Annotated in this window: 53 protein-coding genes and 2 pseudogenes (2 of these 55 only partly in view); 24 read left to right on the top strand and 31 right to left on the bottom strand. The window is 60.0% G+C overall.

What is annotated here, in order from left to right; translation table 11 throughout:
- Both ACYZTL_RS24940 and ACYZTL_RS24935 read left to right on the top strand, forming a co-directional pair.
- On the top strand, positions 1–183 hold the 3' portion of the coding sequence (locus ACYZTL_RS24940; RefSeq protein WP_461953969.1) for a hypothetical protein. It extends 12 nt beyond the left edge of the window; the window shows 183 of its 195 coding nt (coding positions 13–195); its start codon lies beyond the left edge, outside the window; it ends in the stop codon at positions 181–183.
- A gap of 112 nt (positions 184–295) precedes the next feature.
- On the top strand, positions 296–478 hold the full coding sequence (locus tag ACYZTL_RS24935) for a hypothetical protein (protein WP_461953968.1): 183 nt from the start codon (positions 296–298) through the stop codon (positions 476–478).
- On the opposite strand, the gene ACYZTL_RS24930 is transcribed toward ACYZTL_RS24935, so the two are convergent.
- A complete protein-coding gene (locus ACYZTL_RS24930; protein WP_461953967.1) occupies positions 475–1,536 on the bottom strand; it encodes an AI-2E family transporter in 1,062 nt (353 codons plus the stop codon). The two genes, ACYZTL_RS24935 and ACYZTL_RS24930, sit on opposite strands and share 4 nt — an antisense overlap.
- A gap of 163 nt (positions 1,537–1,699) precedes the next feature.
- On the opposite strand from ACYZTL_RS24930, the gene trhP reads away from it, so the two are divergent.
- Positions 1,700–3,025: a prephenate-dependent tRNA uridine(34) hydroxylase TrhP gene (gene trhP / locus ACYZTL_RS24925; RefSeq protein WP_461953966.1), complete on the top strand. Its 1,326-nt coding sequence runs from the start codon at positions 1,700–1,702 to the stop codon at positions 3,023–3,025.
- A 177-nt stretch (positions 3,026–3,202) separates the two neighbouring features.
- On the opposite strand, the gene ACYZTL_RS24920 is transcribed toward trhP, so the two are convergent.
- The gene (locus ACYZTL_RS24920) at positions 3,203–4,066 is read right to left on the bottom strand and encodes a LysR substrate-binding domain-containing protein (protein ID WP_461953965.1); all 864 of its coding nucleotides are present in this window, start codon (positions 4,064–4,066) and stop codon (positions 3,203–3,205) included.
- A gap of 96 nt (positions 4,067–4,162) precedes the next feature.
- Between ACYZTL_RS24920 and ACYZTL_RS24915 the strand changes: the two genes are divergently transcribed.
- Complete coding sequence (locus ACYZTL_RS24915) at positions 4,163–5,074, top strand: DMT family transporter (protein WP_461953964.1); 912 nt, start codon at positions 4,163–4,165, stop codon at positions 5,072–5,074.
- A gap of 68 nt (positions 5,075–5,142) precedes the next feature.
- Here the strand turns inward: ACYZTL_RS24915 and ACYZTL_RS24910 are convergent, their stop codons facing one another.
- Positions 5,143–6,024, bottom strand: a complete 882-nt coding sequence (locus ACYZTL_RS24910; protein WP_461953963.1) for a LysR family transcriptional regulator — start codon at positions 6,022–6,024, stop codon at positions 5,143–5,145.
- Between the two features lie 159 nt (positions 6,025–6,183).
- Here ACYZTL_RS24910 and ampC point away from each other — a divergent pair, with 159 nt between their 5' ends.
- Complete coding sequence (gene ampC / locus ACYZTL_RS24905; protein ID WP_461953962.1) at positions 6,184–7,350, top strand: class C beta-lactamase; 1,167 nt, start codon at positions 6,184–6,186, stop codon at positions 7,348–7,350.
- Positions 7,351–7,515: 165 nt separating this feature from the next.
- Here the strand turns inward: ampC and ACYZTL_RS24900 are convergent, their stop codons facing one another.
- The 3 genes from ACYZTL_RS24900 to ACYZTL_RS24890 form a co-directional block, all read right to left on the bottom strand.
- The gene (locus tag ACYZTL_RS24900) at positions 7,516–8,064 is read right to left on the bottom strand and encodes a DUF4174 domain-containing protein (RefSeq protein ID WP_461953961.1); all 549 of its coding nucleotides are present in this window, start codon (positions 8,062–8,064) and stop codon (positions 7,516–7,518) included.
- 299 nt (positions 8,065–8,363) lie between these two features.
- On the bottom strand, positions 8,364–9,149 hold the full coding sequence (locus ACYZTL_RS24895) for a sulfite exporter TauE/SafE family protein (RefSeq protein WP_461953960.1): 786 nt from the start codon (positions 9,147–9,149) through the stop codon (positions 8,364–8,366).
- A gap of 227 nt (positions 9,150–9,376) precedes the next feature.
- A complete protein-coding gene (locus tag ACYZTL_RS24890; protein WP_461953959.1) occupies positions 9,377–10,126 on the bottom strand; it encodes a hypothetical protein in 750 nt (249 codons plus the stop codon).
- Positions 10,127–10,336: 210 nt separating this feature from the next.
- Here ACYZTL_RS24890 and ACYZTL_RS24885 point away from each other — a divergent pair, with 210 nt between their 5' ends.
- Together ACYZTL_RS24885 and ACYZTL_RS24880 are read left to right on the top strand one after the other, a co-directional pair.
- Positions 10,337–11,158 carry an aldo/keto reductase gene (locus ACYZTL_RS24885; protein WP_461953958.1) on the top strand — a complete coding sequence of 274 codons (822 nt, stop codon included), beginning with the start codon at positions 10,337–10,339 and terminating at the stop codon, positions 11,156–11,158.
- Positions 11,159–11,187: 29 nt separating this feature from the next.
- On the top strand, positions 11,188–11,658 hold the full coding sequence (locus ACYZTL_RS24880; protein ID WP_461953957.1) for a DUF1810 domain-containing protein: 471 nt from the start codon (positions 11,188–11,190) through the stop codon (positions 11,656–11,658).
- Here the strand turns inward: ACYZTL_RS24880 and ACYZTL_RS24875 are convergent.
- Entirely contained in the window at positions 11,623–13,983 is a 2,361-nt protein-coding gene (locus tag ACYZTL_RS24875) for a DNA polymerase II (RefSeq protein WP_461953956.1), read from the bottom strand. The two genes, ACYZTL_RS24880 and ACYZTL_RS24875, sit on opposite strands and share 36 nt — an antisense overlap.
- 209 nt (positions 13,984–14,192) lie before the next feature.
- Entirely contained in the window at positions 14,193–15,026 is an 834-nt protein-coding gene (locus tag ACYZTL_RS24870; protein WP_461953955.1) for an SDR family oxidoreductase, read from the bottom strand.
- A gap of 168 nt (positions 15,027–15,194) precedes the next feature.
- Here ACYZTL_RS24870 and ACYZTL_RS24865 point away from each other — a divergent pair, with 168 nt between their 5' ends.
- Positions 15,195–16,103, top strand: coding sequence for a LysR family transcriptional regulator (locus tag ACYZTL_RS24865; RefSeq protein ID WP_461953954.1), 909 nt, complete (start codon positions 15,195–15,197; stop codon positions 16,101–16,103).
- A gap of 93 nt (positions 16,104–16,196) precedes the next feature.
- Positions 16,197–16,637 carry a CBS domain-containing protein gene (locus ACYZTL_RS24860; RefSeq protein ID WP_046032603.1) on the top strand — a complete coding sequence of 147 codons (441 nt, stop codon included), beginning with the start codon at positions 16,197–16,199 and terminating at the stop codon, positions 16,635–16,637.
- Between the two features lie 86 nt (positions 16,638–16,723).
- Here ACYZTL_RS24860 and ACYZTL_RS24855 read toward each other — a convergent pair whose 3' ends face one another.
- A complete protein-coding gene (locus ACYZTL_RS24855) occupies positions 16,724–17,347 on the bottom strand; it encodes a glutathione S-transferase (RefSeq protein ID WP_461953953.1) in 624 nt (207 codons plus the stop codon).
- Between the two features lie 686 nt (positions 17,348–18,033).
- The gene (locus ACYZTL_RS24850; RefSeq protein ID WP_461953952.1) at positions 18,034–19,128 is read right to left on the bottom strand and encodes a DUF1615 domain-containing protein; all 1,095 of its coding nucleotides are present in this window, start codon (positions 19,126–19,128) and stop codon (positions 18,034–18,036) included.
- Positions 19,129–19,338: 210 nt separating this feature from the next.
- Between ACYZTL_RS24850 and ACYZTL_RS24845 the strand changes: the two genes are divergently transcribed.
- The gene (locus tag ACYZTL_RS24845; protein WP_461953951.1) at positions 19,339–20,874 is read left to right on the top strand and encodes an FAD-dependent oxidoreductase; all 1,536 of its coding nucleotides are present in this window, start codon (positions 19,339–19,341) and stop codon (positions 20,872–20,874) included.
- A 59-nt stretch (positions 20,875–20,933) separates the two neighbouring features.
- Here the strand turns inward: ACYZTL_RS24845 and ACYZTL_RS24840 are convergent, their stop codons facing one another.
- Complete coding sequence (locus ACYZTL_RS24840; protein WP_461953950.1) at positions 20,934–21,776, bottom strand: PhzF family phenazine biosynthesis protein; 843 nt, start codon at positions 21,774–21,776, stop codon at positions 20,934–20,936.
- Positions 21,777–21,809: 33 nt separating this feature from the next.
- Positions 21,810–22,508, bottom strand: a complete 699-nt coding sequence (locus ACYZTL_RS24835) for a glutathione S-transferase family protein (protein WP_461953949.1) — start codon at positions 22,506–22,508, stop codon at positions 21,810–21,812.
- Positions 22,509–22,879: 371 nt separating this feature from the next.
- Between ACYZTL_RS24835 and ACYZTL_RS24830 the strand changes: the two genes are divergently transcribed.
- The gene (locus ACYZTL_RS24830) at positions 22,880–23,554 is read left to right on the top strand and encodes a histidine phosphatase family protein (RefSeq protein ID WP_461953948.1); all 675 of its coding nucleotides are present in this window, start codon (positions 22,880–22,882) and stop codon (positions 23,552–23,554) included.
- Between the two features lie 150 nt (positions 23,555–23,704).
- Here ACYZTL_RS24830 and mnmH read toward each other — a convergent pair whose 3' ends face one another.
- From mnmH to ACYZTL_RS24805, 5 genes are all read right to left on the bottom strand, one after another.
- Positions 23,705–24,808, bottom strand: coding sequence for a tRNA 2-selenouridine(34) synthase MnmH (gene mnmH / locus ACYZTL_RS24825; protein ID WP_461953947.1), 1,104 nt, complete (start codon positions 24,806–24,808; stop codon positions 23,705–23,707).
- On the bottom strand, positions 24,808–25,842 hold the full coding sequence (gene selD / locus ACYZTL_RS24820; RefSeq protein WP_461953946.1) for a selenide, water dikinase SelD: 1,035 nt from the start codon (positions 25,840–25,842) through the stop codon (positions 24,808–24,810). Before selD ends, mnmH begins: the two co-directional genes overlap by 1 nt.
- Positions 25,843–25,989: 147 nt before the next feature.
- A complete protein-coding gene (locus ACYZTL_RS24815; RefSeq protein WP_461953945.1) occupies positions 25,990–26,946 on the bottom strand; it encodes a quinone oxidoreductase family protein in 957 nt (318 codons plus the stop codon).
- Between the two features lie 29 nt (positions 26,947–26,975).
- Positions 26,976–27,149 (bottom strand): DUF1427 family protein, encoded by a 174-nt coding sequence (locus ACYZTL_RS24810; RefSeq protein WP_008035179.1) that lies wholly within the window; start codon positions 27,147–27,149, stop codon positions 26,976–26,978.
- A gap of 196 nt (positions 27,150–27,345) precedes the next feature.
- Positions 27,346–28,122, bottom strand: coding sequence for an AraC family transcriptional regulator (locus ACYZTL_RS24805; protein ID WP_461953944.1), 777 nt, complete (start codon positions 28,120–28,122; stop codon positions 27,346–27,348).
- A 145-nt stretch (positions 28,123–28,267) separates the two neighbouring features.
- Here ACYZTL_RS24805 and ACYZTL_RS24800 point away from each other — a divergent pair, with 145 nt between their 5' ends.
- Positions 28,268–28,495 (top strand): DUF6555 family protein, encoded by a 228-nt coding sequence (locus ACYZTL_RS24800; RefSeq protein ID WP_046032745.1) that lies wholly within the window; start codon positions 28,268–28,270, stop codon positions 28,493–28,495.
- A 145-nt stretch (positions 28,496–28,640) separates the two neighbouring features.
- Here ACYZTL_RS24800 and ACYZTL_RS24795 read toward each other — a convergent pair whose 3' ends face one another.
- The 3 genes from ACYZTL_RS24795 to ACYZTL_RS24785 all read right to left on the bottom strand — a co-directional run bounded on the left by ACYZTL_RS24795 (position 28,641) and on the right by ACYZTL_RS24785 (position 32,202).
- A complete protein-coding gene (locus tag ACYZTL_RS24795) occupies positions 28,641–28,805 on the bottom strand; it encodes a metallothionein (protein WP_461953943.1) in 165 nt (54 codons plus the stop codon).
- 233 nt (positions 28,806–29,038) lie between these two features.
- A complete protein-coding gene (locus tag ACYZTL_RS24790) occupies positions 29,039–30,721 on the bottom strand; it encodes a methyl-accepting chemotaxis protein (protein ID WP_461953942.1) in 1,683 nt (560 codons plus the stop codon).
- 164 nt (positions 30,722–30,885) lie between these two features.
- Entirely contained in the window at positions 30,886–32,202 is a 1,317-nt protein-coding gene (locus tag ACYZTL_RS24785; RefSeq protein WP_461954371.1) for a Na+/H+ antiporter family protein, read from the bottom strand.
- 319 nt (positions 32,203–32,521) lie between these two features.
- On the opposite strand from ACYZTL_RS24785, the pseudogene ACYZTL_RS24780 reads away from it, so the two are divergent.
- Both ACYZTL_RS24780 and ACYZTL_RS24775 read left to right on the top strand, forming a co-directional pair.
- A pseudogene (locus ACYZTL_RS24780) lies at positions 32,522–33,865 on the top strand (methyl-accepting chemotaxis protein); the annotation flags it as partial.
- Between the two features lie 102 nt (positions 33,866–33,967).
- Positions 33,968–34,723, top strand: a complete 756-nt coding sequence (locus tag ACYZTL_RS24775; protein WP_461954370.1) for a methyl-accepting chemotaxis protein — start codon at positions 33,968–33,970, stop codon at positions 34,721–34,723.
- A 177-nt stretch (positions 34,724–34,900) separates the two neighbouring features.
- On the opposite strand, the gene ACYZTL_RS24770 is transcribed toward ACYZTL_RS24775, so the two are convergent.
- Genes ACYZTL_RS24770 through ACYZTL_RS24755 form a run of 4 tightly spaced genes read right to left on the bottom strand, consistent with a single transcriptional unit; the run spans position 34,901 to position 37,526 of the window.
- A complete protein-coding gene (locus tag ACYZTL_RS24770) occupies positions 34,901–36,214 on the bottom strand; it encodes a sensor histidine kinase (protein ID WP_461953941.1) in 1,314 nt (437 codons plus the stop codon).
- Positions 36,211–36,879, bottom strand: a complete 669-nt coding sequence (locus ACYZTL_RS24765; RefSeq protein WP_461953940.1) for a response regulator transcription factor — start codon at positions 36,877–36,879, stop codon at positions 36,211–36,213. Before ACYZTL_RS24765 ends, ACYZTL_RS24770 begins: the two co-directional genes overlap by 4 nt.
- Positions 36,880–36,882: 3 nt before the next feature.
- Positions 36,883–37,215, bottom strand: a complete 333-nt coding sequence (locus ACYZTL_RS24760; protein WP_461953939.1) for a PepSY domain-containing protein — start codon at positions 37,213–37,215, stop codon at positions 36,883–36,885.
- The gene (locus ACYZTL_RS24755; RefSeq protein ID WP_461953938.1) at positions 37,215–37,526 is read right to left on the bottom strand and encodes a PepSY domain-containing protein; all 312 of its coding nucleotides are present in this window, start codon (positions 37,524–37,526) and stop codon (positions 37,215–37,217) included. The genes ACYZTL_RS24760 and ACYZTL_RS24755 overlap by 1 nt, the downstream gene beginning before the upstream one ends.
- Before the next feature lie 267 nt (positions 37,527–37,793).
- On the opposite strand from ACYZTL_RS24755, the gene ACYZTL_RS24750 reads away from it, so the two are divergent.
- The 5 genes and pseudogenes from ACYZTL_RS24750 to codA all read left to right on the top strand — a co-directional run bounded on the left by ACYZTL_RS24750 (position 37,794) and on the right by codA (position 43,135).
- Positions 37,794–38,873, top strand: coding sequence for a patatin-like phospholipase family protein (locus ACYZTL_RS24750; RefSeq protein WP_461953937.1), 1,080 nt, complete (start codon positions 37,794–37,796; stop codon positions 38,871–38,873).
- A 74-nt stretch (positions 38,874–38,947) separates the two neighbouring features.
- Positions 38,948–39,304 (top strand): 6-carboxytetrahydropterin synthase QueD, encoded by a 357-nt coding sequence (queD, locus tag ACYZTL_RS24745; protein ID WP_047527439.1) that lies wholly within the window; start codon positions 38,948–38,950, stop codon positions 39,302–39,304.
- Positions 39,305–39,515: 211 nt separating this feature from the next.
- Positions 39,516–40,339: pseudogene (locus tag ACYZTL_RS24740) on the top strand (alpha/beta fold hydrolase).
- A gap of 266 nt (positions 40,340–40,605) precedes the next feature.
- Positions 40,606–41,877, top strand: a complete 1,272-nt coding sequence (gene codB / locus ACYZTL_RS24735) for a cytosine permease (RefSeq protein WP_461953936.1) — start codon at positions 40,606–40,608, stop codon at positions 41,875–41,877.
- 13 nt (positions 41,878–41,890) lie between these two features.
- On the top strand, positions 41,891–43,135 hold the full coding sequence (gene codA, locus ACYZTL_RS24730; protein ID WP_461953935.1) for a cytosine deaminase: 1,245 nt from the start codon (positions 41,891–41,893) through the stop codon (positions 43,133–43,135).
- A 119-nt stretch (positions 43,136–43,254) separates the two neighbouring features.
- Here codA and ACYZTL_RS24725 read toward each other — a convergent pair whose 3' ends face one another.
- Positions 43,255–44,247, bottom strand: a complete 993-nt coding sequence (locus tag ACYZTL_RS24725; protein ID WP_461953934.1) for a diaminopimelate epimerase — start codon at positions 44,245–44,247, stop codon at positions 43,255–43,257.
- A gap of 163 nt (positions 44,248–44,410) precedes the next feature.
- On the opposite strand from ACYZTL_RS24725, the gene ACYZTL_RS24720 reads away from it, so the two are divergent.
- A complete protein-coding gene (locus ACYZTL_RS24720) occupies positions 44,411–45,562 on the top strand; it encodes an MFS transporter (protein WP_461953933.1) in 1,152 nt (383 codons plus the stop codon).
- Between the two features lie 92 nt (positions 45,563–45,654).
- Here ACYZTL_RS24720 and ACYZTL_RS24715 read toward each other — a convergent pair whose 3' ends face one another.
- The 5 genes from ACYZTL_RS24715 to ACYZTL_RS24695 all read right to left on the bottom strand — a co-directional run bounded on the left by ACYZTL_RS24715 (position 45,655) and on the right by ACYZTL_RS24695 (position 50,582).
- Complete coding sequence (locus tag ACYZTL_RS24715) at positions 45,655–48,093, bottom strand: TonB-dependent siderophore receptor (protein WP_461953932.1); 2,439 nt, start codon at positions 48,091–48,093, stop codon at positions 45,655–45,657.
- A 97-nt stretch (positions 48,094–48,190) separates the two neighbouring features.
- Positions 48,191–49,174 (bottom strand): FecR family protein, encoded by a 984-nt coding sequence (locus tag ACYZTL_RS24710; protein ID WP_461953931.1) that lies wholly within the window; start codon positions 49,172–49,174, stop codon positions 48,191–48,193.
- Positions 49,175–49,322: 148 nt separating this feature from the next.
- The gene (locus ACYZTL_RS24705) at positions 49,323–49,823 is read right to left on the bottom strand and encodes a sigma-70 family RNA polymerase sigma factor (protein ID WP_461953930.1); all 501 of its coding nucleotides are present in this window, start codon (positions 49,821–49,823) and stop codon (positions 49,323–49,325) included.
- Positions 49,824–49,907: 84 nt separating this feature from the next.
- Positions 49,908–50,162: a hypothetical protein gene (locus ACYZTL_RS24700; protein ID WP_461953929.1), complete on the bottom strand. Its 255-nt coding sequence runs from the start codon at positions 50,160–50,162 to the stop codon at positions 49,908–49,910.
- A 60-nt stretch (positions 50,163–50,222) separates the two neighbouring features.
- Entirely contained in the window at positions 50,223–50,582 is a 360-nt protein-coding gene (locus ACYZTL_RS24695; RefSeq protein WP_461953928.1) for a DUF6124 family protein, read from the bottom strand.
- Between the two features lie 382 nt (positions 50,583–50,964).
- Here ACYZTL_RS24695 and ACYZTL_RS24690 point away from each other — a divergent pair, with 382 nt between their 5' ends.
- Both ACYZTL_RS24690 and ACYZTL_RS24685 read left to right on the top strand, forming a co-directional pair.
- Complete coding sequence (locus ACYZTL_RS24690) at positions 50,965–51,564, top strand: helix-turn-helix transcriptional regulator (protein WP_461953927.1); 600 nt, start codon at positions 50,965–50,967, stop codon at positions 51,562–51,564.
- The gene (locus ACYZTL_RS24685; protein ID WP_461953926.1) at positions 51,554–52,432 is read left to right on the top strand and encodes a queuosine precursor transporter; all 879 of its coding nucleotides are present in this window, start codon (positions 51,554–51,556) and stop codon (positions 52,430–52,432) included. The genes ACYZTL_RS24690 and ACYZTL_RS24685 overlap by 11 nt, the downstream gene beginning before the upstream one ends.
- Positions 52,433–52,482: 50 nt before the next feature.
- Here the strand turns inward: ACYZTL_RS24685 and queC are convergent, their stop codons facing one another.
- Positions 52,483–53,172 carry a 7-cyano-7-deazaguanine synthase QueC gene (gene queC, locus ACYZTL_RS24680; protein ID WP_461953925.1) on the bottom strand — a complete coding sequence of 230 codons (690 nt, stop codon included), beginning with the start codon at positions 53,170–53,172 and terminating at the stop codon, positions 52,483–52,485.
- Positions 53,173–53,642: 470 nt separating this feature from the next.
- Here queC and ACYZTL_RS24675 point away from each other — a divergent pair, with 470 nt between their 5' ends.
- Together ACYZTL_RS24675 and ACYZTL_RS24670 are read left to right on the top strand one after the other, a co-directional pair.
- Positions 53,643–54,764 carry an HlyD family secretion protein gene (locus ACYZTL_RS24675; RefSeq protein WP_461953924.1) on the top strand — a complete coding sequence of 374 codons (1,122 nt, stop codon included), beginning with the start codon at positions 53,643–53,645 and terminating at the stop codon, positions 54,762–54,764.
- Positions 54,761–55,529, top strand: the start of a protein-coding gene (locus tag ACYZTL_RS24670; RefSeq protein ID WP_461953923.1) for a DHA2 family efflux MFS transporter permease subunit. It continues 824 nt past the right edge of the window; only the first 769 of its 1,593 coding nucleotides appear in the window; it begins with the start codon at positions 54,761–54,763; its stop codon lies off the right edge, out of view. Before ACYZTL_RS24675 ends, ACYZTL_RS24670 begins: the two co-directional genes overlap by 4 nt.

Genomic DNA, 55,529 nt, shown 5'->3' with positions numbered 1-55,529 from the left:
AACCCGCATCGCGATATCAGCTTGTGCACCTCCGGCAAGGTGTACAACGCCCTGACCGAACTCAAGCACCTGGAAGGCCATCGCAGCGCCAAATTTCTCTCGCTGCTGGCCGAAAACCTGGTGCGCAAAGGCCTGCTCAACGAGCACGAAGTGGTCCATATGCTGGACCTGGTGGTCGACTGACCGACAGATGGTCGTTTGGGCCCGCTGGCGTCAATGACGACTATCGAAAGCGTTGATTTCTCGTTCAAGCACCGGGTCCGTAAGGTAGCTCCATAGATTGATGGAGGTACTTATGTCCCAGGTTCAGATCATGTCCGTTATCGGCAGCGCCGTTCCCGCACCGCTTAGAGAGCTGGGATTGCTCGCCTGTTGGTATCTGATGCAGGACGGCGAACCGATCAGCGGTCCGCTCACATCGCTTAACGCCGCAAAGGCTCTGTCGCAACGCCTCGGCACCGATCGACTCAGCGCTTAAGGCAACTGCACCCGCGGTTGGGTTTCGATGAAAATGGCCCAGCTCGACATGAACAGCGCCGCGATCAAGGGCCCGATGACAAAACCGTTGAGCCCGAAAATCGCCAGGCCGCCGAGGGTCGAGATGAGGATCAGATAGTCCGGCATCTTGGTGTCCTTGCCCACCAGGATCGGTCGCAGCACGTTATCCACCAGGCCAATCACAAACACGCCGAACAGCCCCAGCACCACGCCCTGCCAAATGGCCCCGCTGAACAGGAAAAACGCCGCCACCGGCGCCCAGACAATCCCCGCACCCACCGCTGGCAACAGCGACAGAAACGCCATCAGCACCGCCCAGAGCAATGCGCTCGGGATGTCGAGAAACCAGAAAATCAGACCGCCCAACGCGCCTTGCGTGATGGCCACCAGCAGGTTGCCTTTCACCGTGGCGCGCACCACACGGTTGAACTTCAGTTGCAAGCGGCGTTTCTGGTGTTCCTCCAGCGGCACGGCAGCGCGAACCTTGCGCGCAAGCTCCGCACCGTCGCGCAAAAAGAAGAACAGCAGGTAGAGCATGATGAAAAAGCCCACCACGAAATCAAACGTTCCCTGCCCGAAACTGAATACCTGAGTGGCGACAAACTCGTTGCCCGTCACCGCACTCTTGATGATTTTTTCCCGCAACCCATCCAGCTCGCCGATCCCGGCCCGATCGAGCAAGTGTTGAAAGTACGGCGGCAGGCTGTGCTTGAAATGCGTCACATACCCCGCGATGTCCAGCTCGCCGCTTTCGATGCTCTTGTACAGCGTGGCGCCCTCTTGAACGAGCAGGATACTGAGGATGATCACCGGCAGAATGGCGATCATCAGGCAGATGCTCAGGGTGAGCAGCGACGTCAGGTTGCGTTGCCAGCCAAACTTCAGTTGCAGACGACGCTGCAGCGGCGCGAAGAGAATGCCGAGGATCACGGCCCAGAACACCGCGCCGTAGAACGGCAGCAGAATCCAGATAAACGCCGCGGTCACCAGCCCAAGCAGGATCACCAGCGATTTGTTGTGTACCGTCTGTTCGTTCATGTCCGATCCATGTCAGTCCGCAAGGACGCAATGTCGCGTCCTGATGCTTAGTCCGCCACGGTTCGCGCGAGTGCCATCCGTTTGTTCATCAAGCATAGATCCAGATCAATGAAACTCGCGGGCAAGCCGATTACCCTCGCGAGCTTTTGCGATCGACACGTCCATGACCCTCGCCACGCCAGAACTGCTCGCCCCCGCCGGCACCCTGAAAAACATGCGTTATGCCTTCGCCTACGGCGCCGATGCGGTGTATGCCGGCCAGCCGCGCTACAGCCTGCGGGTGCGCAACAACGAATTCGACCATGCCAACCTCGCGCTCGGTATTCGCGAGGCGCAATCCCAAGGCAAGCGCTTCTACGTGGTGGTGAACATCGCCCCGCACAACGCCAAGCTCAAAACCTTTCTCAAGGATCTGGAGCCGGTAATCGCCATGGCGCCGGACGCCCTGATCATGTCCGACCCCGGCTTGATCATGCTGGTGCGCCGGCACTTCCCGCAGATGCCGATTCACCTGTCGGTGCAGGCCAACACGGTCAACTGGGCGAGCGTCGAGTTCTGGCAGCAACAAGGCTTGAGCCGGATCATCCTGTCGCGGGAACTGTCCCTGGAAGAAATCGCCGAAATCCGCCAGCAAGTGCCCGCCATGGAGCTGGAAGTGTTCGTTCACGGCGCGCTGTGCATGGCCTATTCCGGCCGCTGCCTGTTGTCGGGTTACATGAACAAGCGCGATGCCAATCAGGGCAGTTGCACCAACGCCTGTCGCTGGAAGTACTCCGCGCAAGAAGCCACGGAAAACCAGCTCGGCGAGATCGTGCAGACCTTCCAGCCCGAACCGACCCTGGGGATTGGTGCGCCCACCGATCAGGTGTTCCTGTTGCAGGAAGCCAACCGACCGGACGAACTGATGCCGGCGTTCGAGGACGAACACGGCACTTACATCATGAACGCCAAGGACCTGCGCGCCGTGCAGCATGTCGAGCGTCTGACGCAGATGGGCGTGCACTCACTGAAAATCGAAGGCCGGACCAAATCCCATTTCTATTGTGCGCGAACTACTCAGGTGTATCGCCGGGCGATCGACGATGCCGTGGCCGGTCGCCAGTTTGATCGCAGCCTGATGACCGATCTGGAATCCCTCGCCCAGCGCGGTTACACCGAAGGTTTTCTGCGTCGGCATGTGCATGACGAATACCAGAACTATCAGAACGGCAGTTCGGTGTCGGAGCGGCAGCAGTTTGTCGGTGAGCTGACCGGCGAGCGGCGTGACCGGTTGGCGGAGGTCAAGGTGAAGAACCGTTTCGGCCTGGGCGATCACATGGAACTGATGACACCCAAGGGCAATTTCCACTTCGATCTGCATCAGTTGCAGAACGTTAAAGGCCAGTCGATTGAAGTGGCGCCGGGGGACGGACACACAGTGTATCTGCCGATTCCGGAGGCGGTGGATTTGCGGTTTGGGTTGTTGATGCGGGATGTGGGTATGAAGTAGCCCGGTAGACCAGATAAAAACCTGTGGCGAGGGAGCTTGCTCCCGCTCGAGCGCGAAGCAATCGCAGATGGGTGATCACTGTTCAACCCGAAGAAACGCATGCTCAGGTTTTGGGGCGCTTCGCTCCCCAGCGGGAGCAAGCTCCCTCGCCACAAAGTCCAGTATCCATGAAGTCGTCTACGCAAACTCTTCCCGCAACATCGCCACAAACGCCTCTCGCGCCGGGTGAACCCCGGCGTTTTCGTGCCAGTAAAACAGGTTGTCGATGGCGGTCAGCTCGGGGAATTCGTACCCCGCGCAACCGGCGCCTTTGGCGTACTGATCGAACACACCTTTAGGCACCAGCGCAACGCCCGCCCCCGCGCTGACGCAACCGACAATCGCGCCATAGCTGGCCAGGCTGACAATCGGCAACGCTTGCCCTTGGCGCAACAACCAATGCTCCAGCGCTGCGCGGTAAGGACAGCCCTGTGGCCACATGAACACGGTTTTGTCCTGCAAGTCGGTGATATCACGCACCGGGCCCAGGGACGTCGAGGCGATCAGCAGCAGCTCTTCGCGGTACATCGGCGTGCGCTTGAGGTGCGCGCGCTCGACATCCACCGCGACGATCGCGCCGTCGAGCCGGTGGCTGACGGTGTCATCAAGCAATTGGCCCCAGGTGCCGGTGGTCAGTTCCAGCGCCACCGCCGGGTAACGCTTGTGGAACTTGGCGAGCAAACGCGGCAAACGCCCGGTGGCCGAGGATTCAATCGCGCCGATACGCAGCGGGCCGGAGGGCTCGGCAGCGGGGTCGACCGCGCGTTTGGCCTCCGCCGTGAGCGCGAGAATCTTTGAGGCATAAGCCAGAAACGTCTGCCCCGACGGACTGATGCGCAACCCTCTGCCTTCGCGTAAAAACAGCGCGACACCCAACTCCGCCTCCAGCGCCTTGATCCGTGCCGTGATGTTCGACGGCACGCAATGCAACAACTCGGCTGCGCGGGCGATGCTGCCGACGTCGGCAACAGTCTTGAACATGCGAATCTGCGCCAGTTCCATACATCACCAAAAGTGAACAGTTAACGCATTATAAGTCAGTTGTGGCGAACGGTCCGAGTTCTGATACTCGATGCATACGACCACAGGTGCCCGGCCATGCAACCACTCGCAACCCCCGCCCCCTCTCGCGTCAAAATCATCCTGGCCATGGCGTTTGTCGTGGCCTGCTGGGGTTACTCCCCGACCGGCATTCATATCGGTTTGCAGGCCTATGACCCCGGACATCTGGCGTTGCTGCGGTTCCTGGTGGCGTCTGCGTTCATGGCGCTGGTCGCGCTGGTCAAAGGCATCAGCCTGCCAAACCTTCGCGACGTGCCGCTGCTGTTCGGTCTCGGTTTCTTTGCCGTGAGCCTGCATCACGTAGCGATCAATTTCGGACAGCAAGGTGTCAGCGCCGGTGCGTCCAGTGTGCTGGCGCAAACAACGCCGTTGTTCAGCACGCTGCTGGCGCGCTTCGTGTTCAAGGACCGGGTGAGCGTCTGGCGCTGGGGTTGTGTTTTTCTGGGGCTGCTCGGCGTGGTGATCGTGGTCGCCGGTGATCGCGGGGTAGGCAGCATCGACACCCATGGTTTGTTGATCTTGTTGGCGGCGGTGTCGTGGAGTTTCTACTTCGCGTTGCAGAAACATCACTCCGGGCGTTACGACGGACTGACGCTGGTTTGCTACACGGTGTGGTCGGGGACGGCGTTGTTGCTGGTGTATCTGCCGGGGTTGGCGGCGGAGGCCGTGAGTGCACCGATTCATGTGCAGTTGGCGGTGGTGGCGTTGGGCGTGTTTCCGAGTGCGCTCGCTTATCTGGCCTGGGCGTTTGTGTTGGCTCACGTTGATTTGAGCCGGGCGACGATGACCCTGTATCTGGTGCCGCCGACGGCGATGGCGATGGCGTCGTTTGCGCTGGGGGAACGGCCGACGGTGATGATTGTTGTGGGGGCGATGGTGGTGTTGGTCAGTGTGTTGGCGTTGAATCTGGAGCGGCGGTGGGTGGCGATTCGGGTGGCGAGTATTTGATGGTTGAGTTGTGGTGATGCGTCTGGCGTCTTCGCGAGCAAGCCCGCTCCCACAGGGGGGGGCGGTGTTCAGTCGTTCAGTTGTGCCGTTTGCAGCAGCCAACCCTTGAACGCCGCCATCGCCGATGTCTCGGATCGTGACTGCAAGCGGGTCAGCCAGTAGCTGCCGGTGGTGATGCCGATAGCGAACGGTTGCTCGATGGCACCCGCCGCCAGTTGTCGGGCGAACATCAGCGGTGGCGCCAATGCCACGCCCATTCCTTGCAGCGCCGCCTCCATCATCGCCAGCGACGAATCGAAGACGATGCTCCGGGGCGGGGCGGCATGGGCAGGCAGGCCGGTGGCCTGAAACCATTCGGGCCACTCATCCGTGCGATAGGAACGCAGCAACGTTTGCTGCAACAGATCGTCGGGCGTGTGCAGTTGCCGGGCAATCTCGGGAACGCACAACACCGACAACGGCGCCTCAATCAAGCGCACCGCTTCAATCCCGTGCCACGCCCCCGCGCCAAACCGAATCGCGTAATCCAGCCCTTCCGCCGCCACGTCCACTCGATTGTTGTTGGTCGACAGGCGCAAATCTATAAACGGATGTTTCGCCTGGAAGTCAGCCAATCGCGGCAATAACCAGCCCACCGCGAACGTTCCCACAGCGCCCACCGTCAGCACTTCGCGAAAATGCCCGCCCTCGAAACGTTCGAGGGTTTCGGCGATGCGGTCGAAGGACTCTCGCAGCACCGGCAGCAAGGTCTCCCCTTCACTGGTCAGCATCAAGCCGCGGGGCAAGCGTTTGAACAGCGTGACGTTGAGTTGGGCTTCCAGGCTTTTGACCTGATGACTCACCGCAGCCTGCGTGACGCACAATTCCACCGCCGCCCGTGTGAAACTCAGGTGGCGCGCGGAGGCCTCGAAAGCGCGCAGTGCATTGAGCGGTAATTGCGGGCGGATCATGCCTACTCCCCAATTTTTCTAATGGCTCAGCCGAAATATTGTCGTTTGTCGAGGATCGGCAGAATGAATAGATTTGGCACGCTCAGCGGCGGCCCGATGTATAAACCGCTCGGAGTGTAGCGGGTTTAATCATCAAATCTTATGGACAGCGGCTCAATCATGCACAACTTCACACTCAGCAAGGTCTTATCCTACAGCGCTTTCGGACTGTTCCTTGGTGCGGGTTACTGCGTTGCCGGGAATCAGACTGACGCACAGATCGAAGCGGCGGTGAAAGCCGCTGTCGTACCGGTCATGCAGCAACAGCACATTCCCGGCATGGCCGTCGCGATCACGGTTGATGGCAAACAGCATTACTTTAATTACGGCGTGACCTCGAAGGAAACCGGCACGGCAGTCACCGAAAGCACCTTGTTCGAGATCGGCTCGGTGAGTAAAACCTTCACCGCCACCCTCGCCGCCTACGCTCAGGCCAGCGGCAAACTGTCCCTCTCCGACACAGCCAGCCACCTCCTGCCGGCGTTGCGCGGCAGCGCGTTCGATCACGTCAGCGTGCTGCAACTGGGCACCTACACCGCCGGCGGCCTGCCGCTGCAATTCCCGAGCGATGCCGATGCCGCGGACAAGATGCTCGGCTATTTCAAACAGTGGAAACCGGTCTACGCCGCTGGTAGTCATCGACAGTATTCGAACCCGAGCCTGGGGCTGTTCGGTTATCTCGCGGCCCACAGCATGGGCCAGCCGTTTGATACGCTGATGGAAAAGACCTTGCTGCCGAAACTCGGGTTGCAGCACACCTTCTTCAAGGTGCCGCAGGATCAGATGGCGCTTTACGCTCAGGGGTACAACAAGGAAGACAAACCGGTGCGGGTCGGGCCGGGGGCACTGGATTCGGAGGCGTATGGCGTGAAAACCAGCGCTTCGGACTTGCTTCGCTACGTCGAAGCGAACATGAAGCCGTCAGGTCTTGAAGCGACGATGCAGCGCGCGATCGCCACGACGCATACTGGTTATTACAAGGTCGGCGACATGACCCAAGGCCTGGGTTGGGAGTTCTACAACTACCCGGTCAGTCTCGATACGTTGCTTGCCGGTAACTCGACGCAGATGGCGATGGAGGCACATAAAGTCCAGTGGTTGAACCCGCCGCAGGTTCAACCGGGTAATGTGCTGTTCAACAAGACCGGCTCAACCGGTGGCTTCGGGGCCTACGTGGCGTATGTGCCGTCGAAGGACATTGGCATCGTGATCCTGGCCAACAAAAACTATCCGAATCCGGAGCGGATCAAAATCGCTCATGCGGTGTTGAGTGCATTGAACGAATAATCCTCACCCCGCATTTTGTGGCGAGGGAGCTTGCTCCCGCTGGGCTGCGAAGCGGCCCCAATTCGGTAACCGCGCTCCATCAGATAATCTTCGGGAGCAGGTTTCACGACTGCTGCGCAGCCGAGCGGGAGCAAGCTCCCTCGCCACAAAGGGATCTGCGCGGATTCAATCGTCAGGCATTTCCGGTGGCTTGGCGGGCATCGCCGGTTTGCCCGGTTTTGTCCCTTTGGCACCCTTCGCCGGTTCGGCTTCAGTGACCGGCGGCGGTACAGGCACCGTGGCTTCTTTCTCGGTCGGCGGCAGTTCGTCGACGGTTTTGAAAATCGTCTTCAGATCAACCGCATCCGATTGCTCGAGTTTCTTTTCACCGTCCTTGCCGACCAGAATCACCTTGGTCTTCGCCCCGGCCCCCAACTTGAGCGAGCGGATCAATGCCGCCGTGTCTTGTGGCCCCATGTCCTTGCCTTCACGCTGGCCCATCAAGTTGAGCACGGTGTACAGGACCATATTCCGGTCTGTGAATTCTTTGCGATTGGCAGGCTCATTTAGCGAATTTTTCAGGCTGACCCATGCAGGATCGACCGTGCTCGGCGCGATGACAATCAGCGGTCTGGACCTGCCCTTGTCCATGTCCAGCGGTGAGTCGCCATCGGCGGCGAGCAAGGGGCCGGCGATCGCCAGCAGGGTTGCCAGGGTCAATGACCTGATGAGCATGCGCATCTCCTTTTGATATCCACGCTCTAATGATTGCGCATCGCGGCGATCGTTCCGGGTCACGCACCGCAATTGTGTCTCGCCTTGACCCAAGCTTAGGTCAGGGCGGTCATTGCGCAACAGGCTGGACTAATCTCATAGCTCATACAGAAACCGCCTGATCCGCCGTGAGGACTTCTCCATGAGCGCTCAGCTGAATCACACCATCGTCTGGTGTCGTGAGAAGCAATATTTCGATGACCCGGACGGGCATCTGCTGGAGATTTTCACCCGTGAATGACTGACGCCTGAGGCAAAAATCAGAACGCCAGTTTGTAGCCGATCAGCACCAGCATCGAGGCCAGGCATGGACGCAACACTTCATCGGAGATACGGCCCGTCAGGTGACTGCCCAGGTAAATCCCCGGCAGCGAACCGATCAGCAAGTAACCCAGCACATGCCAGTCCATGTTGCCCATGCTGGCATGGCCAAGACCGGCGACCAAAGTCAGCGGCACGGCATGGGCGATTTCCGTGCCGACCAGACGGCGAGTCGGCAGCAGCGGATAGAGGATGAACAACGCCACGGTGCCCAGGGCGCCTGCGCCGATGGAGGTCAGGGCGACCATGGTGCCGAGGATCAGGCCGGTGATTACGGTCAGCACATTCAAGCGCTGGCCGCTCGGGTTGTAATGGCCGCCGGCGCGTTTGTGGGCGAAATCGAGCAAGCGTTTCTTGAAGAAAATCGCCAGTGCCGTGGCAAACAGCACAAAGCCCAGCGCTTGTTTGATGATGGCGTTCATCGCGTCCGGGGAGGATTGCAAACTGCTGAGGAACCACAGCGTCAGCGCCACCGCCGGCACACTGCCAAGGGTCAGCCAACCGGTAATCGCCCAGTCGATGTTCTTGTTCTTGCGATGAACCAGCACGCCGCTGGATTTGGTAATCGCCGCGTACAGCAGGTCCGTACCCACCGCCGTGGCTGGATTGATCCCGAACCACAGCAGGATCGGCGTCATCAGCGAGCCACCGCCCACGCCGGTCATGCCGACAATGAAACCCACCACTAAACCCGCAACAACCAAACCTAAGTTAACGAAATCCATTAACACGCCCACAAAAACGCATGAAAAAACTGGCCCGCAGCATAGCGATTTTTCTTATAACCACTTATATCGATGCGGTCTATCGTTATGCCCGTACACGCGGGAGAGAGCCTGTGTGGCGAGGGAGCTTGCTCCCGCTGGGCTGCGTAGCGGCCCCTTTTGTGAGTGCTGCGCACTCAAGCGGGAGCAAGCTCCCTCGCCACAAAGGTTTGCTCCCACATTGGGATTCACTGCACGGGCAAGAAATTGAGAAACAGCAGGCTCTGCGCGTAATTCAGGCCGATCCGCCGGTAGCGCTCGTCCAGCATCCGGGTCAGCAGGTCCAGGCGCGCGACGATCTTGCCGAACTCCACGGCAAAACTCAGGTTGCTGCCCTCCTCCGAGATTTCGTTGGAGAACAGCAAGGGTTCGCCGTTTTTGTTCTGCCGCTGGCTGAGGATCCAGGTGGCTTTCTCGATGTTGCGCGCGGCGTTGTTGACGAAGGTCGGGCTGATCGCATCGGTCATGTAGAACTCCAGCCGGTTGCCGTGCGCGGTGACCAGCATGCTGCCGATGGCATAGATGAAGGCTCCGACCCGGTCGCCGAGAAACTCCGGACTCATGGCGTAACTCAACGCCGCCAGATCTTTCTTGCCCCCCAGGGTCGGCAGCGGCTGTTGCTGTTCGATGGCCATGCGCACCTGATTGCCTGCGGTGCGGGCATCAAGGAAACCGGACTTTTTCAGCTCCTGCGGGTTGCGCAGGTAGAGCTTGCTCATGAGCAGGTAGAGGCTGTCGAGGTTGTCGCGCATCGCCAGGGTGGCCATGCGGTCGACGCTGGTCTGAAGGAATTCCTGGGGCCGACCTTCACGAAACTGGCTGACGATGTCCCGGCCTTGCTGCTGGCTGCACCCGGTCGTGAACAGCATCGACAGGACGGCGAGCAGCAGGCAATGGCGGCGGATATGCACAGCGGTGAGGGGTAAAACTCGGGCCATGGGGCTTGAACTTGAGCATGGGCCGGCAGTGGGGATCGCCGCAGGCTGGCCAAGGGTAGAGCCGTGGATTGCGAAAAAGTGCAGTGCCGACAGTCTATTAGTGCTGGCAACGTCGCGTTCGCAGACTCGGCAACTGCTACAGGCGAGGGAACCCATGGGCTATTCTGCTGCCAACCGAAGTATCGACCGAATGACATAAAGGAGATTTTCATGCGGACCCTCGAACTGGCCGGCGTCAACGTACCCGTCATTGGCCAGGGCACCTGGCTCATGGGTGAAGATCACGCTCGACACGCTGAAGAAGTCGCCGCGCTGCGCCTGGGCATCGAGTTGGGCATGACCCTGATCGACACCGCTGAAATGTATGCCGAAGGTGGCGCCGAGGACGTGGTGGGCGAAGCGATCGCCGGCCTGCGCGACAAGGTGTTTCTCGTCAGCAAGGTCTATCCGCACAACGCCGGCCGCAAAGGCATTCCCCAGGCCTGCGAGCGCAGCCTGCGCCGTTTGAACACCGACTACATCGACTTGTACCTGTTGCACTGGCGCGGCCAGTATCCGCTTGAAGAAACCGTCGAAGCCTTCGAACGCCTGCGCGAAGACGGCAAGATCGGCCGTTGGGGCGTGTCCAATTTCGATATCGATGACCTGCAGGAACTGGCCTCCCCGGCCTGCGCCACCAATCAAGTGCTCTACAACCTGGAGGAACGAGGCATAGAATTTGATTTACTGCCGTGGTGCCAACAGCATCGGCAGCCATTGATGGCGTACTGTCCCATCGGCCAGGGCGGGAGTTTGCTGGCCCACCCGACGCTCACTCAGGTGGCCGCCCGTCACGGCGTGACACCGGCGCAGATAGCGCTGGCATGGATTCTGCGACAGGATGGTGTGATTGCCATCCCCAAAGCGGTCCGGCCTGAACACGTGCATCTGAATGCGCAAGCCGCGCAAATGCGGCTTGAGGTCGGAGATCTGGAGGCGCTGGACCACGCGTTTCGCGCGCCAAAACGCAAACAGCGACTGGCCATGGTCTGAGCCATCGCGGTTTTGTCAGAGGGCTTCTCATGAGAAGCACCGATCAGCTCGACACCTTTAATCTGCAGCGCTTTCTCCAGGCGCAGGACCCGGTGTTTGAGCGAGTGAAAAACGAACTTGGAGCAGGACAAAAGCGCAGTCACTGGATGTGGTTCATCTTTCCGCAATTCGCGGGGCTGGGCGGCAGCGAGATGTCTCAGCATTTCGCAATCCGTTCAGGCGCGGAGGCAACGGCCTACCTGAACCATCCACGGCTGGGTGCCCGCCTCCTTGACTGCACACAAAGGGTGCTGAATATCCAGGAACGCTCCATCAGCGAAATTTTCGGTCATCCGGACGACATTAAATTTCGTTCGTCGATGACCCTTTTCGCGCAGTTCACCCCGGATGACAGCCTGTTCCATCAAGCGCTGGATCGCTATTTCCACGGTATAGCGGACGAGTGGACGTTAACGCTGCTGGACTCAAAACAGGCCCAACTGCCCCCCAATCAGGGTTGAGAAATCGTCGTCCACAAACGGCAGAATCGCATCGGCCACCGGTTGCAGCTGCCGGGTGACGTAATGGTCGTAATCGATGGGCGCACTGCGGATTTCCAGCGGCTCGGGCCCGGCGACGGTGATCACGTAGCTGATCCAGCCGCCGTTCTGGTATTGCCGCGGCCGACCCTGCTGATCGTTGTAGTCGTCGGCGATCCGCGCCGCGCGAACATGCGGCGGCACGTTGCGTTCATAGTCATCCAGGGTGCGGCGCAGGCGCTTGCGGTAAATCAGGCGATCATCGAACTCGCCGGCCAGGGTTTTGCGCACGTACTCGCGCACATAATCCTGATACGGCTGGCGATGGAAGATTCGCGTGTACAGCTCTTGCTGAAATTGCCGGGCCAGCAGCGACCAGTCGGTGCGCACGGTCTCCAGCCCTTTGTAGACCATCTCGTCCGTGCCGTCGTCACGGGTGACCAGTCCGGCATAACGCTTCTTGCTGCCCTCCTCGGCCCCCCGAATGGTCGGCATCAGAAAGCGTTTGTAGTGGGTTTCGAACTGCAACTCCAGCGCGCTTTCCAGCCCGTATTCCTCTTGAACATGCGCGCGCCACCACTGGTTGACGTGGTCCACCAGCGCACGGCCGATCTGCGCCGCTTCCTGCTGACCGTGGGCGCGGCGCAGCCAGACAAACGTCGAGTCGGTGTCGCCGTAGATCACCGTGTGCCCCTGGGCTTCGATCAGTTGCCGGGTGCGCAGCATGATTTCGTGGCCGCGCAACGTGATCGATGAGGCCAGACGCGTATCGAAGAAGCGGCAGCCGCTGGAACCGAGCACACCGTAGAAGGCGTTCATGATGATCTTCAACGCCTGAGACAGCGGCGCATTGTGTTCGCGCTTGGCGGTTTCACGACCCTCGGCGACCCGGGCGACGATGGCCGGCAGGCAATGCCGGGTTCTGGAAAAACGCGCACCGCGAAAACCCGGCACGGACTCGCTGTCGTCGGGATGCCGCAAGCCTTCGATCAACCCGACCGGGTCGATGAGGAAGGTGCGGATGATCGACGGATAGAGGCTTTTGTAGTCGAGCACCAGCACCGATTCGTACAGGCCCGGCTGCGAGTCCATGACAAATCCGCCGGGACTGGCCTGCGCCGGCTTGGTCCCGAGGTTCGGCGCGACGAAGCCCTGACGGTGCATCAACGGCATGTACAAGTGCGTGAACGCCGCCACCGAACCACCGCTGCGATCCGCCGGCAACCCGGTGACGCTGGCCCGCTCCAGCAGGAAGGTCAGCAATTCGGTTTTGGCGAATATCCGCGTGACCAGTTCGCAGTCCTTGAGGTTGTATTTGGCCAGGGCCGGTTTGTCCTCGGCGAACATGCGGTTGATTTCGTCCATGCGCTGGTACGGCGTACTGATCGCCTTGCCTTCGCCGAGCAGGGTTTGCGCGACGTTTTCCAGGCTGAACGAGGGAAAACTCCAGGTCGCCGAGCGCAGTGATTCGATGCCGTCGATGATCAAACGCCCGGCGGCCGAGGCGAAATAATGGTTGCGGCTACCGTGTTCGCGCCACTGCATTTCTTCACCGCCACGCCCCAGTTTCAGCGGCACCGCCAGCCGTCGTGCGTGTTCGTGAAGCACCCGTAAATCGAACTGCACGACGTTCCAGCCGATAATCGCGTCCGGGTCGTGGCGGGCGAACCATTCGTTGAGTTTTTTCAGCAGCAGGGTTCGGGAGTCGCAGTATTCGAGCTGGAAATCCACCTCGCTGTCGTCGCCATTCGGTGGGCCGAGCATATAGACCTGGCGCTCACCGCAGCCTTCAAGGGCAATGGAATACAGATCGCCTTGAGCGGTGGTTTCGATGTCCAGGGACACCAGTTTGAGCGTTGGCCGATAGTCGGGATCGGGTTTCATCTGTGCGTCGAGCAGCAGGCCTTCGGCATTCGGTGTGCCACCGAAGATGACCGGCGCCGTGATGAAGCGCTCCATCATGTAGCGTTCCGGTGGACGCACGTCGGCTTCGAACATCTCGACGCCGGCCTTGCGCAGCGCGGTTTCCAGACGCATCAATTGACCGTGCTGCCGGCAATACAGGCCGAGCACCGGGCGGTGTTCGAAATCCTGCAGAGCCAAGGGTTTCAGCTCGACATTTTTTTCGCCGTGCAGCACCACTTCGGCCTGCTCGCGCTGCTCGGCCGGGATGAACGCCACCGACGGTTGATGCGGCACGCGGATACGCCGGGGACCGGTGTCGGTCGCCAGCCAGAACTCGACTTCCGTACCGGCCGGGGTATCGCGCCAATGCCGGGTCAGGACGAAGCCCCGCTGTAAATCCACCACTGCAACCTCGAATCTGATTCAGGTGGCAATTCTACGCGTCATCGCCGGCGATAGCGCTTTCTGTGATGTGGCGCGATCCCTGTGGGAGCGGGCTTGCTCGCGAAAGCGTCGTGTCAATCAACATCAATGCCGAATGTGAGTCCGCCTTCGCGAGCAAGTCGGATCGCCGCACCGCCGCTCCCACAGGGGTTGAGTCAGGTCACAGATCAGCGGCTGCCTGTGGAAAACTTGCCACGCATCATCGCCATGTACTCGACTTCCGAGGTCTCCCGGCGCGCTTTCACCAGCGGTTCGATGTCTTGGGTTGCGACGTAGCGCAACTGGTCCGTACCGTCGCTGGCCGCCCCGAAGATGACTTGCGCCACATCCTCCGACGTGGCCAGGCGCTCCCCGCGCAATCCTTCGAACACCTTCAAAGCCGCGCCGACAAAAGTGTCGTAATCCGCCGGAGTCGCCAGCTCTGCCGCCTCCGCCGCGGAACGTGCGCCAAACCCGGTGCTGATCACCCCGCCCGGTTCGACGATTTTCACCACGATGCCCAGCGCCGCCAGCTCGTAGGACAGCGACTCCGAAAACCCTTCCAGGGCGAATTTGCTGGCGTTGTACGCCGAAATCATCGGCAGACCAAAGACACCGGCGCCGGAGCTGACATTGATGATCACCCCGGCCTGGCGCTGACGAAAGTGCGGCAGGATCGCTCGGGTCACGTCCATCACGCCGAAGACGTTGACGTCGAACTGCTCACGGATTTTCTCGCGGGACGTGCCTTCGAATACGCCGGACAGGCCGAAACCGGCGTTGTTGACCAGTACGTCGATCTGGCCGAAACGCTCGATACCCGCAGCGATGGCAGCGTCGATGCTGGCCGGGTCCTGGACGTCGAGGCGCGTGACCAGCACCCGTTCCAGCGCTGCGAGGTCTGCGCCGACGGCGGGGTTACGCATGGTCGCAACGACGTTCCAGCCTTGGGCGGCAAACAGGTGTGCGGCGGATTGGCCGAAGCCGGTGGAGGCGCCGGTGATGAGTACGGTCTGGGTCATTGGAGTGCTCTCTATCAACCAAGGTGATCCCTGTGGGAGCGAGCAAGTCGGATCGCCGCACTGCCGCTCCCACAGGGGAAATGTGATGTGGCAGCAACCACGTTAGGCCCCAGCCATCCTTCAAACAATCGAGCTAATATGGGATGAACTGATGCAGGAATCAGCACAATGCAAAAAATGGGATTGGTCGAACTCAACGCCGTGGTCGCTGTATCGACCCACCGCAGTTTCCGCCGCGCTGCCGATGAGCTGGGCATGTCACCCTCGGCCATGAGCCACGCCATCGCGGCACTGGAACAGCGTATGGGTGTGCGTTTGTTCAATCGCACCACGCGCAGCGTGTCGCTGTCCGAGGCCGGCGAACAGTTTCTGGCACGGTTGCGGCCGGCGCTGCACGAGATCTCGGCGGCGATGGAAGCGGTCAATCAGTTTCGCGATACACCGAGCGGCACCCTGCGTATCAACGCCACCGAAGGCGCAGTGCAGACGATCATGACCCCGGTGGTGGTGGAATTCCTCAAACGCTACCCGGACATGCGCCTGGACATCGTCACCGATACAGCCCTGGTGGACATCGTCGCCGACGGTTTCGACGCGGGCATTCGCCTGGCCGACAGCGTGCCGCTGGACATGATTGCCGTGCCGTGCAGCCCGCCGCTGCAATTTGCAGTGGTCGGCTCGCCGGCTTACTTCGCCAGCCACCCGAAGCCCAAATCGCCGGCGGACCTGGCCAGACACAACTGCATCCGCACCCGTTTTGCCAGTGGCACGATTTACCGCTGGGAATTCGAGAAACGCGGTCAGCAGCAGATCATCGACGTCAACGGACCGCTGACCCTCGACAGCCATCACCTGATTGTCGACGCCGCACTGCAAGGCGTCGGGCTGGCCTGCACCAGCGAATTCTCCATTGCCGGGGAGATCGCCAGTGGCCGGTTGATCCGGGTGCTGCAAGACTGGACGCCGCCCTATTCCGGCCTCTGCCTGTACTACCCGGCCAATCGTCATGTTCCCGCCGGGTTGCGTGCGTTTATCGACTTGATACGTGAGGTTTACCAAAGAAAAACCGCTGAATGACGTTTTTTGCGCGTTATCTGCCGCTTTATCCCTTGCCCTCAGCGCTTGCGTCTACGATTCTTCAAGAACAACGACAACACCCGAGAAGCCACCATGAAAACCGTCGCCCAACTGCTCAAGTTGAAAGATCAGAAAAACCAGGAAGTGCACCAGATCAAGCCCGATCACATGGTGCTGGAAGCACTGATGAAGATGGCCGAGAAGAACGTTGGTGCCTTGCTGGTGGTAGAGAATGACGAAGTGCTGGGCATCATCAGTGAACGTGATTACGCACGCAAACTGGTGCTGCATGGCCGTTCTTCGGTGGGCACGCCGGTGCGCGACATCATGGTGTCTCCGGTGATCACCGTGGACACCCATCAAACCGTCGATACCTGCCTGGGCATCATGTCCGACAGACGCCTGCGCCACCTGCCGGTGGTGGAGAACGGCAAGCTGATCGGTTTGCTGTCGATCGGCGACCTGGTCAAGGAAGCCATCGCTGAACAGGCTGAACTGATTCAACAGTTGGAGCAGTACATCCGCGGCGAATAAGAGCAGGTCAAAAGATCGCAGCCTTCGGCAGCTCCTACATTGATAGGGTGTTTACACCGTAGGAGCTGCCGCAGGCTGCGATCTTTTCAGGATGGCCAATGCCGCGCAAAGACCGGTGCCAGCGTCGGGTGCCGGTCAATTCGCTCAAGCCAGGCAAAAAACCCGGGCCGGGCGCTGCGCAAATGCTCCCGACTGCCCGCCCATCGCGTAATCACCGCCGCCAGCACATCCAGCGCACCCGGCGGCTCATCGCCCAGATACAACTCGCCCGAGAACTGATCGGCGAACACCTCCCAACTCCAGTGCAGTCGGTCGCGAGCGCCAGCCATGAGGTTGTCCCGAGAGGGTTTATCCGCCACCAGCAACCACCGCTCGGGGTAATCGATGATGCCGATCGCCGCGTAACAATTGCTGACGATGTACACCAGACCACGGATCGCCTGATCGCGCTCGGCGGCGTTTTCCGGCAGCAGTTTCGACTTGGGAAACGTGAGCCCGAGATGAATCAGGATCGCCGCACTTTCGGTGAGAATGCTGCCGTCAGGCAGTTGCAAGGTCGGAATCTGCTTGAGCGGGTTGAGTTTCTCCAGGGCGTGGGCCGCCTCCGTGGATACCTCGACGTCGATGAAGCGGTAAGGAATCTCACAGAGCTCCAACGCGGCTTCGATGGCGGCGGCGCCGGAGTTCTGGTGTCCGTATAGCTGATACATATCGCGCTCCTGGCGAGACGAACAGATAGTCAGTTGACGAGTGGGTACAGGTCACGTTCCCTGCCATTTGGCGGATCTTTGTAGGAGCGAGCTTGCTCCGGGCGGCGTTCCGACGATGGACTTCAGGACGACGCGTATATCCAGAGAATTCGCGTTACCGTTGGCGTCCATCGCGAGCAAGCTCGCTCCTACAGGAGTCAGTTTTCGCCTTCGGGTTCATTCTGGCCTGCCTGGCGATAAGTGCCTGCTCGCCGAGCGACCATTCGTCATCAGCCAGTCTAGCCGGTGAAAAAGGGCGTGGTGGGGCCATGCTCGCCTATGAACGCGAACTGCAGCTGTTGCTGCCCCACCATCACACCCAGCGACTCGGATCGTTTGATCGAAAGCCGTGCGGTATGAATGAATGGCTTTACCGCAAGACTCGACAAAAAACCCGGCCTCATCAGCCTGATGCTGTTCACTTAAGCGCGGGCACCCACATTTGTGGCGAGGGGATTTATCCCCGTTGGGTCGCGAAGCGGCCCTCGGCGTCCATTCAGACACACTAATTTGTCCTGCTCTACGACTGCTTCGCAGCCGAACGGGGATAAATCCCCTCGCCACAGATTTCTTGCTTGCCTGAAGATTTTTTTAAGTGAACAACATCAGCCTCATCAGCCGGTTTTTTTACGCCTTATTGAAACCAGTCACTTCCCCGCCCGCGCCATACAGCGCTGATAACGTTCATCAACCCGCTTGGCAAACCACGCTGTCGTGAGTTTCCGGGTGATTTTCGGGCTCTGCAGCATGATCCCCGGCAATACCGCACGCGGCAATGAGCGGCCTTCGGTCTGTTCGGCCAGCTCGAAGACCCGCTGATACAACCGGGTGTCCTCGAACTCAAGGCTTTTGCCCTTCTCCAACTGATCCCTGATGGTCGGATTGCGCATGTCCAAGCGCTTGCCGAGGGTACGCACGGCCAGCTCCGTGGTACCGGGCATGATCGAGTCGTAGCGCACCAGATCGCCGTCCAGCGCCAGCGGAATGCCCGAAGCACGGCTCACAGCGTTCTGAAACGCGGCATTGCGGCTCGCATACCAACCGGCGTTGAAATCGGCGAAGCGGTACAGCGGCTGTTTGTAGCTCACCGGATAACCCAGCAAGTGGGCGATGCCGAAATACATGCCACCGCGACGGCTAAACACTTCATGCCGAATCGTGCCGTCCACCGGGTAGGGATAACTCCTTGCCTGCTGCTCGGCGAAGTCGATGCTGACCTGCATCGGGCCACCGGTGTGCACCGGGTTGAAACCGCCAAACAGCGTCCGCCCCATGGGCACCATGCCGATGAAGTCATCGAAGATTGCGCTGAGCTCCTTTTCGCTACGCGCGGCATTCAGCCGGTCGCTGTAGCTCTTGCCGTTGCCCGAACTCACTTGCAACGCCCCGCTCACCAGCAGACCGGGGATATGGACCTTCGCGGCACGCCGGTCGATTTCATCACGGGCGATCTTGCCCAGGCCCGGCACCGACGGATCAACCTGAAAGGTCGACTCCTGCTCGGTGACCGCCAGCACGGAACACAGGTTTTGCGTGGAGGGATAAATGTCCTGCGCGGCAAAGGCCGCGTAGATGTCCGTGGCCCAGCCTTGGCGGTCCACGGTTTTGGCCGGCAGCAAGCGCACGATCTCTGCCTTGACCTCGGCGGGTGATCGGGCCGGGGCTTCCTGGCTGCGCTGTGTCCCGCACCCGGCCAGCACCAACAGCGCCGCGACGCTCGTGATCAATCGATTCGCTTGCATGCTGCTCCATCAAATCCGTTGAGCCGGGGTAACCATACGATCAATCGCATGACGCAGGCTATGACTCTAACGGCACTCCCCCTGTTCCCGACATCGTTGTAGCCGTTGCCGAGCTTGCGAGTCTGCGGGGCCTTTTTCCGTTGGGCAGGCCGTCTGACGGCCCTCTTCGCCTGAACCATACTTGACCCAAACGCCGGGGAGGACAGGCGCATGAACCGTAGCGACGTACTGATCATCGGCGCCGGCCCCACCGGGCTGGTGCTCGCGCTGTGGCTAAGCAAACTGGGGATCCGCGTGCGGATTCTCGACAAGACCTCGGCACCCGGCACCACCTCACGGGCGTTGGCCGTGCAGGCCCGAACGCTGGAACTGTATCGCCAGCTCGACCTCAACGAGGCCGTGATACAGAAGGGACATCGCGTGGCGGCGGCCAACTTCTGGGTCAAGGGCGAACCAGTGGCGCGCTTGCCGTTGAGCCGGGTTGGCGAGGGTCTGACGCCTTATGCGTTCCTCGAAATATTTCCTCAGGGCGAGCACGAGCGGTTGCTGATCGAACGTCTGGAAGCCTTTGGCATCCGGGTTGAGCGCAACACCGAGCTGGAGAGTTTCGAGGAAACTGGCGACGGCATCACCGCATGGCTGCGCTTGCCGGATGGTCAAGAGGAAACCTGTCAGGCCTGTTACCTCGCCGGATGCGACGGCGCCCGCTCGAGGGTGCGCAAAACCCTCGACACCGGATTTCCCGGTGGCACCTACCAGCAGGTTTTCTACGTGGCTGACGTGCAGGCCAGCGGGCCGACGTTCAATGGGGAACTGCACGTGGATCTCGATGAAGCGGACTTTCTCGCGGTGTTTCCATTGGCCGGCGAAGGTCGCGCGCGGCTGATCGGAACGGTGCGCGACGAACGCGCCGAGCACGCGGAAACCCTGCGGTTTGAAGACGTCAGCAGCCGGGCGATCGAAAATATGAAGGTGCAGATCGAACAGGTGAACTGGTTCTCGACCTACCGCGTGCATCATCGGGTGGCCGATCACTTTCGCCGCGGCCGCGCGTTTCTATTGGGCGACGCGGCCCACGTCCACAGCCCCGCGGGCGGCCAGGGCATGAACACCGGGATTGGCGATGCCATCAACCTTGCGTGGAAACTCGAGGCTGTGTTGAGCGGCGGTGCCGCGGCGCATCTGCTCGACACCTATGAAACCGAGCGCATCGCGTTTGCCCGCAAACTGGTCGCCACCACCGACCGGGTGTTCAGCTTCGTCACCGCTGAAGGGCGCCTGGCCGATTTGCTGCGCACGCGCCTGGCGCCGTTTCTGCTGCCGAAAATGGCTTCGTTCGAAACCTCCCGCGAATTCCTGTTCCGCACGGTGTCGCAGATCACCCTCAACTATCGCGGGATGCCGTTGAGCACGGGCGTCGCCGGTCACGTGCATGGCGGCGACCGGCTGCCCTGGGCGCACGACGGTGAAGGGGATAATTTCGGGCCGCTGAAGTGCCCGAACTGGCAGGTGCATGTGTACGGCGACACCAGCGACGAAATGATCGCCTGGTGCAACGAACATCACTTGCCGTTGCATGTGTTTGACTGGCGGCCGGCGTTTGAATCGGCAGGCCTGGGGCGTAACGGGTTTTACCTGTTGCGGCCGGATACCTATGTGGCGATTGCCGAGACGTGCTCGGACCCGAAAGTGATCGAGCGGTATTTCCGGGACCACGGGATACGGCCGTTTTTTGGTGCTCACTGATGCAACACAGTTCAAATGAGGGAGCGGGCTTGCTCGCTCCCACAAGGATTGCAGCCTGACTAAAGCGACAATGTGCCGTTGATGCAGGTCACCACCGCGCCACCAATCCAGATCTCATCGCCGATTCGCTCGACCTGAATCCGCCCCGCCCGCCCCATGGTCAGGCCCTGACTGACCACGTAGGACGCCGGCGCCAGCCCTTCGCTGAGCAACCATTGGGCAATCCCGGCATTCAGGCTGCCGGTGGCGGGGTCTTCCGGCATGCCGTCGCCGGAGATGAACGCGCGCACTTCGAACTGTGCGTCATCGCCGTCGCGCTCCGGATGCCATGGCGCGATCACGCCGACCGCGAGGCCAAGCATGTGCGCGTGATCCGGTTGCAGGTCCAGTACCTGCTGGCGATCCTCGATCATCACCGCCAGCCAGCCCGCGCCGTTATCAACCCACTGCGCCCGCACAATGTCCCCCGGCTCCAGCCTGAGCCCGCGCCGGACGCGCTCCATGACATCGGCCTCCACCGGCCTGGTCTTGAGCAGTGGCGGTGCGAGAAAAGCCAGCTCCGCGCCTTGTCGACGCACCCGTACCAGGCCGACGCCGCATTCCTGAATGACCTCCTCGCCCTTGGGCACGCCACCGGCTTCGAGCCAGGCATGGCAAGTGCCCAGCGTCGGGTGACCGGCGAACGGTAATTCGTTCAGGGTGGTGAAAATCCTGACCCGGTAATCGGCACGGGGATCCTGCGGCTCAAGGATGAACGTGGTTTCACTGAGGTTGGTCCACGTGGCGAACGCCGCCATGCGCTCATCGCTGAGCTCGTCTGCACCGAACACCACGGCCAGCGGATTGCCCTTGAGCGCGACGCGGCTGAAGACATCTACTTGTTTGAAATCGAATGAATGCATGGCCTGCCCTGGTCCTGATGAAATCGAAACGTCCTACTTGGGAATTTCCAGCCCGCGCATCACCGCCGGCCGTGCGAGGAAGCGCTCCAGCACCCGCGTTACGTTCGGGAAATCCTTGATGCCCACCAGATCGCCCGCCTCATAGAAGCCGATCAGGTTGCGCACCCACGGGAACGTCGCGATGTCTGCGATGGTGTAGCGCTCGCCCATGATCCAGTCGCGCCCTTCCAGGCGTCCATCGAGCACTTTCAACAGCCGTCTGCTTTCCTCGACGTAGCGCTCCCGAGGCCGTTTGTCTTCGTAATCCTTGCCACCGAATTTGTTGAAAAAACCGACCTGGCCGAACATGGGCCCGATACCACCCATCTGAAACATCAACCACTGGATCGTTTCGTAACGTGCCGCCGATTCCTGAGCCAGCAATTGCCCGCTCTTGTCGGCGAGGTAGATCAGAATCGCCCCGGATTCGAACAACGGCAGCGGCTTGTCGTCCGGACCGTGGGGGTCGAGGATCGCCGGGATCTTGTTGTTGGGGTTCAGCGAAAGAAACTCGGGAGACCGCTGGTCGTGGGTGTCGAAGCCCACGCGATGCGGCTCGTAGGGCAGCCCGATCTCTTCGAGCATGATCGATACCTTGACGCCGTTGGGGGTCGGCAAGGAGTAGAGCTGAATCCACTCCGGGTATTGGGCCGGCCATTTCCGGGTGATGGGGAACGCAGACAGATCGGTCATCGGGGAGCATCCACGGGAAAATGAGTACGAAGATCATAATGTAGGCGCTGCCGAAGGCTGCGATCTTTTGGCGTTATCAATATTGCTGATGAGCAAGATCAGAAGAATGCAGCCTTCGTCAACGCCTCAACCTGTACTGTGTCCATAAATCCGCAACATCCGGTCGATAACCTCTGCTCCAACCCGTTCAAGGTTGTCGATACATGGCTGCGCACTTCGCCGGAATCGAACCAAACGGGCTTCAGTGGACTCTGAGTGTTGCCCTTTCGGAAACGGACCGGCTCAACGACATGGAAAGCACCCGACGCTGGGAGCGCGGGGTGTAAAGGTTTGTCAGCCTTAACCGAATGCGCTGAAGACTCCCTAATGCCATGATGAACTTTCTGAAATTCGTCCAACGCTTCAAGCATCGTGCGTATGTCGTGCTGCCTTCCCTGTTGGCGGCCAGCGCGCTCTTGCTGGCGCTGGAATCCAGCGAAAGCCGCGCCCAACCGGTTGACGGCACCCAGACCCTGGTTTTCCTGCGCCACGCCGAGAAACCTGCCGGCGGCCTGGGCCAGCTCAATTGCCAGGGCCTGAACCGCGCCATCGATCTGGCGACCTTGCTCCCAGAAAAATTCGGCAAGGCCAATTACGTGTTTGCGGCCAACCCGACGCGCAATGTCGAGGAAGGCGAACTGAATAATTCCTACAGTTACATTCGCCCCCTGATGACCATCAGCCCTAGCGCGATCAAGCTCGGTTTGCCGGTGAACATCAACTTCTCGGCCAACGACACCAGCGACCTGGCCGATGAACTGCTCCACGACAAGTATCACAACTCGGTGATCTACACCGCCTGGTCCCACGGCTACCTGCCCGAGTTGATCAACAAGGTCGCCGGCGAAGCCGTCGGTAAAAAACAGAAGATCACTGAAGACTGGGAGTCCAGCGATTACGACTCGCTGTTTGTGCTGACCCTGACGTGGCACAACGGCAAAGCCAGTTTGCAGAGCCACAGTTACAAGCAAGGGCTGGATAACGGCCAGGTGACCTGTCCGACTTGAGGGGGGATGGTTTAGATTTTGTAGCGTCTGTCAGGGCCTCTTCGCGGGCAAGCCCGCTCCCACAGTGGTTTGTGGTGGAACACAGACTTGTGATCGTCGCGGCCCCCTGTGGGAGCGGGCTTGCCCGCGAAGGGGCCGGAAAATACACAATCATCCTCGCAGACTGCCCCGCTCACTGAGGTACTCGATAACCGCCCCCCGCTCCCCGGCAAACTCGATCCGCGAACCCTTCTTCTCCCGCTGAAACGCATACATCGGGTCGTAATACTCACGCAGCAACCCTTCAATCCAGCCCCGGTGCAAATCCACCGCACCGCTGCGCGCCTGCTCCGCCAACGCATCCTCCATCAGGATCAACATCCGCCGATGACGCTCGCCGCCCAGTCGCTTCTGAACGTTGTTCAGGCTCGCCAGCAAGCGCTCGGAAAACAGTCCGAAACCTTCATCGCCATGCACGCCGATGAACTCGGCACACAAGTCCACGATGTAATCACGCAGGATGCGTTCGACCCGTCCTTCAAGGCTGTCTTCCAGCCAGACCATCGGAAATTGCTGCATGCCCTGATACAGCGGCAACGGCAGCGCGCAACTGCCGATCGCGCGACTCTCGTCTTCCAGCACAAACTGCTCGATACCGCGGCTGCGCTTCTTCAGCACGTCCACGGCCAGGCGGTTTTCAAAATCAATGTTGGACGGCTGACCCGTGGCGCGTTTGCCGAAACTGGAGCCGCGATGGTTGGCGTGGCCTTCAAGGTCCAGGCCGTTGCGCAGTTGCGTGAGCACTTCGGTCTTGCCGGTGCCGGTCATGCCGCCCAGCAGGACAAAATCACATTGCGCCACCGCCTGATCCATCGTCCCCAACAGGAAGCCACGCATGGCCTTGTAGCCGCCGCCGACCCGCGGATAATCGATACCCGCCTCACTCTTGAGCCATTGCTGAACGATCTGCGAGCGCAAGCCACCGCGAAAACAATACAAAAGACCTTCAGGATGAGCCCGGGCAAAATCGGCCCAGGCCTGAATACGCCCGGCCTTGGTCTCGCCGGACACCAGTTGATGCCCCAACGCAATGGCCGCCTGCTGGCCATGTTGCTTGTAGCAGGTGCCGACCCGTTGCCGCTCATTGTCGTTCATCAGCGGCAGGTTGATCACACCAGGGAAGGAACCCTTGATGAATTCGACCGGCGCGCGGGCATCCATCATCGGCCGGTCATGGAGGAAAATGTCGCGGTAATCGGTGAAGTCGATGGACATCAAAACACCTCGACGGCGTGTATCTGTCGCTCGACCAGTTCGCCGATCGGCGCAAGGGTCAGGCCCATTTCGGCGGCGACACTGAGGAATTGTTCGTTGCCCTCAGGAGTGACCGCCACCAGCAGACCACCGCTGGTTTGCGGATCGCAGAGCACGCGTTTGTGCATCTCCTGTAGACGCCCGAGTTTGCTGGCGTAGCTGTCGAAATTGCGCAGCGTTCCGCCCGGCACGCAACCCTGGTCGAGGTAATACTCGACGCCTGGCAGGCGCGGCACGCGGTTGTATTCGATGCGCGCCGTCAGGTGGCTGCCGTCGGCCATTTCCACCAGGTGCCCGAGCAGACCAAAACCGGTGACATCGGTCATAGCGGTCACGCCGTCGAGCTTGCCGAAGCGGCTGCCAGGTTTGTTCAGGGTGCACATCCAGTCGCGGGCCAGGCCGATGTCGGCGTGGCGCAACTTGCCCTTTTTCTCGGCGGTGGTGAGGATGCCGATGCCCAGGGGTTTGGTGAGGTAGAGCAGGCAACCGGCGGTGGCCGTGTCGTTGCGCTTCATGTGGCGCTTTTCCACCAGTCCGGTGACCGCCAGGCCGAAGATCGGCTCCGGCGCGTCGATGGAGTGGCCACCCGCCAACGGAATCCCGGCTTCATCGCACACCGAACGCCCGCCGCGAATCACTTCCCGGGCAATCTCCGGCGCCAGCACATTCACCGGCCAGCCGAGGATCGCGATGGCCATCAACGGATGGCCGCCCATGGCGTAGATGTCGCTGATGGCATTGGTGGCGGCGATGCGGCCGAAATCGAACGGGTCGTCGACAATCGGCATAAAGAAATCGGTGGTCGAGACCACGCCACGCTCTTCGTCGATCGAATACACCGCCGCGTCATCGCGCGAGGCATTGCCGACCCAGAGCTTGGGGTCAAGGATCTGCGCCCCGCTGCCGGCCAGAATCACTTCCAGCACCTGAGGGGAAATCTTGCAGCCACAACCTGCACCGTGGCTGTACTGGGTCAGACGGATCGGCTCGCTCATGGGGGTGCACCTTGTGAAGTCGGTGCAGATGAGTCTACAACACCTCCGTTTCGTAGGAGCTGCCGCAGGCTGCGATCTTTTGACCTTGATTCGAAATCGCTCAAGATCAGAAGATCGCAGCCTGCGGCAGCTCCTACACGGAGCGGGTTACGGCAGCAAAATCACCTTGTCGCCGCTGCCCTGATTCACTTCGGCATAGCGCTCCAGCCCTTCAGCCAACGGCGATTCGAACAACCCTTGCGGCAACGGCAACAGATCCTGATCGAAGAACTTACCGAACTGATCGAGCATCGCCGCGCACGCCTGAACCCCGTACAGCAACGAGTTGATCCCCACCACCGAACCGCCCTTGCGATACAACGCCAGGGCCGGCAATTGCACCAGACCATCCACCGGCGCGGCGATGATCGCGATGCGGCCGAACGCAGCCAACGCGGCGACCGAGGCCGGCAGCCAGAACCCGGTGGTGTCGAAAATCACGTCGGCGCCGCCGGCATAGACTGCGTTCACTTGCGCGCCCAGGTCTTCGGGTTTATCCAGTTGCAGCGTCTGATAACCCTGAGCCTGCAAGTCCTTGACCTGCTCCGGCCGACGCGCCGCCGCCAGCACCTGGGCACCACGCACTTTGGCCAATGCCAGCGCCGCGCTGCCGACCGCTCCACCGCCGATCACCAACAACCGCGTCTGCGCCGTCACCAGGCTGCGTTCCAGTGCATCCCACGCCGTGGTGTATGGCACGCCGAGGCTGGCGGCCTGGGAAAAACTCAGGTGAGTCGGCTTGAGCGCCACGCCGTTGGCCGGCAGTTTGACGAATTGTGCATGGGAGCCGTCGGCGAAAAAGCCCAGCTCCCGGCCGGTGCCCCAGACGTCCTGACCGATCAATGCCTGCGGGCCTTCAACCACGACGCCGGCGAAATCACGACCGGGAATCCGCGGCAACGTGGTGTAGGGAAAACGTCCCAGCACGTTCTTCACATCGCTGGGGTTGAGGCCGGCGGCCTTGATCTGCACCAGCACTTCATCGGTGCCGGCAACGGGGGTCGGCACCTCGACATAGCGCAGGGCCGAGAGGTCGCCGGTTTTATCGAACTGCAATGCTTTCATGGGTATGTCCATCGAACAGAGGGGAGAATTCAGGAGATCCAGCCAGTGACCAGTTGTCGGCCCATCGGCCACAACTTTTCACCGGCGAGCATGCCCAGCAGGCCCACCAGCGCGATGGCCGGCGGTGCGGGGGAACGAAAATCCAGTGCGCCGTAGAGCAAACCGACGCCCAGACCGATGACCAGCGAGATGAGGTAGCTCATGGCAGACTCCGTGGGCAATTGAGGTATGCCCAAAGTCTAGAGGCCGGCAACGGCGAGCATCGGCCAAGTGCTTCTGAATGTCGGCCAAAGCGCTAATGTCGGCCGCAACGCGAATGTGTAGGAGCTGCCGCAGGCTGCGATCTTTTGATTTTTCTCTTTAAAAACAAGATCAAAAGATCGCAGCCTGCGGCAGCTCCTACAGGTTTTGGTTCGCGGAAAATTGCGAAGGCGCGACACCCAGTTCCCGACGGAACATGTCGCTGAAGCTGCTCGGCGAATAGCCCAGCTCCCGGGCAATCGTGCTGACAGCGACACCCTGTATCAACTCGGCCGCCGCCGTCGCCAGTTGCACCTGCCGGCGCCATTCGGCGAACCCCATGCCCAGACCGTCCTTGAACAGCCGCGCCAGGGTGCGCACGCTGGCCCCTGCATTTTCGGCGTGTTGTTCGAAGGTAATGTCCAGCGACGGCGCGGCCATGACCGCCTGACACAGGTTCATCAGGCGCCGGTCAGAATCGTCCGGCAAGGGGATTTTCAGCAGCGAGCGCCGGGCACGTTTGAGCTCAAGCAGCGCCAGTCCCACCAGCGCCTCGTAATACTCCGGTGCGCCGTCGTCACCCTGCTCCACCAGGCCGATGATCAGCTCACGCAACAATCCGCCCACTTCGATCACCTGAACCGTGGCGTCCAGCGTCGCGGCCAACGAGGGCCGCAGGTAGATGTTACGCATCTGCAGGTCCGAGACCACGCGAATGCCGTGTGGCACGCCCGGCGGCAGCCACACCGCCCGTTGCGGCGGCACCACCAGCGCTTCATGGGGCGTTTCGACCCACATCACCCCGCTCATCGCATACAGCAACTGGCCCCAGACATGCTCGTGAGGCTCGATATACAACCCACGCGGGTAGGTGCGCGCCAGCGGTTGCACGGGCACATCGGTGTCACTCAGGTCGGGGGGCGCGGCAAGGGCCATGGCTAGCAATCATTGGGGTTTGGAGAAAATGCATGGTAACCAGCCGCAAGCCTTGCCGCCACTGGCGGCCGCCGTCTGACAATCCGACTGAATTTTCCGCAGCCCCGACGATCCTTCTATTACTACAGGGAGGAATACGGGCTTTATGAACAACGCAAAACTTTTCGTCATTGAGTACACCCTTCATGGCGCCCCCAAGTCTTTCATTATCCGCCTGGACAAGATGGATAATGCTGAGGCCTGGCATTGGGCGAGCTGCGACGCCGGCGTGGGTCGGATCCCCCGTTTTGGCCGGGAAAAGGTGCAGAAAACGAGTAAACCGATGGCGGAGAAATTCGGTGTGGAAAACGTAACGTGGCGGCCAGCGAGTTAACCGAGTGGAGAAAGATTCAGAAGGGATAGCTGTGCGTCTGTATCTGTAGGAGCGAGCTTGCTCGCGATGAACCCAGAAGCGGCGCGTTTAATCAGAAAACACGCGTTATCGTTAACGTCCATCGCGAGCAAGCTCGCTCCTACAGTCAGCGTTGGGCGCACTTGCAGTCTTTGCTTGCGCATTCTTCGCCGTGTTCGTGGTGCTTGGCGCAGGCTTCGCAGCAGTAATGCTTGCCGTGGCGTGCAATCGGATGCTGGCCCAGTTTGCATGAGCATTTCGGGCAATCGCATTTACTTTCACTGTTGATCATGTGTCTGACTCCATTGTTGTGGTCGTCAGGCGCGACGGATGCGCACCGTATCACCAGTGTAGGAGCTGCCGGAGGCTGCGATCTTTTGATTTCGCATTTCAAATTCAAGATCAAAAGATCGCAGCCTGCGGCAGCTCCTACGGGAAAAATGGCGGCAGACCGCGCTCACAGATTTTTGGGGCCGCTGCGCAGCCCAACGCGAGCAAGCTCGCTCGCCACAATGGCATCATCAATCAGATACGGAACTGTCCGACCAGTTTGCCCAGTCGCTGACCGAGATCCGCCAGGCTGCGGGACGTCTGGGCGCCGAGTTGGGTTTCGTCGGCCACGTTGTCCACGGCCACCGCGATCTGATGCACGCTGCGGTTGATCTCTTCGGCCACGGCGGTCTGCTCTTCGGCGGCGCTGGCAATCTGCGCGTTCATCGAGTTGATGGTGCCTATCAGCTGGGCCATGGTATCGAGCGACGCCCCCGCCTCGTTGGCCTGCACGGACGTGCCGTCGCCGGCCTCGCTGGAACGGCGCATCGCTTCCACCGCCGATTGAGTACCGGCCTGCAAACGATCGATCATGCCCTGGATTTCCTGGGTGCTGATTTGCGTGCGACTGGCCAGCGCCCGTACTTCGTCGGCCACCACCGCAAAACCACGACCGGCCTCACCGGCCCGGGCCGCTTCGATCGCGGCGTTGAGCGCCAGCAGGTTGGTCTGATCGGCAATAGAACGGATCACCCCGAGCACGCTGACAATCGACGACACGTCCTTTTGCAGGCTGTCGAGGGACACGCCGCTGCTGCGAATATCGTCCACCAACGCATGAATCTTCACGATGCTGCCGGCCACCACACGCTTGGCGGCCTGGCCTTCTTCGTCGGTCTGCTGGGCGGCAACGGCGGCGTTTTGCGCACTCTTCGCCACTTCCTGAGCGGCTGCCGACATCTGGTTGATCGCCGTGGCGACCTGATCGGTCTCGTGACGCTGACGCTCCATCGCCTTATCAGAGCGCTGGGCCTGATCGGACACCTGATTCACCAACCCGGTCAGCTGTGAGGTCATTTCAGTGATCTGGCGCACCAGGCCGTGGATCTTGTCGACAAAACGGTTGAACGAACCGGCGAGCTGGCCGAGCTCGTCCTGGCTGGTGATGCTCAGGCGCCGGGTCAGGTCGCCCTCGCCCGCCGCGATGTCATCGAGGTTGGCTTTCATCAGGTTCAGCGGACGCAGGATGGTGTTGGCCAGCAGCATGCCGGCGACGGCGATCATCAACAGTACGACGGCGGCGATGCCGATGATGCTCAGCAACACGCCTTCCATACGGTCCTGAACCTTGGCCTCGACCACCGCCACCTGCGCTTCGATACCGTCGAGGTTGACCGCGGTGCCGACGGCCATGTCCCACTTCGGCAGGTATTCGGTGTAGCCGAGTTTCGGCACCAGCACCTTGGTATTGCCGGGCAATGGCGAGCTGTATTGCAGGTAATGCGTGCCATCCTTGGCGACTTTCACCAGGTCGCGGTTGACGTAGACACCGTTCGGATCACGGTTGTCCTTGAAGCTCTGGCCCACGCCTTCGGGGCTGTTGGCCTTGAACAGGCGCACGGTGTTGGAGTCGTAACCGAAGAAGTAGCCGTCCTTGCCATAGCTGATGCTCGACAGCAATTTGATCACCTGCACCCGCGCCGCGTCATCGCCAGGCGCGGCGGCGTCGTAAAGCGGTTTGATGGTGGACATGGCCACGGCCACATAACTTTGCAGGGTAGCCTTGGCATCGCTGAGCAGGCGCTGGCGCGTCTCCTCGACTTCCTTGTGGGCCTGTTCCTGCAGAACGAACAACGTGGTCAGGCTGATGACCAGCGCAAAGAGCAGCACCGGGAGGACGGCAAGGGACAGGACTTTAGCCTTCAGGCTCATGCGCATGACGGTTCACTCTTTTTGATTTTATTGTTGTGGTTAAAGGCTTTAACGGCACGCCGGATCAAAAGTTGAATGCCCCAAAAAGATCGCAGCCTTCGGCAGCTCCTACATAGGAATGGCATACACCCTGTAGGAGCTGCCGAAGGCTGCGATCTTTTGATCTTGAATCAGAGGACCATCGCCGCCACCCAGCCGAACGCCAGCAGCGGCAGGTTGTAGTGCAGGAAGGTCGGGACCACGGTGTCCCAGATGTGGTGATGCTGGCCGTCGATGTTCAGGCCGGAAGTCGGGCCGAGGGTCGAGTCCGAAGCCGGCGAACCCGCATCGCCCAGCGCACCGGCGGTGCCGACGATGCACACGATCGCAATCGGGCTGAAACCCAGCTGCACGCACAGCGGCACGAAAATCGCCGCCAGAATCGGCACGGTGGAAAACGACGAGCCGATGCCCATGGTCACCAGCAGGCCGACCAACAACATCAACAGTGCCCCGATGCCTTTGCTATGACCGATCCACGATGCCGAAGCCTCCACCAACGTCTGCACCTCACCGGTAGCTTTCATCACTTCAGCGAACCCCGAGGCGGCGATCATGATGAAGCCGATCATCGCCATCATCTTCATGCCTTCGGTGAACAGATCGTCGGTGTCGCGCCACTTCACGATGCCCGACACCGAGAAGATCAAAAAGCCTGCCAGCGCACCAATAATCATCGAGTCCAGCAGCAGTTGAATGATGAACGCCGCCGCAATAGCCACACCCGCGACCATCAGGCTCAGCGGGTTGTACTGCACCGCGACCTGCTCGACCTGCTCGATCTTTTCCAGGTCGTAGACGCGTTTCTTGCGGTAACTGATAAACGCTGCCGCCAAACCCACCACCATGCCCAGCGCCGGAATGCCCATGGCATGGGTGACGTTGATGCCGCTGATATCAACGCCGCTGCGGGCCACGTTGGTCAGCAGGATTTCATTCAGGAAAATGTTGCCGAAACCCACCGGCAGGAACATGTACGGCGTGATCAGGCCGAAGGTCATGACGCAGGCGATCAACCGGCGATCCAGTTGCAGTTTGGTCAGCACGTACAACAGCGGCGGCACCAGCAACGGAATAAACGCGATATGTATCGGCAGAATATTCTGTGAAGCGATGGCCACCACCCACAGCAAACCGATCAACAGCCACTTGACCGAACCGCCACCGTTGGCGTGCTGGCGATCGACCATGGCCAGGGCCTTGTCCGCCAGCGCATGGGCCAGGCCGGACTTGGCAATCGCCACCGCGACCGCGCCGAGCAAGGCATAAGACAACGCCACCGTCGCCCCGCCGCCGAGGCCGCTGTTGAACGCTTTCAGGGTGGCGTCGATGCCCAGGCCACCGGTCAGGCCGCCCACCAGCGCGCCGATAATCAGCGCGATCACAACGTGCACGCGGGACAGGCTGAGCACCAGCATGACGCCGACCGCGGCAATTACAGCATTAATCATCGTTACCTCAAGGCAAGCGAAATGAGTCCAGCCGGCAGTCTGCGAAGAGCCGCCAGCGGATCAAGGAATGGGTTTTATTAGAGGGCGCGCACTGTGCCGCAGAGTGGGTCCGGTGTCAAAGCGCCCGGCCAGTAAATGATGGGTAACTGCCTGTGATCACCCTGTGGCGAGGGAGCTTGCTCCCGCTGGGTTGCGAAGCAGCCCCCGGCATTCTTTCAGACATACCTTGCATGCAGGTTTTGCGACGGCTTCGCCGCCGAGCGGGAGCAAGCTCCCTCGCCACAAAAGCTTTGGTGAACGGCATAAAGAAAGCTGGATGACGGCCGTTACAGTGCAAAGTCTCAGATATTTATCGAATAAGGACGTCTCCATGTCGCTCAGACAACTTTCCATTCAATGGAAAATCACCCTGCTGGCCGGGCTTTGCCTGGCGGGTATCGTGACCTTGCTGGTAGGTCTTTCGCTGTATCGCATGGAGCACAGCTCCGGGCTGGTGAAAGCCTCGAGCATGGAGATGCTCACTGACGCCGCCCAGGCCCGGATCGAGTCCCAGGGCGAAAACCAGGCGCTGGTGATTCGCCAGCAGTTCATGGACGCCTATCAATATGGCCACGGTTTTTCGCGTCAGGTGTTGTTCCTGCGTGACCAGGCCGAAAAGCGCTTTCTCGATGCCTTCGACCTGCGCGAAGACCTGACCCGCCAGGTCAAATCGGCGCTGCAAGCCAACCCGGAATTGCTCGGCCTGTCCCTGGTGTTCGAACCCAATGCGCTGGACGGCAAGGACGAACTTTTCGCGGGCCAGGCGGAACTGGGCAGTAACGACAAGGGCCGTTTCGCGCTCTACTGGTCGCAGCCGACGCCCGGCAAGGTGACGTCGATGGCGCTGCCCGAAACTGACATGGCCGACACCAGCACCGGCCCCAGCGGCGAACCCGCCAACGCCTGGTTCACGTGCCCGCGCACCTCGCTCAAACCTTGCGTGATCGAACCCTACTTCTATGTGATCGACGGCCAGAACGTGCTGATGACCAGCATCGTGTTCCCGCTCATGGTCAACGGCAAAGTCATCGCTTCGCTGTCGGTGGACATCAACCTCAACAGCCTGCAAGCGGTCAGTCAGGGCGCGAGCAAAAAGCTCTATGACGGCCAGGCCAGCGTCAGCATCGTCAGCCCGGTCGGGTTGCTCGCTGGCTACAGCCCGGACGCCAGCAAACTCAGCCAGCGCCTGGACGCCGTAGACAAAACCAGCGGCGCCGAGCTGATCCGCATGCTCGCCGCCAGCAGCAAAACCGCAAGCCTGCACAGCAACCAGCAGTTGAAAGTGCTGTCGCCGTTCCAGCCGATTCCCGGTGGCAAGTCGTGGGGCGTGCTGCTCGACGTGCCGGAAAAAGTCCTGATCGGTCCGGCCGAAGCGCTGAAGAAACAACTCGATGCCAGCAATACCGCCGGCACTTTGGTTGAACTCGGCCTCGGTGTGCTGGCGGCGTTGATCGGCCTGTTGCTGGTGTGGCTGATGGCACGTAGCGTGACCAGACCGATTCTCGGCGTGGCGCACATGCTCGAAGACATCGCCAGCGGTGAAGGCGACCTGACCCGGCGTCTGGCTTACGACAAAAAGGATGAACTGGGCCAGTTGGCTGGCTGGTTCAACCGCTTCCTCGACAAACTGCAACCGATCATCGCCGAAGTGAAACGCTCGGTGCAGGACGCCCGCAGCACGGCGGACCAGTCCTCCGCCATCGCCACGCAAACCAGCGCGGGCATGGAGCAGCAGTATCGTCAGGTCGATCAGGCTGCCACGGCGTCCCACGAAATGAGCGCCACTGCCCAGGACGTTGCCCGCAGCGCCGCGCAGGCGGCACAGGCTGCAAAGGATGCGGATCAGGCCACTCGTCGCGGATTGACGGTGATCGACCAGACCACCCACAGCATCGACAACCTCGCCGCCGACATGAGCGCGGCCATGGTGCAGGTCGAAGGCCTGGCGGCGAACAGCGAGAAAATCGGTTCGGTGCTGGAAGTGATTCGCGCCATCGCCGAGCAAACCAACCTGCTGGCCCTCAACGCCGCCATCGAAGCGGCCCGTGCCGGTGAAGCCGGCCGTGGTTTTGCCGTGGTGGCCGACGAAGTGCGCAACCTTGCGCGGCGTACGCAGGAGTCGGTTGAAGAAACCCGTCTGGTGATCGAGCAGTTGCAGAGCGGCACCCAGGATGTGGTGGGGTCGATGAACAACAGCCATCGTCAGGCTCAAGGCAGCGTCGAGCAGGTCAGCCAGGCCGTCACGGCGTTGCGGCAGATTGGCGACGCGGTGACGGTGATCAGCGACATGAACCTGCAGATTGCCAGTGCGGCGGAAGAACAAAGCGCGGTAGCGGAAGAGATCAACAACAACGTGGCGACGATTCGGGATGTGACCGAGTCGCTGTCGGGGCAGGCGAACGAGTCGGCGCGAGTGAGCCAGTCGTTGAATAGCCTGGCGAATCAGCAGCAGCGTTTGATGGATCAGTTTCGCGTCTAAACCAAATCCACTGAAGATCCAAATGTGGGAGCGAGCCTGTGTGGCGAGGGAGCTTGCTCCCGCTGGGTCGCGAAGCGGCCCTAAAAGTTTTGCGACTGCTTCGCAGCCGAGCGGGAGCAAGCTCCCTCGCCACACAAGCCCGCTCCCACAGGGTTATCGGTTGGCTTCAGATTGGTGTCAGCGTTTTGGGAGTTCGATAAGCACCTTCAACCCGCCCCACTCACTCTCCTCCAGCCGCAACACCCCGCCCCACGTGTCGACGATGTCGCGCACGATCCCCAGTCCCAACCCATGCCCATCCATCTGTTCATCCAGCCGCGTACCCCGGCTGAACACCTGAACACGCTGGTCCTCGGGAATCCCCGGCCCATCATCTTCCACACTCAACTGAAATCCTTCAGCCGTCTCGACGACGCTCAACCGCACCTCGGCATCCGCCCACTTACAGGCGTTGTCCAGCAGGTTGCCCAGAAGTTCCAGCAAATCTTCACGATCCCAAGGCAACTGCAACCCGGCCGGCGCGCGATAGCCGAGCTCCAGATGTTCGCCGTGAATCATGTTCAACGTGGCGAGCAACCCCGGCAGTTCCGCATCGCAATCAAACAACGCCCCCGGCAGCGCATCGCCGGACAGCCGGGCGCGATTGAGCTCCCGATTGAGTCGCTGCTGAACCTGCTCCAGTTGCGCCTTGAGGATTTTTCGCAGCTCGGGATGGGCATCGAGTTTTTCGCTGGAAGCCAGGCTCAACAACACGGCCAGCGGGGTTTTCAAGGCATGCCCGAGGTTGCCCAACGCATTGCGCGAACGCTTGAGGTTGTCTTCAGTGTGCGCCAGCAAATGGTTGATCTGCGCCACCAGTGGTTCAAGCTCCACCGGCACCCGGTCATCCAGTTGCGAACGTTGGCCCTGCTGCAACTGGGCGATCTGCTCGCGGGCCCTTTCCAGTGGGCGCAAGGCGCGGCGCACGGTGATCCGCTGCAACAACAGAATCAGCAACAACCCCGCCAACCCCAAGCCAAGCCCCACTTGCTGCATGCGCTTGAAACTGTCGCGCACCGGGGTGTAATCCTGGGCGACACTGATGGAGATCGACTGGCCCAAACGGCGATAGTCCGAACGCAAGATCAGCAATTGCTGGCCTTCCGGCCCCAGTTGCAGGTTGCTGTGCAGGCCGGGGTGGTCGAGGCGCGGCAGTTCTTGATCCCACAGAGAACGCGAACGCCAATGGCTGTCGGCAAAATCGATGCGGAAGTAATGTCCGGAAAACGGTCGTTGGTAGGCCGGCGACAGATGCCGTTCATCCAGTTGCAACCCTTGCGGCCCACGCACCAACGCCACCAGCAAGCTTTCGCTGTCGTTGCGCAGCCCGGCTTCGAGGTAGCGCTGCAAACCCACTTCGAACAGCCACAGGCTGGTTTGCGCCAACACCAGGCCGACGATCACCATCACGCTGATCAGCCCCAGGCTCAAGCGGCGCTGGATCGACCTCACTGCGTTTGACCGCCAAACAGATAACCCTGGCCGCGACGGGTTTCGATCACGCTGCGCCCGAGTTTGCGCCGCAAGTGATTGACGTGGACTTCCAGCACATTGGAATCACGCTCGGTTTCACCGTCGTAGAGGTGTTCGGCGAGGTGGCTTTTGGAGAGGATCTGCTCGGGGTGCAGCATGAAATAACGCAGCAGGCGAAATTCTGCGGCGGTGAGCTGGATGTCCGCGCCGTCGCGGGTCACGCATTGGCGGCCCTCGTCCAGGTGCAATCCCGCCGACTGAAGCGTCGGTTGATTGATCTGGCCATGGGAGCGGCGCAACAGCGCCTGGATGCGCAAGTGCAGTTCTTCAGGATGGAAGGGCTTGGTCAGGTAATCGTCGGCGCCCGCCTTGAGGCCTTCGATGCGTTCGGCCCAGGAACCGCGTGCCGTCAGGATCAGCACCGGCGTGGCCAGCCCGCCCGCGCGCCATTGCGCCAGCACGTCGAGCCCCGGCAAACCCGGCAGGCCGAGATCGAGGATGATCAGGTCATAGGGCTCGCTGCTGCCCTGATACACCGCGTCACGGCCGTCGGCCAGCCAGTCCACGGCGTAGCCCTGGCGGGTGAGGCCGGCCAGCAGTTCGTCGGCCAGGGGCACGTGGTCTTCCACCAGGAGCAAACGCATCGGTCAATCTTCCTTGTCTTTCAGTAACTGGCCAGTGGTGGCGTCGACGTCCAGCTCACGGACCACGCCTTCGGAGGTCAGCAACTCGACTTCATACATATAGACGCCGCGTTTCTCTTCGAGCTCGGCTTCCAGCAGCTTCGACCCGGGGTAACGGTCCATTGCCTGCTGCAACAGTTGCTCAAGCGGCAGGATCACGCCTTGCTGACGCAGACGCAGGGCTTCGTCCTGATCGAGGTCGCGGGCCAGTGTGACCGAGCAGAACGCTACAAGCGCCAGAGCCAGGGCCAAGTGGCTCACGGCGCGCGCGGATGAATGCGGCAAAAACGATTTCATTAAGTGTCCTGATGATCCTTGCGCAACAGCCCGTCAGTCGCATCCAGTTCCAGCTCCCACTCCACGCCTTGCGGGTCGCTCAGATCAATCCGGTAGAGGTAAATGCCGTACTTTTTTTTCAGTTCGATGTCGATGATTTTCGAACCCGGATGCCTGGCCATGGCGACGGCCTCGACCTGCTCGATCGGCACAATGGTACCAGCGTCGATCAGGTTTCGGGCTTCGTCGGAGCGCAAGTCCCGAGTGTGGCCGAGGTTGGCAGTAAGGCCGAACACGAGGAGTGAGATGAACAGGGCAGCCAGGATTTTCATGGGTGTCTCCGAAACTCTTATAGTTTTCCGTTGGGCAGCACCTTAGCGACTCGAACTTAATTGAAACTGAATGGCCATCATCAGGATGCAACACCAAATCTGTGGGAGCGGGCTTGCTCGCGAAGGCGGTGTGTCAGTGAATATATCTAGTGACTGGCACACCGCTTTCGCGAGCAAGTCGAATCGTCGCACCGCCGCTCCCACAGTGGATTTGTGGCGTTTCATGATCTGTCTATAATCCCCCGCTTGCCAGACATCGAGACCGGTATGACCGCCATCCACATCAAATTCCCCTCCCTGACCCTCAAGGCCGGCCCCCGTGCCTTCGCGCGTATCCGTGAAAACGGTTTGAACGCCGCCGATGTCGGCACGCTGCCCGGCGCCGCCGGTGGGCCCAAGGCGTTGGGGATTCAAGGTCTGGACCTGGCACTGTTCGGTGAATGGCTGCCCGCGGCGCCTCGGGAGCGATCGCTGATTGGCGCGTCTGTGGGTTCCTGGCGCTTCGCCAGTGCGTGCCTGCCGGACGCCGCCGAAGGCATCCGCCGCCTCGGTCACCTGTACACCGAGCAGAATTTCGCCAAGGGCGTGACCATGGCGCAGATCAGCCAAAGCTCCCAGCGCATGCTCAATGACCTGCTCGACGGCCGCGACGCCTCGATTCTGGATAACGCCCATTACCGACTGAACATCATGGTGGTCAAAAGCCATGGCCTGCTCGCGGACGATCATCGCGGTCGCCTCGGGTTGGGCCTGTCGTCGGTGATCGCCGACAACCTGCGCGGTCGCGCGCGGCTGTCACGGCATTTCGAGCGGCTGATCATCCACGACCCGCGCCTGGCACCGCCGGTCAATGCCCTGAACGATTTCCCGTCGCGTTTCGTCGAGCTGAATGCCGGCAACCTGCGCCAGGCCTTGCTCGCCTCGGGTTCGATTCCGATGGTCATGGAAGGCGTGCGCGACCTGCCGGGCGCTGGCGCCGGAACGTTCCGCGACGGTGGTCTGCTGGACTATCACCTCGACCTGCCTTACAGCGGCAACGACATCGTGCTGTATCCGCACTTCACCGACCGCGTGATCCCCGGCTGGTTCGACAAGACCCTGCCGTGGCGCCGCGCCTGCCCTGCGCGTTTGCAGGATGTTCTGTTGCTGGCGCCGTCGAAGGAATACCTGACGCGCCTGCCCTACGGCAAACTGCCGGACCGTAATGATTTCAAGCGTTTCATGGGCGATGCGCCGAGCCGGCAGAAATACTGGCGTGCGACCATGGATGAAAGTCGCAGGCTGGGCGATGAGTTTCTCGAACTGGCCGCCAACGGTCGCCTTGGCGAACGCTTGCTGACCCTTTAGTCAGGACAAACTGTTAAACTCGCCGCCTGCCCACATCGCCCCGGCGATCGCCACCTGACAGAGCTGAAAAAACTGTGGAAATCTTCAAAGAATTTACCTTCGAATCCGCCCACCGCCTGCCCCATGTCCCGGACGGCCACAAGTGCGGCCGCCTGCACGGTCACTCGTTCAAAGTGGCGATTCATCTGAGTGGCGATATTGATCCGCATACCGGCTGGATTCGTGACTTCTCGGAGATCAAGGCGATCTTCAAGCCGTTGTATGAGCGGTTGGATCACAACTATTTGAATGACATTCCGGGGTTGGAGAATCCGACCAGTGAAGTGTTGGCCAAATTCATCTGGGCCGAACTCAAGCCATTGCTGCCAGAACTCAGCGCGATCCGCATCCACGAGACGTGCACCAGCGGTTGCATCTACCGCGGCGAATAAACCAGACAACACAAATCCCCCTGTGGGAGCGGGCTTGCTCGCGAAGGCGGTGTATCAGTCGACATCTCTGCTGCCTGACACACCGCCTTCGCGAGCAAGCCCGCTCCCACAGGGGGGAATGCGTTTCGTCAGTTGGGTAATTAAACAGCCTTCTTCGGCTGTTTTTTTATGCCTATGCTTTTTGGCATGCACCTGCCAAGAGGACGCCCCCATGACTGACTGGCCGCTTGCTCAGACCTATCGCTTCAACGGGCACTCCGTTCGCTACGCCGTTCGGGGCAATGGCCCGCCGATGGTGTTTGTGCATGGCACGCCCTTCTCTTCTTATGTGTGGCACCGGATAGCGCCGCACTTCATCACTTCGCACCGGGTGCACTACTTCGACTTGTTGGGCTATGGGCTGTCCAAGAAGGTCGAGGGTGATGTGTCCCTTGGCGTGCAGAACGAGCTGTTGGCGCAACTGCTGGTACATTGGGGCTTGGGCTGTCCGGACGTGGTGGCTCACGATTTCGGCGGTGCCACGGTACTGCGCGCGCACCTTCTGAACGGGAAAAATTACCGCAGCCTGACGCTGATCGACCCGGTGGCGCTGACGCCCTGGGGTTCGCCGTTTGTGCAGCATGTGCGCCAGCATGAGGCGGCGTTCAGCGGACTGCCTGATTACATTCAACGGGCAATCGTGTCGGCCTATATTCGTGGGGCGATCAAGCGGGAAATCCCGGACGAGGACTCGCCCCTTACGTCCATCCGTGGTTGGGCGATCCGGGGCAAGCGGGGTTTTACCGGCAGATCGCGCAAATGGATGAGCGCTTTACCCGCGAGGTTGAAGGGTTGTACCCGACGGTTCGTTGCCCGGTGCAGATTCTGTGGGGTGAGGATGACCAGTGGATTCCCATCGAACGTGGTCGAGCACTGCAGCAGATGATTCCGGGGGCGCAGTTTCACCCAATCCCCAATGCCGGGCATCTGGTTCAGGAAGATGCACCCGAAGCCATCGTCGCGGCGTTGTTGCGGTTTTTGCCCCAATCCCCCTGACGAAACCGAATCCATTGTGGGAGCGGGCTTGCTCGCGAATGCGGTGGGTCAGGCAACAGAGATGTCGACTGACCCACCGCCTTCGCGAGCAAGTCGAATCGTCGCACCGCCGCTCCCACATGGGTTCTGTGTTCCTGCAGGTGCACCGGTTTCGTGCCCTTCCGCGCTCCAAACTTTCGCGCTCGTCTATACATAACCACATCCACCCCGCTTGGCACGACCACTGCAACCCCCTCTCGCGTCACCCATTCAGCAAGGAACGCCCCATGACGCCCAACGATCCCGGCAACGATTACCCCCTCAGCGAAGTCCCGATGCATGCCCGCAAAGGCCTGGCCTCCACGGCCATGGTGTTGCTGGGTTTCACCTTTTTCACTGCCACCATGTTCGCCGGCGGCAAGCTCGGTGTTGCGTTCAGTTTCGGCGAGATGATGGCGGTGATCATCGTCGGCAATCTGTTGCTGGGCCTCTACGCCGCAGGCCTGGGCTACATCGCCTTCAAGAGCGGCCTCAATTCGGTGTTGATGGGGCGGTTCTGCTTCGGTGAGGTGGGCAGCAAGCTCAGCGACCTGATCCTCGGTTTCACCCAGATCGGCTGGTACGCCTGGGGCACGGCCACGGCGGCCGTGGTGCTGGGCAAGTATTTCGAATTGAGCGAAGGCACCGTGCTGGGTCTGATGGTGGTGTTCGGCCTGGTGTTTTGCGCCACGGCGTACGTCGGTTATCGCGGACTGGAGATTCTGTCGTACATCGCGGTGCCGGCGATGATGTTGCTGCTGATGCTGTCGATGTGGGTCGCCACGGTGAAAGTCGGCGGGCTCGATGGCTTGCTGGCCGTGGTCCCGACCGGCACTCTGGACTGGTCGACCGCGATCACCCTGGTGTTCGGCACCTTCGTCAGCGGCGCCACGCAAGCCACCAACTGGACGCGTTTTTCCCGTTCGGCGCGGGTCGCGGTGCTGGCCAGCCTGATCGGTTTCTTCATCGGCAACGGCCTGATGGTGCTGATCGGCGCCTACGGGGCCATCGTCTACCAGCAACCGGACGTGGTCGAAGTGCTGCTGTTGCAAGGTTTCGCGATGGCGGCGATGGCGATGTTGCTGCTGAACATCTGGAGCACCCAGGACAACACCATCTACAACTTCGCCGTTGCCGGTTGCAACCTGCTGCGCACTGGTCGGCGCAAGACCGTGACCCTGGCCGGCGCGGTGATCGGCACGCTGCTGGCATTGCTGGGCATGTACGACCTGTTGGTGCCGTACCTGATTCTGCTGGGCACGGTGATTCCGCCGATCGGCGGCGTGATCATGGCGGACTTTTTCTTTCGCTACCGTGGTCAATATCCTCGACTGGCCGAAGCGCAATTGCCGGCCTTCAACTGGTCCGGCCTGGGTGCTTACGCGGTCGGCACGGCCGCCGCGTTCGGTTCGCCGTGGGTCGCGCCGCTGGTAGGGATTGCCGCTGCCGCGCTAACGTATGTGCTATTGACCGGCCTGCTCGGTGCCCGCACCGCCAACGCACCATTACAAGATCTCTAAAAGGATTCGCCTGATGCACATCATCAACGCCCGCCTGCGCAACCAAGAAGGCCTGCATGAGTTGCACCTGGAAAACGGCCTGATCAGCAACGTTGCCCGTCAGACCGAAGCGCCGACCCTGGGCCCCGATGATCTGGACGCCGGTGGCAACCTGGTGGTGCCACCCTTCGTCGAGCCGCACATTCACCTCGACGCCACGCTGACCGCCGGCGAGCCGCGCTGGAACATGAGCGGCACGCTGTTCGAAGGCATTGAGTGCTGGGGCGAGCGCAAGGTGACGATCACCGAAGAGGACACCAAAACCCGGGCGAAGAAGACCATCCAGACCCTCGCCGCCCACGGCATCCAGCACGTGCGCACTCACGTCGACGTGACCGACCCGCAGCTCACCGCGCTGAAGGCGATGCTCGAAGTGCGCGAGGAAAGCCGGCATTTGATCGACATGCAAATCGTCGCGTTTCCCCAGGAAGGCATCGAGTCGTACCGCAACGGTCGCGAGTTGATGGAGGAAGCGATCCGCATGGGCGCGGACGTGGTCGGCGGGATTCCGCATTTCGAATACACCCGCGATCAGGGCGTGAGTTCGGTGAAATTCCTCATGGACCTGGCCGAACGCACCGGTTGCCTGGTGGACGTGCATTGCGATGAAACCGACGACCCGCATTCGCGCTTCCTTGAAGTGCTGGCAGAGGAAGCCCGCAGTCGCGACATGGGTTCGCGGGTCACGGCCAGCCACACCACGGCCATGGGTTCTTACGACAACGCGTACTGCGCCAAACTGTTTCGCCTGCTCGGGCATTCGGGGATCAGTTTTGTTTCCTGCCCGACCGAAAGCATTCACCTGCAAGGCCGCTTCGACAACTTCCCGAAACGCCGGGGCGTCACCCGGGTCAATGAGTTGCTCGAAGCGGGGATGAACGTGTGTTTCGGTCAGGATTCGATCGTTGATCCGTGGTATCCGCTGGGTAACGGCAACATTTTGCGGGTGCTTGAAGCGGGTCTGCACATCTGTCACATGCTCGGGTATCGCAACCTGCAAAGCGCGCTGGACCTGGTGACCGACAACAGCGCCAAGGCCATGGCGTTGGGTGACCGCTATGGACTGGAGCGCGGGCGGCCGGCGAATTTGCTGATTTTGTCGGCGGACAGTGATTACGAGGTGATTCGTAGTCAGGGGTTGCCGCTGTATTCGGTTCGCGGTGGGAAGGTGTTGATGAAGCGGCAGATGCCGGTGGTGGAATGGGCGGACCTACCCTGAATTTTTGGTGATTGTGCCGGCCTCTTCGCGAGCAAGCCCGCTCCCACATTTGACCGAGTCGCCGGATAAGTACGCGGTCGAATGTGGGAGCGGGCTTGCTCGCGAAGGCAATCTCAATATCACCTCATCAACCGAGCCGTACCAAACAGGCTGACCCGACTCAATTCGCCCTGCTCTTCCTCCAGCAAAATCGGCGCCGTACCACCAGGCATCACCACCTTCACCTCGCCGACGCTCACCCAACCCACCCGCCAGGCCGCGCACGCCACCGCGCTCGCACTGGTGCCGGACGACGCGGTCGGCCCTTCTCCACGTTCAAACACCCGAGCAGCAATTCGCCCCTCGGACTCACGCATCGCCCATTGCAAATTGATCCCCGCCGGACACGGCCGCCCTGCCCCGGTCGGCATGGCGTAGGCAATTTGCGTCAAGCCTTCGGACAACCTCGCCTCACGCATCTGCTCATTCGCCGGCAATGCCTGCGCATTGTCCACAAGGGTTACGCAATGCGGATTGCCGACCCGCACGAACTGGCTGCGAGACCAGGCCGGATCCAGTGCCGACAGCGGTTGTACATGGCTAAGCTCGCGATCGTTGAATGCCACGCCGGGCACGCCTTGAGCACTGACCGCCTCCGGCCCGAACGCCGGTTTGCCCAGATCCAGCCAGAAGCCCTGCACGCCTTCGACTTGCGCGCTGTTCACGGATGTTTCACCCGGTGAAGGCGTATCGGCCTTGTCGTGATGAACCCTGAGCACACAGGCCTCGTTCTCCGGGAAAAGCCCTTGGTCACTGAGCGCCCGGGAAAAAATCGTCAGCCCGTTGCCACTGCGCTCAGCCAAGGTGCCGTCGGTGTTGACGATCAACAGATCGAACGGCGGCGCTGATTGAAACGGCCCCACCAGCAGACCATCGCAGCGATGGTCCTTGCTGCCGGTCGGTTGCGTGCCCGGCGCCCAGGCGCAGAACGCCTCGATGGCCGACAACGCCCATGCCGTACGGGCTTGCGCCGCGAGACTGGCCTGTTCAGGTAAATCGATCCCTTCGCGACGCACCGCGTCCGGCGCCACCACCGCGTAGATATTGCCTCGAGCATCGTAGAACCGCGTCATGGCGCCTCCTGAACAAACATCGAAGGCGACAACATATCGCGAATCACCGAAGGGCTGTGCAAGGATGTCGCCCTGCCTGAACGCGAAACCGTCCGGACGCTGATCGAACCTCACCGGTGAGTCACTGTCCCTTGGGGACGCTACGTTTTTGCCAAGGATCGATATGACCAACCTCAACACCCGGACCACCTTCGTGCCCGGACGCCTGGAACAGATGTCCACCCGCGTGGCTTTTTTCATCGCCGGGTTCGGGGTTGCCGCGTGGGCGCCGCTGGTGCCGTACGCCAAGGCGCGGGCCGGGCTGGACGAAGGGACCCTCGGTTTGCTGTTGTTGTGCCTGGGGGTAGGCTCGATTCTGGCGATGCCGATGGCCGGGATCCTGGCCACGCGTTTCGGCTGCCGGCGCGTGGCGGTCGGCGGGACCTTGTTGATCTGTGCAGCCCTGCCGCTGTTGGCGACGGTGTCGTCGATACCCGCGCTGATCGCGGCATTGTTCATGTTCGGCGCGGGCCTGGGCACGGTGGATTCGACGGTGAACCTGCAAGCGGTGATCGTCGAACGGGCCAGCGGCAAGACCATGATGTCGGGCTTCCACGGGCTGTTCAGCCTTGGCGGGATTATCGGGGCGGCGGGCGTCAGCGCGTTGCTCGGCTTTGGGGTTTCGCCGCTGGGGGCAACGCTGGTGGTGATCGTGCTGCTGCTGATCGCGCTGTGCAAAGCCGCGCCGCACTTGTTGCCCTATGGCAGTGAAAGTTCGGGGCCGGCGTTTGCCGTTCCCCACGGCATCGTGCTGTTCATCGGCGCAATGTGCTTCATCGTGTTCCTCGCCGAAGGTGCTGCGCTCGACTGGAGCGCGGTGTTCCTGGCGCAGGAACGCGGGATCGACACAGCGTATGCAGGATTGGGCTATGCCGCGTTTGCCTTGGCCATGACCGTGGGCCGGTTGACCGGAGACGCGATTGTCCACCGCCTCGGCGCGACTCGGGTGATCGTGTTGGGTGGGCTGACGGCGGCCGGGGGTCTGTTTCTGGCGACATTCGCACCAAGCTGGGAGCTGGCGCTGGTGGGTTATGCGCTGCTGGGGGCTGGCTGTTCAAACATCGTGCCGGTGTTGTACACCGCCGTGGGCAAACAGACGGTGATGCCCGAAAGCGTGGCCGTGCCTGCGATTACGACGCTGGGTTATGCGGGGATTCTGGCGGGGCCTGCGGTGATCGGTTTCATCGCCCACGGCAGCAGTTTGAGTTTTGCCTTTGGGTTGATGGCGGTGTTGCTGATGGCGGTCGCTATCGGCGGGAAAGTGTTGAAAGTCTGAAGTAAAAGATCGCAGCCTGCGGCAGCTCCTACAGGAGGTATGCCATCCAAATGTAGGAGCTGCCGCAGGCTGCGATCTTTTGATCTTGGCTCTTAAAACCCGACGCTGGCCTGCACAAAGAACGTGCGTGGCGCACCGACGTACATGCCCGAATTGTTGTCGCTGGAGCGGGTGAAGTACTGCTTGTCGAAGATGTTTTTCACCCCGGCGCCGACTTTCAGGTTCGACAGCTGCGCGCCAAAGTCATAACCGCCCCGCACGTTCCAGGTGACGTAACCCGGAATGTCGCCGTACTGACCGTCGGCGGTGCCTTCAGTGATGTAGTTGTTGGTGAAGCTGCCGTCGCCATTCACCGCAACGCCCGGCGAGCGCTGTTTGGACTGGGCAAACGCATCGAGGTTGTAGGTCCAGCGGTCGATGTCGTAACGCAGCCCGGCGGTCGCTACCTGACGCGAGTAAAACGGCAGGTCGCGGCCCTTGAAGCCGGGAATCTCGCCTTCATAAACGGCGCGCGTGTAGGTGATCCCGGCGTTGGCGGTCAGGCCGTCGAGCCGTGGGTCCAGTGCCGCCATGTCGTAGTGAACCGAAGCCTCGATCCCTCGGTGCGTGGTCGCGCCGAGGTTGGTCCAGCCCGCGTCGTTGCTGATGTACTGCAACTCTTTATCGAAGTCGATGTAGAACAGCGTCACTTCGCCGCCCCACACGTCATCGTTGTAGCGCGTGCCGACCTCATAGGTCTTGGCCTTTTCCGGCTCCAGGCCATTGGCGGTGTTGTCACCCGTGCCACCCTGGCCGAGCTGGAAATACTGCAGGCTGCCGAACGAGGTTTCGTAGTTGGCGAACAGCTTCCAGGCATCGGAAATGTGATACATCACGCTCAAGGCCGGCAGCGGCTCGTTGCTTTCGATGCTGCGGTTCTTTTCCAGTACGCGCTTGCCGGCGGTGTCGAGCACGGGGCGATCGTGCCAGTCGGTGCTTATGTGTTCGAAACGGATGCCGGGCGTGACCGTCCAGTTGCCGACGTCGATTTTGTTGTCGATGTACACCGAGTTGGCTTCAGTGCCGCCGGTGCGGTCCTGATACACATGGCCGTCCGAACCCGGGCGCGCCACCGGCTCGTTATTGACCAATGCCAGACGGCTGGCCTCTTCGTGCATCCCTTCCTTGAGATAGCGATAACCGACGCTGACTTCCTGGGTGGTCGGGCCGACGTCGAACACATGGGACACCCGCGGTTCGATGCCGAAGGTGTAGTAAGTGCGCGGGAACGAGCCGAGGGTCTTCTGATCGCGGGCGGCGATGTTGCTGCCACGGAAGCTGTCGGAGTAGTAGGTCAGCACTTCGGCCTGGGTGCGGTCATCGATCTGCCGCGCCCACTTGAACGAAATGTCCTTGCGGCGCCCGCTAAAGTTGTCGTTGTTGCGGTCGGACTGAAACGGATTGGCGTCGTATTGCTTCTGGGTCAGGCCGCCGGGCATGTCAGCGCTGGCGTCGTAGTAGTGCAGGTTGAGGCTGAAATCGTCGACATCGGTCGGTGCCCAATGGGTCTTGAGAATCACGTCGTCGATGTCGTTGCCGTTGTTGCGCTCACGGTAACCGTTGCCGTTCACGCCCGAGTACAACAGCGCCACGCCGATGCCGTTGTCCGCGGTACCGCCGGCAAACGCCGTGTCGATATGCTTCCAGCCACCGTGCTGGGAGGTTTCCAGGGTGGTGCCGATTTCAGCGGAGGCTTTTTCCGGGATGGCGCGGGTCACGAAGTTGATCACACCGCCGACGTTCTGCGGCCCGTAGCGCACGGAGCCGGCACCGCGTACCACGTCGATGCTCTCAAGGTTGCCCGAGGAAATCGGTGCCATGGACAACTGTGGCTGGCCGTACGGGGCAAACGCTGCCGGCACGCCGTCGATCAACACAGTGGAGCGTGGCGACAGGCGCGACGTCAGGCCTCGTACGCCGACGTTCAGGGAGATGTCGCTGCCGCCGGTGCCGTTGGCTTCCTGCACTTGCACACCGGGCACACGCTTGAGCACGTCGCCGACGTTCATTGCGCCCTGCTCGACCATGGCTTCGCGGCGAATCACCGTACGAGCGCCAGGGTGGTTTTGCACCACGGCGGCATCGGCGTCACCGAGCCAGTCGCCGACCACTTTGATGTCGGTCACGCCCAGTTCCAGCGGGCCGTTGGCGGCGGAAGTCGGCGCGGGAGTCAGGGTCACCGAACCTTCGTCGATCTGATACTCAAGGCCGCTGCCTTGCAGCAACTGGCGCAGGGCCTGTTCCGGCGAGAGATTGCCGTCCACCGCCGGGGCTTGCTTGCCGGCCACCAGCTCAGGGCTGAAGAACACCTGAAGCGAGGTTTGTTGACCCAGTTCACTCAGCGCCTGACCCAGGGGTTGCGCCGGGATGTGGATCGCGTCGGCAGCAAAGGCCTGAGGCAGCGCAACGTTGACCGCCAGCGCAAGGGCCAGCGGCAACCAAGGGCGTTTGTTGTTTCTAGCGGCGTTGTTTTTAGCGGTGGATTTTTTCACGTCGAACGTAGTCCTGTGGATCGCAAAAGTGTGCGTTTGTTAATGCAAACCAGTTGCAGTTGGACAAGAAGACGATGAACTCGAAAAAAACCTGAATTTACTTTGAAATTATTTCCTGACTGCCGTCATCGAGGGTGCGCACGGCCACCGGCAGGATGTTCGGCAAGGCCTTGAGCAGCGCGTCGGTGTTGTCGGATTTGAACACGCTGGTCAGGCGCAGATGGCCGACTTTGTCGTTGCCGACGGTGAGGGATTTCTCCCGATAGCGCGACACTTCCTCGGCCACTTCGGCCAGGCTGGCGTTGTTGAACACCAGTTTGCCGCTGCGCCAGGCGGTCAATTCCGCCGGGTTAACGGCATATGCCGCCGCGACAGTGCCTTGGGCGTCGACGCGTGTACCGAGGCCGGCGGTGAGGCTGATGAATTCGTTGTCGGGCGCACCGCGCCCCTGAACCTTGACCGTGCCCTGCTCCACCACGACTCGGGTTTCGCTGACGCCGCGACGCACATCGAAGCGGGTGCCGGTAACCGTGACCTTGCCGCTGCCCGCCTGGACCACGAACGGCCTATCGCTGTCGTGCGCGACGCTGAACATGGCCTCGCCTTCCGTCAGCTCGATGCCTCGATGGCCTTTTTCATAGCGCACCTGAAGGCGGCTGCGGCTGTTCAGATCGATCACCGAACCGTCCGGCAACGCCACCTGGCGACGCTCGCCCAGCGCTGTCGAATACTCGGCGGTATAAGGCGCCGGTTGATTCAAACCGCTGAACAGCCCCAAACCCAGCGCCACGGCCAATACACTGGCCGCCACCGCATAACGCATCAGCGGACGACGTTTGCTGCGGGCCGGCGGGGTTTCACACAAGGCTTGCAGACGCGCGGCGGGCACAAGATCCACCGCCGTCCACAAGCCCTGAAGCAATTGAAATTCATCGCGATGCTGAAGGTGCTCGTTCAGCCACAGCTCGAAGCGTCGATATTCCTCGACGTCGACGGCCGGCTCCTGCAAACGCACAAACCACTGCGCCGCCTCATCGCGAACCGTTGTTTGCCCGCACGCACAATCACGAGTATCCATCATGGAAGTTCCTGTTTGGCTGGGGGTGAGAAGGTACGGCGCCTTTGTTTCGTGTAGGAGCTGCCGAAGGCTGCGATCTTTTGATGTTCGGCGATTTCAACGCCGCCAAAAGATCGCAGGCTTCGCCAGCTCCTGCAAAAGCCAGCGCACATCATGATTGCAGTCCGTCGAGGCGGTCGCGCAGATGCCGCAGGGTGCGGATCATATACTTTTCCACCATGTTCTTGGACAGTCCCAGGCGTTCGGCGATTTCGGCCTGGGTCAGGCCCTCGATCTTCTGCCAGACGAACACCTTGCGACAATTGACCGGCAGCTCGGTAAGCGCCCGTTCGATGGAATCAGCCAACTGGATCGCCTGCATGAAATGCTCCGGGTCGCCGGACGACGACACACTGTGATCGACCGCCTCCGACTCCATGGCGCCCCGCCGATCCTCACGCCGATAACCATCCACCGCGATGTTGCGAGCGGTCTGGTGCAAATACACCCGGGGTTGTTCCACCGTCGCCGAATCGGACTCAAGCACCCGCACGAAGGTGTCGTGGGCCAGATCCTCAGCCTGCTGACGATTTCTCAGGCGACGGGTCCAGGTGCCAACCAACTCTTCGTAATGCTCGAAAAAGCCCTGTCTGCGGGGCAGCTTGGGGGTCATTGCGGTGTGCTGTGAAGACGGGGCGTGAATAGTAATGCTTCCTATTAACCGGAAGCAATGGGGCGCTGAGAGGCGCCCGTTTTTCTACTCTGAAACCTGCCCCTGCAATCGTCGCCCCACAACATCCAGCAGATCACAGCCATCGCGCAGTGAAGTCACCAACACTCGCGCCAGCTCACTGTGGACACCTTCGCCACACGCAAAACTCTCCAGCAGTTGCGTTGCGGTACGAATGCGGTAGGCCGCGGTTTCATGCAACACGTCCAGTGGCGCTTCAGTGTCGATCAGCAATGACGGGACGCTGCAGTCGATGCCGGTAACAGGCATGTATCGATCCATGACGAAAAACCTCCATTGGGAAAAGAACACAACTACTCAACGTTGGCCGTTGGACGGCACTTAAGACGACCCACGGGGCGGCTGCAAGTTATCCAGCGCTCGATTGACCAACAGCTCGCCAATTGCGGACAGTTGCTGGATGGTCAATATGATTTGGCGACGCGGCCCCTCGAGTTCCCGAGCGAGATCGGTGGCCATCACACTCAGGGAAGCAAGCGTTTCCGAGGCGTGACAGAGCATGGCTTCCGTATCGGCATCCGGCACTATGGTGAAGAAATGGCTGGCTGATTCGGGACGTTTGTGATTGCGCAGGGGCACGCTGACGAGTTGTTCGGAGACTTTAGAGGGCTTGGGTGAATGGACGGTGTCGCGGGCCGGAAGGCCTGACTGTTCGGTTGCAATTGGGGTGGCTTTTTTCATGCCGGAGCTCCTTGCAAGGTTGAGAAAGCGTCCGTCTCTTGCCAACCAAAATTGGTTGACGGTTATACATGGCGGACCAGTAGATTTATTACCAGAAAATTCCATTTTATTAATCAAATAACTGAACATCTGTGTAATTAAATGATTCCCTCGACAATAACTTCACAGTTACTGTAAGACAATTCTTTCATCATGGTAGGCAGCGTCTTACATACAATGACAACACCAAATCACGAAATAAAAAACACTTTCACCATTGTTCGATTTTTTGAAAAAAATTATTATTTTTGTCTAGGCGACAGATGTGTAGGATGCTGCGTTCAACGAGAGCCACCTATGCACGCGCAATCTATTGCAACAACAGGCAAATGGTAGATATTGAATGCACAAGAAAGACAGAACAGAAAAACTGAAGAACAACATAAAGTACCTGATAAAAAGCCGTGGAGAGACCCGGCTTTCCTTGTGTAATTCCAGCGGATTAACCCGAACAACCATCTATAACATTCTGGAAGGAAGGGTAACCCATGTACAACAATCGACCATTCGAAAAATATCAGATTTTTTTGGCGTGTCTTATAAAGAAATAGAGACGGTCGATTTTGAAGAAAAAGAAATAATAGAGAGCAGTGCCTCTCCACACGGAAACATGAACCCGGTAGCGATCCCGATCATTAGAGAAAGTTTTCTGCTTCAGAGTCTGGACAAAAGAATTGGTGAGTTGGCTATCACGCACCCGCTGACCTATTACTTCGGCACGGCCTGTAATTTAATAGGTGTGCTTCTCGAGAATGAAATCAGTGAAATGAACGAGACGGGGGATATTTTGATAGTCAAAAGGGGCTTATCAAATGGCAGCACAGACAAGTTAGGGTACGACAAAGTAACGAATAGACTAACCATAGCCAGCGGCAATTACTTTAACTCTGATACCACTTATATTATTGGAGATATTTTAGAGGAAAGGTTTAATGGAAAATAGGAATGAACTCGAAAACAGCAAATACAAATTATTGGGATTTGAAAAAAGTAAAAACCTTGTCGTTATCATGGTGATCTCCACAGGAAAAATCGTAAAAGTAAAGCTAGGCGAAATATTGAGAAGCGAAATAATAGACAACCTAAACAAGGTAGAAATCAAGGACATCTATCGAAAATATTATTCTGGTGGTACTGCATTAACCACCTACGAAATGAATGATCGCCACGAAAGGTCGTGGATGACGTACGTTGCCCTCAACTTAATGCTTTTCGCACTCTACATATTCACAAATGTTGCCGCGACGAAACTTGTATACATAGAATTATTTGACATAGTTGTTACTCCTGGCGTTTTTCTATACCCACTGACGTTTTTAGTAGTTGACATACTAAATGAAGCTTACGGCATTAGACTCGCAAGACGAGCCATACTGTTCGCTTTCGCAAGCAATGCGTTTATCATCATATTACTAAGTGGAACTAGCTATCTTCCCGGCTTGCCCGGCTGGAAACTCGACGAACCCTACAGCGAGGTGATTACGCATGTGTCATCTGTGTTAGTAGCCTCCTGTATATCTTTTCTTTTCTCGGAATACGTCAATTCTTATCTTCTATGCAGGATAAAAGAATTAACAAACTCCAGATTTCTATTTTTCCGGGTATTTTTTAGTACTTTCTTTGCAGTGATTATAGACAGCTTTCTTTTTTGCTTTATTGCATTTTACGGAACCATGCAAAATAGCGACATACTTCATATCGTCTATATTCAAATAGCTATAAAAATGTGCTTCGCAGTTTTCAACATTTTACCTGCCTACGGAGCAAGATCACTATTTAAGAAGTATATAGCTGCAGGCCAACCTGCATAAAGCCTGGGGGAATTACTAACAGCTAACTCCCCCAACAGCTAATTCAACTTTTAGAGCGCTAGTTTTATTTTTAAATTGCTCCTGACCTCCGCTCCATTTTTCAGAAATTCATTCAATCCTTTCGCACGAAGAGCACATGCATCACAATCCGCGCACCCACTTCCCGTTATGCCGTTATAGCAAGTCAATGTGTGGTATCTGATCAGATCCAGCTGCTTGTGATAATCAGCCAATGCCCAAGTCTCAGCTTTGTTCAACCGCATAAGCGGCGTCTCGACTCGTATCTTATAGTCCATACCCATACGAATGGCGCTGTTCAACACTTTAATAAACTCATCACCACAATCAGGATAACCAGAGCTCTCTGTTTCACAGACACCTGTAATTACAGCCTCAGCGCCCACTTGATAGGCATAAATTGAAGCCAGAGTTAAAAACAGAATGTTCCTGCCAGGTACGAACGTATCAGGCACGCCCCCACCCGTACTCTTTGCAATCGGAATGTTGTCACGCGTCAGGCTGCTAATGGCCAGCTCATTCAGCAATGAAGTGTCCAATACTTTGTGCACCTTCACGCCAAGCCGTTTTGAAAGCTGTTGCGCCACTTCAATTTCTGCACGGTGGCGCTGGCCATAATCAAACGTAATGCAATGAATTTCATCGTACTGCGGCAACGCATGGATCAAGCAGGTGGTCGAGTCCTGTCCGCCGCTGAAAACGATAACGGCCTTACTGGTCATGGTTCGTTCTTCCTTGGGAGTGTCCCGGCAGGGTGCTGGGGACCATTGACCCTATCGGGAAGCTCAAACTCTGGCTGTGAGACGCTTCCGAAATGACCGTCTCCCATTTCCGTTTGTGTCATTTCTTTGCTGGATGAACGTGGCGAACACCCTGTGACGCAGCCCTTGATCTTTTCCTCTGCAGTCGCAGTAATCATTACCCCCGAAATCTCTGTCGTCTCTGAAGCCGCCTTCGCGAGCAAGCCCGCTCCCACAGTGAATGCATTCCTTCAGAAGGAACGCGGTCATGTGGGAGCGGCGGTGCGGCGATCCGACTTGCCCGCGAAAGCGCCAGATCAATCACCCCATCTTTGACTGATTCACATCGAGCGAACCACCTGACGACCGGCGAAAAAAATAAATTGCCACCAAATATGACATGCGTCATATTACGTGCGTAATTAAATGCCGTTTCCTACAGGTAATCTTCCATGACCAGCATGTCCTCCGTTGAGCCCGACCTGGCTGTCCCGGTGACCACTCCAAAGCCTCCCCTGCTCAAACGCCTGCTCCTGTCGTCATTGGGCATCGCTGCACTGGTGCTGGCCGGTGTGTACGCCGCGCATTGGTGGACCGCCGGCCGTTTCATCGAGGAAACCGACGACGCCTACATTGGTGGCGACGTGACGGTGATCGGGCCGAAAGTCGCCGGTTACATCGAAGAAGTGCTGGTCACCGACAACCAGAAAGTGAAGGCCGGTGATGTGCTGATCCGTCTCGATTCCCGCGACTACCGCGCCAACCTGGCCAAAGCCGAAGGCGCGGTCGCCGCCGAAGAAGCCTTGCTCGCCAACCTCGACGCCACGGAACAATTGCAACAGGCGGTGATCGGTCAGGCCCGCGCCGGTATCGACGCCGCCGGCGCCGAAACCGCCCGCTCGCGGGATGACAACGCGCGCTACAAAAAACTGGTGAGCAGCAATGCCGTCTCGGTGGAAAGCGCCCAGCGCGCGGACGCCACCTTCAAGACGGCGCAAGCGCTCAGCTCGAAAGCCCAGGCCGAATTGCTGGCCGCGCAACGCCAATTGAATGTGATCGCAACCCAGAAACAGCAGGCCCGTGCCGCGCTGATGCAGGCCCGCGCCGATCGTGATCTGGCGCAACTGAACGTCGGTTACACCGAGTTGCGCGCACCGATGGATGGCGTGATCGGCAATCGCCGGGCGCGGGTCGGTGCGTATGCGCAGGCCGGTTCGCAACAGTTGTCGGTGGTGCCGGCGAGCGGGCTGTGGGTCGATGCCAACTTCAAGGAAGACCAACTGGCGCACATGACACCGGGCCAACGCGTGGTCATTCATGCCGACGTGCTCTCGGGTCAGGCATTCCACGGTCATCTGGACAGTCTCGCGCCAGCCAGTGGATCGCAATTCAGTGTGTTGCCACCGGAAAACGCCACCGGCAACTTCACCAAGATCGTGCAACGGGTGCCGGTGCGGATCGTGCTCGATCCGGCCGATGGCGTGCTCGGTCATCTGCGTCCGGGCCTGTCGGTGACCGCTGAAGTGGATACGCGCAAGGAGCCTGAAACCCCAACCGTGGCCAGCGCGCCATGAGCCGCGCCCTCGCCGTCCCCGCGCAACCGTTCAACGCCGCCAGCATGGCGACGGCGACCAAGGTCTTCGCCTTCGCCACCATGTGCATCGGCATGTTCATTGCGCTGTTGGACATCCAGATTGTCTCCGCCTCATTGCGTGATATCGGTGGCGGACTCTCGGCGGGCACCGATGAAACCGCGTGGGTGCAGACCAGCTACCTGATCGCCGAAATCATCGTGATTCCGTTGTCCGGCTGGCTCTCCCGAGTGTTCTCCACGCGCTGGCTGTTCTGCGCGTCAGCCGTGGGATTTACCCTCACCAGCCTGCTCTGCGGTGCGGCGTGGAATATCCAGAGCATGATCGCCTTCCGCGCCTTGCAAGGATTCATCGGCGGCTCGATGATTCCGCTGGTGTTCACCACCGCGTTCATTTTCTTTTCTGGCAAGCAACGGGTAATCGCTGCCGCAACTATCGGCGCGGTCGCTTCGCTGGCACCGACCCTGGGCCCGGTGATCGGTGGCTGGATCACCGATATATCCTCTTGGCACTGGCTGTTCTACATCAATCTGGTGCCGGGGATTTTCGTTGCCGTGGCGGTGCCGATGCTGGTGAAGATCGACCAGCCGGAACTCTCGCTGCTCAAGGGCGCCGACTATATAAGCATGGTGTTTCTGGCGCTGTTTCTCGGCTGCCTGGAATACACCCTCGAAGAAGGCCCGCGCTGGAACTGGTTCAGTGACAGCACGATTCTGACCACCGCGTGGATCAGTGGCCTGGCTGGCC

The organism is Pseudomonas sp. LB3P81, assembly GCF_054897965.1.
This window is presented reverse-complemented; position numbering and strand designations above follow the sequence as displayed.

What these genes read in the sequence shown, in the direction of transcription:
- ACYZTL_RS24935 (WP_461953968.1), top strand. Translation starts at nt 296, where the DNA reads ATGTCCCAGGTTCAGATCATGTCCGTTATCGGCAGCGCCGTTCCCGCA.
- ACYZTL_RS24930 (WP_461953967.1), bottom strand. Translation starts at nt 1,536, where the DNA reads ATGAACGAACAGACGGTACACAACAAATCGCTGGTGATCCTGCTTGGG.
- trhP (WP_461953966.1), top strand. Translation starts at nt 1,700, where the DNA reads ATGACCCTCGCCACGCCAGAACTGCTCGCCCCCGCCGGCACCCTGAAA.
- ACYZTL_RS24920 (WP_461953965.1), bottom strand. Translation starts at nt 4,066, where the DNA reads ATGGAACTGGCGCAGATTCGCATGTTCAAGACTGTTGCCGACGTCGGC.
- ACYZTL_RS24915 (WP_461953964.1), top strand. Translation starts at nt 4,163, where the DNA reads ATGCAACCACTCGCAACCCCCGCCCCCTCTCGCGTCAAAATCATCCTG.
- ACYZTL_RS24910 (WP_461953963.1), bottom strand. Translation starts at nt 6,024, where the DNA reads ATGATCCGCCCGCAATTACCGCTCAATGCACTGCGCGCTTTCGAGGCC.
- ampC (WP_461953962.1), top strand. Translation starts at nt 6,184, where the DNA reads ATGCACAACTTCACACTCAGCAAGGTCTTATCCTACAGCGCTTTCGGA.
- ACYZTL_RS24900 (WP_461953961.1), bottom strand. Translation starts at nt 8,064, where the DNA reads ATGCTCATCAGGTCATTGACCCTGGCAACCCTGCTGGCGATCGCCGGC.
- ACYZTL_RS24895 (WP_461953960.1), bottom strand. Translation starts at nt 9,149, where the DNA reads ATGGATTTCGTTAACTTAGGTTTGGTTGTTGCGGGTTTAGTGGTGGGT.
- ACYZTL_RS24890 (WP_461953959.1), bottom strand. Translation starts at nt 10,126, where the DNA reads ATGGCCCGAGTTTTACCCCTCACCGCTGTGCATATCCGCCGCCATTGC.
- ACYZTL_RS24885 (WP_461953958.1), top strand. Translation starts at nt 10,337, where the DNA reads ATGCGGACCCTCGAACTGGCCGGCGTCAACGTACCCGTCATTGGCCAG.
- ACYZTL_RS24880 (WP_461953957.1), top strand. Translation starts at nt 11,188, where the DNA reads ATGAGAAGCACCGATCAGCTCGACACCTTTAATCTGCAGCGCTTTCTC.
- ACYZTL_RS24870 (WP_461953955.1), bottom strand. Translation starts at nt 15,026, where the DNA reads ATGACCCAGACCGTACTCATCACCGGCGCCTCCACCGGCTTCGGCCAA.
- ACYZTL_RS24865 (WP_461953954.1), top strand. Translation starts at nt 15,195, where the DNA reads ATGCAAAAAATGGGATTGGTCGAACTCAACGCCGTGGTCGCTGTATCG.
- ACYZTL_RS24860 (WP_046032603.1), top strand. Translation starts at nt 16,197, where the DNA reads ATGAAAACCGTCGCCCAACTGCTCAAGTTGAAAGATCAGAAAAACCAG.
- ACYZTL_RS24855 (WP_461953953.1), bottom strand. Translation starts at nt 17,347, where the DNA reads ATGTATCAGCTATACGGACACCAGAACTCCGGCGCCGCCGCCATCGAA.
- ACYZTL_RS24850 (WP_461953952.1), bottom strand. Translation starts at nt 19,128, where the DNA reads ATGCAAGCGAATCGATTGATCACGAGCGTCGCGGCGCTGTTGGTGCTG.
- ACYZTL_RS24845 (WP_461953951.1), top strand. Translation starts at nt 19,339, where the DNA reads ATGAACCGTAGCGACGTACTGATCATCGGCGCCGGCCCCACCGGGCTG.
- ACYZTL_RS24840 (WP_461953950.1), bottom strand. Translation starts at nt 21,776, where the DNA reads ATGCATTCATTCGATTTCAAACAAGTAGATGTCTTCAGCCGCGTCGCG.
- ACYZTL_RS24835 (WP_461953949.1), bottom strand. Translation starts at nt 22,508, where the DNA reads ATGACCGATCTGTCTGCGTTCCCCATCACCCGGAAATGGCCGGCCCAA.
- ACYZTL_RS24830 (WP_461953948.1), top strand. Translation starts at nt 22,880, where the DNA reads ATGATGAACTTTCTGAAATTCGTCCAACGCTTCAAGCATCGTGCGTAT.
- mnmH (WP_461953947.1), bottom strand. Translation starts at nt 24,808, where the DNA reads ATGTCCATCGACTTCACCGATTACCGCGACATTTTCCTCCATGACCGG.
- selD (WP_461953946.1), bottom strand. Translation starts at nt 25,842, where the DNA reads ATGAGCGAGCCGATCCGTCTGACCCAGTACAGCCACGGTGCAGGTTGT.
- ACYZTL_RS24815 (WP_461953945.1), bottom strand. Translation starts at nt 26,946, where the DNA reads ATGAAAGCATTGCAGTTCGATAAAACCGGCGACCTCTCGGCCCTGCGC.
- ACYZTL_RS24810 (WP_008035179.1), bottom strand. Translation starts at nt 27,149, where the DNA reads ATGAGCTACCTCATCTCGCTGGTCATCGGTCTGGGCGTCGGTTTGCTC.
- ACYZTL_RS24805 (WP_461953944.1), bottom strand. Translation starts at nt 28,122, where the DNA reads ATGGCCCTTGCCGCGCCCCCCGACCTGAGTGACACCGATGTGCCCGTG.
- ACYZTL_RS24800 (WP_046032745.1), top strand. Translation starts at nt 28,268, where the DNA reads ATGAACAACGCAAAACTTTTCGTCATTGAGTACACCCTTCATGGCGCC.
- ACYZTL_RS24795 (WP_461953943.1), bottom strand. Translation starts at nt 28,805, where the DNA reads ATGATCAACAGTGAAAGTAAATGCGATTGCCCGAAATGCTCATGCAAA.
- ACYZTL_RS24790 (WP_461953942.1), bottom strand. Translation starts at nt 30,721, where the DNA reads ATGCGCATGAGCCTGAAGGCTAAAGTCCTGTCCCTTGCCGTCCTCCCG.
- ACYZTL_RS24775 (WP_461954370.1), top strand. Translation starts at nt 33,968, where the DNA reads ATGGAGCAGCAGTATCGTCAGGTCGATCAGGCTGCCACGGCGTCCCAC.
- ACYZTL_RS24765 (WP_461953940.1), bottom strand. Translation starts at nt 36,879, where the DNA reads ATGCGTTTGCTCCTGGTGGAAGACCACGTGCCCCTGGCCGACGAACTG.
- ACYZTL_RS24760 (WP_461953939.1), bottom strand. Translation starts at nt 37,215, where the DNA reads ATGAAATCGTTTTTGCCGCATTCATCCGCGCGCGCCGTGAGCCACTTG.
- ACYZTL_RS24755 (WP_461953938.1), bottom strand. Translation starts at nt 37,526, where the DNA reads ATGAAAATCCTGGCTGCCCTGTTCATCTCACTCCTCGTGTTCGGCCTT.
- ACYZTL_RS24750 (WP_461953937.1), top strand. Translation starts at nt 37,794, where the DNA reads ATGACCGCCATCCACATCAAATTCCCCTCCCTGACCCTCAAGGCCGGC.
- codB (WP_461953936.1), top strand. Translation starts at nt 40,606, where the DNA reads ATGACGCCCAACGATCCCGGCAACGATTACCCCCTCAGCGAAGTCCCG.
- codA (WP_461953935.1), top strand. Translation starts at nt 41,891, where the DNA reads ATGCACATCATCAACGCCCGCCTGCGCAACCAAGAAGGCCTGCATGAG.
- ACYZTL_RS24725 (WP_461953934.1), bottom strand. Translation starts at nt 44,247, where the DNA reads ATGACGCGGTTCTACGATGCTCGAGGCAATATCTACGCGGTGGTGGCG.
- ACYZTL_RS24720 (WP_461953933.1), top strand. Translation starts at nt 44,411, where the DNA reads ATGACCAACCTCAACACCCGGACCACCTTCGTGCCCGGACGCCTGGAA.
- ACYZTL_RS24710 (WP_461953931.1), bottom strand. Translation starts at nt 49,174, where the DNA reads ATGATGGATACTCGTGATTGTGCGTGCGGGCAAACAACGGTTCGCGAT.
- ACYZTL_RS24705 (WP_461953930.1), bottom strand. Translation starts at nt 49,823, where the DNA reads ATGACCCCCAAGCTGCCCCGCAGACAGGGCTTTTTCGAGCATTACGAA.
- ACYZTL_RS24700 (WP_461953929.1), bottom strand. Translation starts at nt 50,162, where the DNA reads ATGGATCGATACATGCCTGTTACCGGCATCGACTGCAGCGTCCCGTCA.
- ACYZTL_RS24695 (WP_461953928.1), bottom strand. Translation starts at nt 50,582, where the DNA reads ATGAAAAAAGCCACCCCAATTGCAACCGAACAGTCAGGCCTTCCGGCC.
- ACYZTL_RS24690 (WP_461953927.1), top strand. Translation starts at nt 50,965, where the DNA reads ATGCACAAGAAAGACAGAACAGAAAAACTGAAGAACAACATAAAGTAC.
- ACYZTL_RS24685 (WP_461953926.1), top strand. Translation starts at nt 51,554, where the DNA reads ATGGAAAATAGGAATGAACTCGAAAACAGCAAATACAAATTATTGGGA.
- queC (WP_461953925.1), bottom strand. Translation starts at nt 53,172, where the DNA reads ATGACCAGTAAGGCCGTTATCGTTTTCAGCGGCGGACAGGACTCGACC.
- ACYZTL_RS24675 (WP_461953924.1), top strand. Translation starts at nt 53,643, where the DNA reads ATGACCAGCATGTCCTCCGTTGAGCCCGACCTGGCTGTCCCGGTGACC.